The 41947-nt window shown below is 59.0% G+C and carries 38 protein-coding genes and 2 pseudogenes; 25 read left to right on the plus strand and 15 right to left on the minus strand.

The window, feature by feature from the left end:
* The 8 genes from QZ766_RS02845 to QZ766_RS02880 all read left to right on the plus strand — a co-directional run.
* Positions 1 to 351, plus strand: a 351-nt coding sequence (locus tag QZ766_RS02845) for a type VI secretion IcmF C-terminal domain-containing protein (RefSeq protein WP_297197030.1), incomplete at its 5' end; no start/stop codon positions are given.
* A 184-nt stretch (positions 352 to 535) separates the two neighbouring features.
* On the plus strand, positions 536 to 1693 hold the full coding sequence (flhB, locus tag QZ766_RS02850; RefSeq protein WP_297197032.1) for a flagellar biosynthesis protein FlhB: 1158 nt from the start codon (positions 536 to 538) through the stop codon (positions 1691 to 1693).
* Positions 1686 to 3764, plus strand: a complete 2079-nt coding sequence (gene flhA, locus QZ766_RS02855; RefSeq protein WP_297197101.1) for a flagellar biosynthesis protein FlhA — start codon at positions 1686 to 1688, stop codon at positions 3762 to 3764. Before flhB ends, flhA begins: the two co-directional genes overlap by 8 nt.
* On the plus strand, positions 3764 to 4159 hold the full coding sequence (locus QZ766_RS02860) for a flagellar protein FlhE (RefSeq protein ID WP_297197034.1): 396 nt from the start codon (positions 3764 to 3766) through the stop codon (positions 4157 to 4159). The genes flhA and QZ766_RS02860 overlap by 1 nt, the downstream gene beginning before the upstream one ends.
* A gap of 254 nt (positions 4160 to 4413) precedes the next feature.
* A complete protein-coding gene (locus QZ766_RS02865; RefSeq protein WP_297197036.1) occupies positions 4414 to 5997 on the plus strand; it encodes an MFS transporter in 1584 nt (527 codons plus the stop codon).
* Positions 5998 to 6001: 4 nt separating this feature from the next.
* Positions 6002 to 7141 (plus strand): glycoside hydrolase family 88 protein, encoded by a 1140-nt coding sequence (locus QZ766_RS02870; protein ID WP_297197038.1) that lies wholly within the window; start codon positions 6002 to 6004, stop codon positions 7139 to 7141.
* Positions 7142 to 7401: 260 nt separating this feature from the next.
* Positions 7402 to 8379, plus strand: a complete 978-nt coding sequence (locus QZ766_RS02875; RefSeq protein ID WP_297197040.1) for a DUF1852 domain-containing protein — start codon at positions 7402 to 7404, stop codon at positions 8377 to 8379.
* 27 nt (positions 8380 to 8406) lie between these two features.
* A complete protein-coding gene (locus tag QZ766_RS02880; RefSeq protein ID WP_297197042.1) occupies positions 8407 to 9438 on the plus strand; it encodes a methionine synthase in 1032 nt (343 codons plus the stop codon).
* 700 nt (positions 9439 to 10138) lie between these two features.
* Here QZ766_RS02880 and argS read toward each other — a convergent pair.
* The gene (argS, locus tag QZ766_RS02885; protein ID WP_297197044.1) at positions 10139 to 11872 is read right to left on the minus strand and encodes an arginine--tRNA ligase; all 1734 of its coding nucleotides are present in this window, start codon (positions 11870 to 11872) and stop codon (positions 10139 to 10141) included.
* A 289-nt stretch (positions 11873 to 12161) separates the two neighbouring features.
* Here argS and QZ766_RS02890 point away from each other — a divergent pair, with 289 nt between their 5' ends.
* Together QZ766_RS02890 and cutC are read left to right on the plus strand one after the other, a co-directional pair.
* Positions 12162 to 12722 (plus strand): VOC family protein, encoded by a 561-nt coding sequence (locus tag QZ766_RS02890; RefSeq protein ID WP_297197046.1) that lies wholly within the window; start codon positions 12162 to 12164, stop codon positions 12720 to 12722.
* An 82-nt stretch (positions 12723 to 12804) separates the two neighbouring features.
* Positions 12805 to 13548: a copper homeostasis protein CutC gene (gene cutC, locus QZ766_RS02895; RefSeq protein WP_297197048.1), complete on the plus strand. Its 744-nt coding sequence runs from the start codon at positions 12805 to 12807 to the stop codon at positions 13546 to 13548.
* Positions 13549 to 13668: 120 nt separating this feature from the next.
* On the opposite strand, the pseudogene cmoB reads toward cutC, so the two are convergent.
* The 6 genes and pseudogenes from cmoB to QZ766_RS02925 all read right to left on the minus strand — a co-directional run bounded on the left by cmoB (position 13669) and on the right by QZ766_RS02925 (position 17988).
* A pseudogene (gene cmoB / locus QZ766_RS02900) lies at positions 13669 to 14643 on the minus strand (tRNA 5-methoxyuridine(34)/uridine 5-oxyacetic acid(34) synthase CmoB).
* Entirely contained in the window at positions 14640 to 15383 is a 744-nt protein-coding gene (gene cmoA / locus QZ766_RS02905; protein WP_297197050.1) for a carboxy-S-adenosyl-L-methionine synthase CmoA, read from the minus strand. The pseudogene cmoB and the gene cmoA overlap by 4 nt, the downstream one beginning before the upstream one ends.
* Before the next feature lie 38 nt (positions 15384 to 15421).
* A complete protein-coding gene (locus QZ766_RS02910; RefSeq protein WP_297197052.1) occupies positions 15422 to 15817 on the minus strand; it encodes an MAPEG family protein in 396 nt (131 codons plus the stop codon).
* Between the two features lie 259 nt (positions 15818 to 16076).
* Complete coding sequence (locus QZ766_RS02915) at positions 16077 to 16367, minus strand: hypothetical protein (protein WP_297197054.1); 291 nt, start codon at positions 16365 to 16367, stop codon at positions 16077 to 16079.
* 233 nt (positions 16368 to 16600) lie between these two features.
* Positions 16601 to 17419 carry a DUF72 domain-containing protein gene (locus QZ766_RS02920; RefSeq protein ID WP_297197056.1) on the minus strand — a complete coding sequence of 273 codons (819 nt, stop codon included), beginning with the start codon at positions 17417 to 17419 and terminating at the stop codon, positions 16601 to 16603.
* A complete protein-coding gene (locus QZ766_RS02925) occupies positions 17416 to 17988 on the minus strand; it encodes a hydrolase (protein WP_297197058.1) in 573 nt (190 codons plus the stop codon). The genes QZ766_RS02920 and QZ766_RS02925 overlap by 4 nt, the downstream gene beginning before the upstream one ends.
* A 267-nt stretch (positions 17989 to 18255) precedes the next feature.
* On the opposite strand from QZ766_RS02925, the gene aspS reads away from it, so the two are divergent.
* The 6 genes from aspS to ruvB all read left to right on the plus strand — a co-directional run bounded on the left by aspS (position 18256) and on the right by ruvB (position 23544).
* Positions 18256 to 20019, plus strand: a complete 1764-nt coding sequence (gene aspS / locus QZ766_RS02930) for an aspartate--tRNA ligase (protein ID WP_297197059.1) — start codon at positions 18256 to 18258, stop codon at positions 20017 to 20019.
* Between the two features lie 5 nt (positions 20020 to 20024).
* On the plus strand, positions 20025 to 20459 hold the full coding sequence (nudB, locus tag QZ766_RS02935) for a dihydroneopterin triphosphate diphosphatase (protein WP_297197061.1): 435 nt from the start codon (positions 20025 to 20027) through the stop codon (positions 20457 to 20459).
* 34 nt (positions 20460 to 20493) lie between these two features.
* Complete coding sequence (locus QZ766_RS02940) at positions 20494 to 21234, plus strand: YebC/PmpR family DNA-binding transcriptional regulator (protein ID WP_297197063.1); 741 nt, start codon at positions 20494 to 20496, stop codon at positions 21232 to 21234.
* Between the two features lie 33 nt (positions 21235 to 21267).
* Positions 21268 to 21789, plus strand: coding sequence for a crossover junction endodeoxyribonuclease RuvC (gene ruvC, locus QZ766_RS02945; protein ID WP_297197065.1), 522 nt, complete (start codon positions 21268 to 21270; stop codon positions 21787 to 21789).
* A 124-nt stretch (positions 21790 to 21913) separates the two neighbouring features.
* Positions 21914 to 22525 (plus strand): Holliday junction branch migration protein RuvA, encoded by a 612-nt coding sequence (ruvA, locus tag QZ766_RS02950; RefSeq protein ID WP_297197067.1) that lies wholly within the window; start codon positions 21914 to 21916, stop codon positions 22523 to 22525.
* A gap of 8 nt (positions 22526 to 22533) precedes the next feature.
* On the plus strand, positions 22534 to 23544 hold the full coding sequence (gene ruvB / locus QZ766_RS02955; protein ID WP_297197068.1) for a Holliday junction branch migration DNA helicase RuvB: 1011 nt from the start codon (positions 22534 to 22536) through the stop codon (positions 23542 to 23544).
* A 36-nt stretch (positions 23545 to 23580) separates the two neighbouring features.
* On the opposite strand, the gene znuB is transcribed toward ruvB, so the two are convergent.
* Both znuB and znuC read right to left on the minus strand, forming a co-directional pair.
* Positions 23581 to 24366 carry a zinc ABC transporter permease subunit ZnuB gene (gene znuB, locus QZ766_RS02960; protein WP_297197070.1) on the minus strand — a complete coding sequence of 262 codons (786 nt, stop codon included), beginning with the start codon at positions 24364 to 24366 and terminating at the stop codon, positions 23581 to 23583.
* Entirely contained in the window at positions 24363 to 25118 is a 756-nt protein-coding gene (znuC, locus tag QZ766_RS02965) for a zinc ABC transporter ATP-binding protein ZnuC (RefSeq protein WP_297197072.1), read from the minus strand. The genes znuB and znuC overlap by 4 nt, the downstream gene beginning before the upstream one ends.
* 78 nt (positions 25119 to 25196) lie before the next feature.
* Here znuC and znuA point away from each other — a divergent pair, with 78 nt between their 5' ends.
* The 3 genes from znuA to lpxM all read left to right on the plus strand — a co-directional run bounded on the left by znuA (position 25197) and on the right by lpxM (position 28551).
* Positions 25197 to 26141 carry a zinc ABC transporter substrate-binding protein ZnuA gene (gene znuA / locus QZ766_RS02970; protein ID WP_297197074.1) on the plus strand — a complete coding sequence of 315 codons (945 nt, stop codon included), beginning with the start codon at positions 25197 to 25199 and terminating at the stop codon, positions 26139 to 26141.
* 15 nt (positions 26142 to 26156) lie between these two features.
* On the plus strand, positions 26157 to 27476 hold the full coding sequence (gene mepM / locus QZ766_RS02975; RefSeq protein WP_297197076.1) for a murein DD-endopeptidase MepM: 1320 nt from the start codon (positions 26157 to 26159) through the stop codon (positions 27474 to 27476).
* Positions 27477 to 27585: 109 nt separating this feature from the next.
* Entirely contained in the window at positions 27586 to 28551 is a 966-nt protein-coding gene (lpxM, locus tag QZ766_RS02980) for a lauroyl-Kdo(2)-lipid IV(A) myristoyltransferase (protein ID WP_297197078.1), read from the plus strand.
* A gap of 127 nt (positions 28552 to 28678) precedes the next feature.
* Here the strand turns inward: lpxM and pyk are convergent, their stop codons facing one another.
* Entirely contained in the window at positions 28679 to 30121 is a 1443-nt protein-coding gene (pyk, locus tag QZ766_RS02985; protein ID WP_297197080.1) for a pyruvate kinase, read from the minus strand.
* A gap of 123 nt (positions 30122 to 30244) precedes the next feature.
* Positions 30245 to 31114 (minus strand): MurR/RpiR family transcriptional regulator, encoded by an 870-nt coding sequence (locus QZ766_RS02990; protein ID WP_297197082.1) that lies wholly within the window; start codon positions 31112 to 31114, stop codon positions 30245 to 30247.
* A 360-nt stretch (positions 31115 to 31474) separates the two neighbouring features.
* Between QZ766_RS02990 and zwf the strand changes: the two genes are divergently transcribed.
* The 3 genes from zwf (at position 31475) to QZ766_RS03005 (ending at position 35655) form a co-directional block, all read left to right on the plus strand.
* Complete coding sequence (zwf, locus tag QZ766_RS02995; RefSeq protein ID WP_297197084.1) at positions 31475 to 32950, plus strand: glucose-6-phosphate dehydrogenase; 1476 nt, start codon at positions 31475 to 31477, stop codon at positions 32948 to 32950.
* 223 nt (positions 32951 to 33173) lie between these two features.
* On the plus strand, positions 33174 to 34985 hold the full coding sequence (edd, locus tag QZ766_RS03000) for a phosphogluconate dehydratase (RefSeq protein WP_297197086.1): 1812 nt from the start codon (positions 33174 to 33176) through the stop codon (positions 34983 to 34985).
* Positions 34986 to 35013: 28 nt separating this feature from the next.
* On the plus strand, positions 35014 to 35655 hold the full coding sequence (locus QZ766_RS03005) for a bifunctional 4-hydroxy-2-oxoglutarate aldolase/2-dehydro-3-deoxy-phosphogluconate aldolase (protein WP_297197088.1): 642 nt from the start codon (positions 35014 to 35016) through the stop codon (positions 35653 to 35655).
* A 45-nt stretch (positions 35656 to 35700) separates the two neighbouring features.
* Here QZ766_RS03005 and purT read toward each other — a convergent pair whose 3' ends face one another.
* Positions 35701 to 36885 (minus strand): formate-dependent phosphoribosylglycinamide formyltransferase, encoded by a 1185-nt coding sequence (purT, locus tag QZ766_RS03010; protein ID WP_297197090.1) that lies wholly within the window; start codon positions 36883 to 36885, stop codon positions 35701 to 35703.
* Between the two features lie 243 nt (positions 36886 to 37128).
* Here purT and QZ766_RS03015 point away from each other — a divergent pair, with 243 nt between their 5' ends.
* On the plus strand, positions 37129 to 39222 hold the full coding sequence (locus QZ766_RS03015; RefSeq protein ID WP_297197092.1) for a prolyl oligopeptidase family serine peptidase: 2094 nt from the start codon (positions 37129 to 37131) through the stop codon (positions 39220 to 39222).
* Here the strand turns inward: QZ766_RS03015 and exoX are convergent.
* From exoX to QZ766_RS03030, 3 genes are all read right to left on the minus strand, one after another.
* The gene (gene exoX, locus QZ766_RS03020) at positions 39194 to 39853 is read right to left on the minus strand and encodes an exodeoxyribonuclease X (protein WP_297197094.1); all 660 of its coding nucleotides are present in this window, start codon (positions 39851 to 39853) and stop codon (positions 39194 to 39196) included. The genes QZ766_RS03015 and exoX overlap by 29 nt on opposite strands.
* Positions 39854 to 39880: 27 nt before the next feature.
* The gene (locus QZ766_RS03025) at positions 39881 to 40570 is read right to left on the minus strand and encodes a nitrilase-related carbon-nitrogen hydrolase (RefSeq protein ID WP_297197096.1); all 690 of its coding nucleotides are present in this window, start codon (positions 40568 to 40570) and stop codon (positions 39881 to 39883) included.
* An 84-nt stretch (positions 40571 to 40654) separates the two neighbouring features.
* Complete coding sequence (locus QZ766_RS03030) at positions 40655 to 40885, minus strand: DNA polymerase III subunit theta (protein ID WP_297197098.1); 231 nt, start codon at positions 40883 to 40885, stop codon at positions 40655 to 40657.
* A 135-nt stretch (positions 40886 to 41020) separates the two neighbouring features.
* Here QZ766_RS03030 and yobA point away from each other — a divergent pair, with 135 nt between their 5' ends.
* Together yobA and QZ766_RS03040 are read left to right on the plus strand one after the other, a co-directional pair.
* Positions 41021 to 41395: a CopC domain-containing protein YobA gene (gene yobA / locus QZ766_RS03035; protein WP_297197099.1), complete on the plus strand. Its 375-nt coding sequence runs from the start codon at positions 41021 to 41023 to the stop codon at positions 41393 to 41395.
* Between the two features lie 2 nt (positions 41396 to 41397).
* Positions 41398 to 41947 (plus strand): annotated as a pseudogene (locus QZ766_RS03040) (hypothetical protein); the annotation flags it as partial.

Below are 41947 nucleotides of genomic sequence, written 5' to 3' on the forward strand. Positions count from 1 at the left end.
TTCCGCTGGCCGGGAGAGACGTATAAGCCGGGCGCAATGCTGACCTGGACCTCCACCAGCGCCGGAGCGCGCCTGTTCGGGGACTACAGCGGAACCTGGGGCTTTATCCGCTGGCTGGAGCAGGGGAAACGGCAGCGGCTTGACGGCAGCCAGTGGATGCTGAGCTTCAGCGCGCCGGACGGAAAAACGCTGCAGTGGGTGCTGCGCACCCAGCTGGGGAGCGGCCCGCTGGCGCTGCTGGCGCTGCGCGGGTTTACGCTGCCGGAGCAGATATTCAGCGTCGACAGCGCGGTCACCGCGCAGGCGCTGATGGCTGGCGCGGGGAACAGCGACATGGACGATGTTGAATAATAACACCCGTCATACTTTCAGCGGCAGCCGCGGCGCAACCCGGCTGCCGCGAATGCCCGCGACAGACCACCCATCCCGCCCGCTAAAGCCCTAATTAGCCCCTCCCTTTTCCCCATATTCCCCCTATTAGACGCCGCCGGCGCTGGCATGATATGCCTGACGAATTTACGGCAGGACGAGCCCGGTGGCGGAAAGCGGCGACAGCGAAGACAAAACAGAAGCCCCCACGCCCCAGCGGCTGGAAAAAGCGCGGGAAGAGGGGCAGATCCCGCGATCCCGCGAGCTGACCTCGCTGCTGATCCTGCTGGTGGGCGTCTGCGTGCTGTGGTTCGGCGGCGAGTCCCTGGCCCGCAGGCTGGCGGCGCTGCTGGCCTCCGGCCTGCGCTTCGACCACCAGATTGTCAGCGATCCGAACCTGATCCTCGGCCAGATAATCCTGCTGATTAAGCAGGCGATGCTGGCGCTGACGCCGCTGATTGCCGGGGTGGTGATTGTGGCCCTGCTGGGACCGATGGCGCTGGGCGGCCTGCTGTTCAGCCCGAAGTCGATCGGCTTCAAGTTTGACAAGCTCAATCCGCTGCCGGGCATCAAGCGTATGTTTTCCGCCCAGACCGCGGCGGAGCTGGTGAAGGCGGTGCTTAAGTCGGTACTAGTGGGCTGCGTAACCGGCGCATTCGTCTGGTCGCACTGGCCCGACATGATGCGCCTTATCAGCGAGCCGCCGCTGGTGGGGATGCGCAGCGCCCTGGATATGGTCGGGCTGTGCGCGCTGCTGGTGGCGCTGGGCGCGATCCCCATGGTGGCGTTTGACGTACTGTTTCAGATATTCAGCCACCTGAAGAAGCTGCGCATGTCCCGCCAGGATATCCGCGATGAATTTAAGCAAAGCGAGGGCGACCCGCACGTGAAGGGGCGCATTCGCCAGCTGCAGCGCGCGGCGGCGCGGCGGCGGATGATGAGCGACGTACCCAGGGCCGATGTGATCGTCACCAACCCGACCCACTACGCGGTAGCGCTGCAGTACGTGGAAGGCAAAATGAGCGCCCCGAAAGTGGTGGCGAAAGGCGCGGGGGAAGTCGCGCTGCGCATCCGCGAGCTGGGCGTTACCCACCGTATCCCGCAGCTGGAGGCGCCGCCGCTGGCTCGCGCCCTGTACCGCCACGCCGAGATAGGCCAGCAGATCCCCGGCACGCTGTACGCGGCGGTAGCCGAAGTGCTGGCCTGGGTCTGGCAGCTGCGGCGCTGGCGGCTGGCGGGCGGCACGGCGCCGCCGAAACCTGACAACCTGCCGGTGCCCGAGGGGCTGGACTTTATGAACGATGAGAACAATCGCGATGGCTAATCTGGTGGCGATGCTGCGCCTGCCCACAACGCTGAAATCCACCCGCTGGCAGGTGCTCGCCGGGCCGGTGCTGATCCTGCTGATCCTGTCGATGATGGTGCTGCCGCTGCCGGCCTTCGTGCTCGATCTGCTGTTCACCTTTAATATTGCCCTGTCGATCATGGTGCTGCTGGTGGCAATGTTCACCCAGCGCACGCTGGAGTTCGCCGCCTTTCCCACCATCCTGCTGTTTACCACTCTGCTGCGCCTGGCGCTCAACGTGGCCTCGACCCGCATCATTCTGATGGACGGACATACCGGCGCAGCGGCGGCGGGCAAGGTGGTGGAGGCCTTCGGCCACTTCCTGGTGGGCGGCAACTTTGCCATCGGCATCGTGGTGTTCGTTATTCTGGTGATCATTAACTTTATGGTCATCACCAAGGGCGCGGGGCGCATCGCCGAGGTGGGAGCGCGCTTCGTGCTCGACGGCATGCCGGGCAAGCAGATGGCTATCGACGCCGATCTCAACGCCGGGCTGATTGGCGAGGAGGACGCCCGCCGTCGGCGCGCGGAGGTGACGCAGGAGGCGGACTTCTACGGCTCGATGGACGGGGCCAGCAAGTTCGTGCGCGGCGACGCCATCGCCGGGATCCTGATTATGGTGATTAACGTTATCGGCGGCCTGCTGGTGGGTGTCCTCCAGCACGGGCTGTCGCTGGATAAAGCCGCGGAATCCTACACTCTGCTGACCATCGGCGACGGGCTGGTGGCACAGATCCCGGCGCTGGTTATCTCTACCGCCGCCGGGGTGATTGTCACCCGGGTCGCCACCGATCAGGACGTGGGCGAGCAGATGGTGGGCCAGCTGTTCAGCAACCCGCGGGTCATGCTGCTCAGCGCCGCGGTACTGGGGCTGCTGGGAATGGTGCCCGGGATGCCTAATTTTGTCTTTCTGCTGTTTACCGCCGCGCTGCTGGGCCTCGCCTGGTGGCTGCGCGGCCGCGAGCAGAGTGCCTCCGCACAGCCTGCGCCGGTACAGGTGGCACCCGGCGCGCAGGCGCTGGAAGCCAGCTGGAGCGACGTTCAGCTGGAAGATACCCTCGGCATGGAGGTGGGCTACCGGCTGATCCCGATGGTGGACGCCCAGCAGGACGGAGAGCTGCTCGGGCGCATCCGCAGCATCCGTAAGAAATTCGCCCAGGAGATGGGTTTCCTGCCGCCGGTCGTGCACATTCGCGACAATATGGATTTGCCCCCGGCCCGCTACCGTATTCTGCTTAAAGGCGTTGAGGTGGGCAGCGGCGATGCCTATCCCGGGCGCTGGCTGGCAATTAATCCGGGCACCGCGGCGGGCACATTGCCCGGCGAACAGACCGTCGATCCGGCTTTTGGCCTCGAAGCCATCTGGATCGAGAGCGCCCTCAAAGAGCAGGCGCAGATCCAGGGCTATACGGTGGTGGAGGCCAGCACCGTGGTCGCCACCCACCTCAACCACCTGATTGGCCTGCACGCCGCCGAGCTGTTTGGCCGCCAGGAGGCGCAGCTGCTGCTGGAGCGCGTTACCCAGGAGATGCCGAAGCTGACAGAGGATCTGGTCCCGGGCGTGGTGACCCTGACCACGCTGCACAAGGTGCTGCAAAACCTGCTCGATGAGAAGGTACCGATCCGCGATATGCGCACGGTGATTGAAACCCTCGCCGAGCATGCTCCGGTGCAGAGCGATCCCTATGAGTTGACTAACGTGGTGCGGGTCGCCCTCGGGCGCGCCATCACCCAGCAGTGGTTCCCCGGCGGCGCGGAGGTGCAGGTTATCGGCCTGGATACGCCGCTGGAGCGCCTGCTGCTGCAGGCCCTGCAGAACGGCGGTGGCCTGGAGCCGGGACTGGCGGACAGGCTGCTGGCCCAGACCCAGGAGGCGCTCTCCCGCCAGGAGATGCTCGGCGCGCCGCCGGTGCTGCTGGTCAATCATGCCCTGCGCCCGCTGCTGTCGCGCTTCCTGCGCCGCGCGCTGCCACAGCTGGCGGTGCTTTCAAACCTGGAGCTGGCGGACAATCGCCAAATCCGCATGACCGCCACTATCGGAGGTCAGTAATGCGCACGCTGGCCGCACTGATGTTGTTCCTGCCGCTGTTTGTCGACGCGGCAGGGGAGGGCGCCTGGCAGGCCAGCGGGCCGGGGGTAACCCTTAATTACCGCGGCCAGGCGGCCTCCTCGCCGCCGCTTGCCGCCGCAATGCCCGCCGACGGGCTGATCACCCTGGTGGCCTGGCGCTACGTGCTTAACGGTCCGACACCTGCCGGGCTGCGGGTGCGGCTGTGCGCCCAGACCCGCTGCGTCGCGCTTGACGCCCAGAGCGGCACTACCCGCGAGCTGCAGAATCTGTCGGCGGCCGAGCCGCTGCGCTTCGTCTGGGACGTGCCCGGCGGCGGGCGGCTGATCCCGGCGCTGAAAGTGCAAAGTAACCAGGTTATCGTCAACTACCGCTAGTCCGTGCCTAATCCCCCACATTTTATGCTGGCGGCTTCTCAAAACTGACCCTTCCTTTTGATTGAATTGAAACACTGTTTTATAAATCAGTGAATTCGGTACGCCTGCTCTTTGTGTTTTTGCCACGGGCGCGCGGCGGATGGCAGAAACAGAAAGGTTAACCCTCAGGCCGCGTTTTACTGTAGCCGTGTTAGGGATTGCTCCGGCAGCGTCGGAGCCTGCTCTCCGGGAATACAGACACGGGATTTACGGCAATGAAAACACGCAAAATCGGATTCGCGAACTACCTCGCCTACGGCTCGGGAGATTTCCTCGGGGCGGGGACCACGGCGCTTACCGCCGCATGGCTTTTGTATTTCTACACCACCTTTTGCGGGCTCACGCCCATTGAGGCCACCTTTATTTTTGCCACCGCCAGGGTGCTGGACGCGGTGGTCAGCCCGCTGATGGGCTTTTTGACCGACAACTTCGGCTCCACCTGGCTCGGCAAACGCTTCGGCCGCCGCAAGTTCTTTATCCTGCTGGGGATCCCCTGCGTGTTCAGCTACTCGCTGATGTGGGTCGGGGACATGGGGTTCTGGTACTACCTGCTGACTTATCTGCTGTTCGATGTGGTCTACACCATGATCCTCGTGCCTTACGAGACGCTGGTACCGGAAATGACCGATGACTTTAAGCAGAAAACCAAATTTTCCGGGGCGCGCATCGGCATGGCGCAGATGTCGGCGATCCTCGCCTCGTTCCTGCCCGGCATCCTGCTGACCCAGTTTGGCAAAGACAACGCCGTCTCTTTCTTTTACGCCAGCCTCGTCTTCTCTGTGCTGTGCGCCATGATGCTGATTTTCGTCTGGATTTTTACCTGGGAGCGCCCGCGCGAAGAGTGGAGCGAAGCCGCCCTGCGCGCCGAAGAGGAGAAGAAAAAGCTGTCCCTGAGCCAGAGCCTCAACCGTCTGTTTATTGAGCTGGGCTCGACGCTGCGGATCCGCATCTTCCGCCAGCACCTGGGTATGTACCTCGGGGGCTATATCGCCCAGGACGTATTTAACGCGGTCTTCACCTACTACGTGGTGTTCGTGCTGATGCACGAAGCGTCGGCGGTGTCGAACCTGCTCGGCACGATGGCGATTTTCCAGTTTATCGCGGTGATTGCCATGATCCCGCTGTGCATCCGCTTCGGGCCCGCGCCGTCCTACCGGATGGTGGTGGTGCTGTTTGGCCTGAGCTCGCTCTCCTACGCGCTGCTTTACTACGCCGGGCTGAGCGATATCTGGTCCCTGATGCTGCTGGTTTCAGCGGTTGCCGGTCTTGGCCGCGGCGGGATCAACTACGTGCCGTGGAACACCTATACCTACATCGCCGATGTGGATGAGGTTATCACCGGCCAGCGCCGCGAGGGGATCTTCGCCGGGATCATGACCCTGACCCGTAAAGCGTCTCAGGCCGGGGCGGTAATGCTGGTGGGCATCGTGATGCAGCTGTCCGGATTTGTCTCTGGTCAGGCGACGCAGCCCGCCCAGGTGAGCCATACCATTCTGCTTATCTTAAGCGTCGGCACCCTGCTGGTGCTGGCCTGCGGCTTCCTCGTCTCCCTGCGCTTTAAGCTCAATCTCGCTACCCACAGCGTGCTGCGCGAAGAGACCGCCAAAATGCGCGCCAGCGGACGCGCCGCGCCGGAAGCAGTCACCCCCGAGGCCCGCGCCACCGTTGAGATGCTGGCCGGCATGCCGTTTGAGTCCCTGTGGGGCAATAACAACGTGGGTTACCTGAATCGCCATAATCCTCCCGCGCCGGCCCTGGCGCCGCGCGGGGAACTGAATTCGACATATCACAGAGGTTAATCGTATGAAAATCTGGCCCGTAAAACACAGTCCGCTGCTGCGCCAGCCGGAGCGCTTTATCGCCAGAGATGAGCTGAAGGGGCTTATCCGCAAAGTCATTCACAATCTGGTCAATATTCACGATGAAACTGGCGCGTTTCTCCTGCGCCTCGACGACGGCCGGATAATTGATACCAAAGGCTGGGCCGGCTGGGAGTGGACCCACGGCGTCGGGCTGTACGGCATTCATCAGTATTACCAGCAGACCGGCGAGGCCGAAATGCTGGCTATCGTCGACCAGTGGTTCAGCGACCGCTTCGCCGAAGGCGCGACCACCAAAAACGTCAACACCATGGCGCCGTTCCTGACGCTGGCCTACCGCTACGAAGAGACGCGCAACCCGGCGCTGCTGCCGTGGCTCGACAGCTGGGCGGAGTGGGCCATGTACGAGATGCCGCGCACCGAGGCCGGCGGCATGCAGCACATCACTCTGGCAGAGGAAAATCACCAGCAGATGTGGGACGACACGCTGATGATGACCGTGCTGCCGCTGGCGAAAATCGGCAAGCTGCTTAACCGCCCGCACTACGTTGAGGAGGCCATCTATCAGTTTATGCTCCACGTGCAGAACCTGATGGACAGGGAGACCGGGCTGTGGTTCCACGGCTGGAGCTACGAGGGCAAGCATAACTTCGCCAACGCGCGCTGGGCCCGGGGCAACAGCTGGCTGACCATCGTCATTCCTGATTTCCTCGAGGTGGTGGACTTGCCCGAGACCAGCGCCGTGCGCCGCTATCTGGTGCAGGTGCTTAACGCGCAGATAGCCGCGCTGGCGCAGTGCCAGCACCCGAGCGGGCTGTGGCACACCCTGCTTGACGACCCGGACGCTTATCTCGAGGCGTCTGCTACCGCAGGCTTCGCTTATGGGATCCTGAAAGCGGTGCGCAAGCGCTACGTGTCCGCAGAGTATGCGCTGGTGGCCGAAGCGGCAGTGCGCGGCATCGTGGCCAATATCTCGCCGGAAGGCGAGCTGCTGCAGACCTCCTTCGGTACCGGGATGGGCAGCGACCTGGATTTTTATCGCCATATCCCGCTCACGTCGATGCCGTACGGTCAGGCGATGGCGATGCTGTGCCTGACGGAGTATTTGCGTAAGTATTTTTAACTAAAAGGTTTTAAACAAGAGTCGATGGCAGCATCGGCTCTTTTTTTTGTCTGAACGTGAGATTTCGTATCGTGCTGGCGAGCAACATGAAGATGCTTCATGTTCCCTGAAATTATATCACTTTTCCTTAACTGGCGACTCTGGCATAAATTTAGCAAGACAATATAAATAGTGCTGATGATAAAACCCAGGAATATGAAGGTTATTTTTATAAGCCCTTCACATCAGGTTGACAGCATAAATCAGGATACCGGATCGCAATGAATAAAGACTTCGCACTGTCAATTAAAAGCCTGCGCTTTGATGAGAACTATAACCCTTCAGAAAATACGCGAATTACCACTAACTTCGCGAACCTGGCCCGGGGCGAGAAGCGCCAGCAGAATCTGCGCAACGCGCTGACGATGATGAACAACCGCTTTAATTCGCTGGTGCAGCAGGATAATCCGAAAGGCGACCGCTATGCCGTCGAGTTAGATATTATCTCTGCCGAAATCGATATTGCGGGCACTGGCGAAGGTTTTCCAATTATTGAAGTATTGAAGACCAGCGTGCTGGATAAAAAAAGCGGCGAGCGTCTGGACGGTATTGTTGGCAATAATTTCTCCTCTTATGTCCGCGATTATGATTTTAGCGTGCGTCTGCTGGAGCATAATAAAAACCGGGAACAGTTCAGCGTACCTGATGATTTTGGCAACCTGCACGGCAATCTGTTTAAGTACTTTGCTAACTCAGAAGCCTACCGCCAGCATTTTGCCAAAGCGCCGGTGATTTGCCTGAGCGTCTCCAGCAAAAATATCTACCGCCGTACCGGCTATCAGCATCCGGTGCTGGGTGCGGAATATCAGCAGGATGCGCCGTCTCTGACGGATCTCTATTTTAATAAGATGGGCCTGCACGCGCGCTATTTCATGCCGCAAAATAGCGTTGCGCCGCTGGCGTTCTATTTCTCGGGGGATTTGCTTGCCGATTACAGCGACCTTGAGCTGGCGAGCACCATCAGCACGATGGAAACCTTTCAAAAAATCTATCGCCCGGAAATTTATAACGCCAATTCGCCCGCCGGCGAGGAGTATCAGCCGGCCCTGAACAATCCGGATCACTCCGTGACGCGCATCGTTTACGATCGCGAAGAGCGCAGCCGGCTGGCTATCGAGCAGGGCAAATTTACGGAAGAACACTTTATCAAACCCTACAAAGCCATTCTTGCGCAGTGGTCTGCGAATGACGCGCTGTAAGACACCTATTAGACAAGGTCACCTGCTATGAAAACATTGCTACCTACTTCCACCGCCGGCAGCCTGCCAAAACCGGTCTGGCTGGCCCAGCCGGAAACCCTGTGGTCGCCCTGGAAACTGGAAGATCGTGAATTAACAGAAGGCAAAGAGGACGCGCTGCGCCTCTCTTTGCAGGAACAGCAGCACGCGGGCATTGATATCGTCAGCGACGGCGAGCAGACCCGCCAGCACTTTGTCACCACCTTTATTGAGCATCTCGACGGCGTCGATTTTGCCAAACGCGAAGTGGTTAAAATCCGCGATCGCTATGACGCCAGCGTGCCGTCGGTAGTCGGTGCGGTATCGCGCCAGAAGCCGGTATTCGTGGAGGACGCTAAGTTCCTGCGCCAGCAGACCAGCCAGCCTATCAAGTGGGCGCTGCCGGGGCCGATGACCATGATTGATACTCTGTACGACGGCCACTACAAAAGGCGCGAAAAGCTGGCCTGGGAGTTTGCCAAAATCCTCAACGAAGAGGCTCGGGAGCTGGAAGCCGCGGGCGTTGACATTATCCAGTTTGACGAGCCGGCCTTTAACGTCTTCTTTGACGAAGTGAACGACTGGGGGATCGCGACCCTGGAGCGCGCTATCGAAGGGCTGAAGTGCGAAACCGCGGTCCATATCTGCTACGGCTACGGCATCAAAGCCAATACCGACTGGAAGAAGACCCTCGGATCCGAGTGGCGCCAGTACGAGGAGATTTTCCCGAAGCTGCAAAAATCCAGCATTGATATTGTGTCGCTCGAGTGCCAGAACTCCCACGTGCCGATGGAGCTGATTGAGCTTATCCGCGGCAAAAAAGTGATGGTAGGCGCCATCGACGTCGCCACCCACGCGATTGAAACCCCGGAAGAGGTGGCGGCAACGCTGCGCAAGGCGCTGCAGTATGTCGACGCCGATAAGCTCTATCCGTGCACCAACTGCGGGATGGCGCCGCTGCCCCGCCAGGTGGCGCGCGGCAAGCTGAACGCGCTGAGCGCCGGGGCAGAGATCGTGCGCCGGGAAATCCTGGGCAAATAAGCGTTAGCCGGCGCGCTAAGCTGTGCAGTACGCCGTAGCCCGGCAGGGGATTCCCTGCCGGGCTTTCTTTTGGCCTGCGGGATGGGGGCCGCTATCGGACTGCGAGATGTTGCAACGAGTATCCAGGGCATAATCCGCTGCGATAGCGTGTCGTCCGTGTCATCAATGCCGGGGAAGAGGTTGCGCGACGGCTGAGCGCGGGAATTGATATCCTTTCTGAAATATCTGATGCGGCTTCTTTTAATTCTATTTATCTAAAGTATCGTGGCGTTTTTAATTGAACGAGCAGATAACTTTAAATCAGGTACGCTAATGTATTGTTTAGGCAATACAGTGACAGTTGTGCTATTTGAATTATTAACCGCATATTATCATGGCGTTATTAATTCCGTGCCGTAGCGGCCCGCATCTTTTAACTGTCAATATACTGATTAATAGTAGGGTGTTATTTAAAGACCTGAATTATTCAAGTTGCCTGCAGCAAATGCACAAGCAACTCTACGCATGATGGGAATGCAGTGGGATGTAATGAATAAAAAACCCCCGGAGAAATCCTTAAAGGGGTGCTGAATGCCAGCAATGGCGGCTACCATACAGCACCTATATGGCTATAACCACTTTTATTTAAATACGTTAAAACAATTAACTTATTTACGCCGTCCCTGGCGAAATAATAATGTTGTGCTATGCAATAAAATTATTACATGCGCTCAACCGTTTCAATGCCCAGAGTGTCAAGACCCAGCTTCAGGGTTTTCGCCGTCAGCAGCGCCAGCTTCAGGCGGCTGTTGCGGGTCTCTTCGCTTTCGGCGCTGAGAATAGGGCAGTGCTCGTAGAAGCCGGAGAACAGGCCCGCCAGATCATACAGGTAGGAACACATCACGTGCGGTGTTCCCTCGCGGGCCACCACGTTCAGCGTTTCCTCAAACTGCAGCAGGCGCGCGGCCAGCTGGGCTTCGCGCGGGTCGGTAATCACCACCGGGGCGTTGACCACCGCACTCTCTTCCAGACCGGCCTTGCGGAACACAGACAGCACGCGGGAGTAAGCGTACTGCATGTACGGCGCGGTGTTACCCTCGAAGGCGAGCATGTTGTCCCAGTCGAAGACGTAGTCGGTGGTGCGGTTCTTCGAGAGATCGGCATATTTCACCGCGCCGATGCCGACGGCGTTAGCCAGCTTTTCCAGCTCGTCGGCGGGCATGTCCGGGTTCTTCTCCGCCACCAGGCGGCGGGCGCGGTCCAGCGCTTCGTCCAGCAGGTCTGACAGCTTCACGGTGCCGCCGGCGCGGGTTTTAAACGGCTTGCCGTCTTTGCCCAGCATCATGCCGAACATGTGGTGCTCAAGCGGCACGGAGTCCGGTACGTAGCCGGCCTTGCGCACGATGGTCCACGCCTGCATCAGGTGCTGGTGCTGGCGGGAGTCGATGTAGTACAGCACCCGATCGGCGTGCAGCGTTTCGTAGCGGTATTTCGCGCAGGCAATATCGGTGGTGGTGTACAGATAGCCGCCGTCCTTTTTCTGGACGATAACGCCCATCGGATCGCCTTCCTTGTTTTTGTACTCGTCAAGGAACACCACGGTGGCCCCTTCGCTTTCGGTGGCCAGGCCCTGGGATTTCAGGTCGCTGACGACACCCGGCAGCATCGGGTTATACAGGCTTTCGCCCATCACGTCATCGCGTGTCAGGGTAACGTTGAGGCGCTCGTAGGTGAGCTGGTTCTGGGACATAGTGATGTCCACCAGCTTGCGCCACATCTGGCGGCAGTACTCGTCGCCGCCCTGCAGCTTCACCACGTAGCCGCGCGCCTTCTCGGCAAAAGCGGCATCTTCGTCGTAATGCTTTTTGGCTTCGCGATAGAAGTTTTCCAGATCCGCGAGCGCCATGTCGCCGGCATTTTCCTGCTGCTTGAGCTCAAGATAGGCGATCAGCATGCCGAACTGGGTACCCCAGTCGCCGACGTGGTTAGCGCGGATCACTTTGTGGCCGAGGAACTCGTGGGTGCGTACCGACGCGTCGCCGATAATGGTGGAGCGCAGGTGGCCGACGTGCATCTCTTTCGCCACGTTCGGCGCGGAGTAGTCGATAACCACGGTCTGCGGCGCGTGCTTGCTCACGCCGAGGCGCTCGGAAGCCAGCGCGTCGCGCACGCCCTGCGCCAGAAACGCCGGGTCGAGGAAAATGTTGATAAAGCCCGGTCCGGCGATCTCAACCTTGCTGGCGATGCCGCTCAGGTCAAGATGGGTCAGTACCTGCTCTGCGAGCTGTCGCGGGGCCATGCCCAGTTTTTTTGCAACTGCCATCATGCCGTTAGCCTGATAGTCGCCAAACTGTACCTTTGCTGACTGACGAACCTGCGGTTCGCAATCGGCAGGCGCGCCTGCCGCAATCATGGCCTGACTGACTTTTTCTGAGAGAAGAGCCTGAATGTTCACCGAAATACCTTACGTTTGTGGGGCTGCAAAGCGATGCGGGCAGCGCCGGAGTGTGGACAAATTAAGGCGGGGAGTATAAACCAAAAATCTAACACGTTCAGCCTTAAGTGTTCTTTATCGGGATCCCATGAAGTCGCGCATTGCATGGCCTCAGGAAACAAAGTAGTTAATTTGAAGCTGGCTATCTGAGTTGATATCTAACTTGGTTCTTCGCAATTGAGCGCTTAATCGAGAGTTGGTCGCGCGGGCGAAGCAGAGTAAATTAACGCCCGAAAACAGGAGAGAGCACATGGCGAACTGGCAACACATTGAACAGCTGGCGGATATTGCCGCCGATTTACCGCGCTTTAGAGAGGCGCTTAACGGTCTGGCCCGGAGGCTGGGGCTGGACATCGCCCCGCTGGCGGCGGACCACATCTCCCTGCGCTGCCACCAGAACGCGACGGCAGAACGCTGGCGGACGGGGCTTGAGCAGTGCGGCGAGCTGCTGTCGCAGAGCATTATTAACGGCCGGCCCATCTGCTTGTTTAAGCTGCGCGAGCCGGTGTGCGTGGCCCACTGGCGTTTTAGCGTGGTTGAGCTGCCGTGGCCAGGCGAGAAGCGCTATCCCCACGAAGGCTGGGAGCATATTGAGATTGTGCTGCCCGGCGATCCGGAAACCCTCAGCGCGCGGGCGCTGGCCCTGCTCTCCGACGAGGGGCTGGCCCAGCCCGGCATTTTCGTTAAAACCAGCGCGCCGAAAGGGGAGCGCGAGCGCCTGCCCAACCCGACCCTGGCGGTCACGGACGGCAAGGTGACCATCAAATTTCATCCGTGGACGCTGGAAGAGATTGTCGCCAGCGAGGCGTGATAACCCCGGACCGTGAGCCGGCGCGGCGTGCGGAGCGTCGCGCTGTGGCATCATGTCCGGGAACAGGTGCAGGAGAATTAAGATGACATTGCTGGAAGTCTGCTGTTACAGCATGGAGTGCGCGCGCGAAGCGCAGCGCCGGGGAGCGGACCGCATTGAGCTGTGCGCCGCGCCGCTGGAGGGCGGCCTGACGCCGTCGGCGGGGGTACTAAGGTCGGCGCGCCGCGAGGTGACGATCCCGGTACACCCGATTATTCGCCCGCGCGGCGGCGACTTTTGCTACACCGAAGGCGAGTTTGCGGCGATGCTGGATGACGTGAGCGCCGTGCGGGAACTCGGCTTTCCGGGGCTGGTTATCGGCGTGCTTGACGCCGATGGCGGGGTGGATATGCCGCGCATGCGCCAGATCATGGCCGCCGCCGGGCCGATGGCGGTCACTTTTCACCGGGCCTTCGATATGTGCGCCGATCCGCTGCAGGCCTTTGATAATCTTGCCCAACTTGGGGTCGCGCGGGTGCTGACTTCCGGCCAGCAGCCCACGGCGGAAAAAGGTCTTTTGCGCATTGCGGAACTTATTCGCCGGGGAGATGCTCCAAGTATAATGGCCGGTGCTGGCATTCGGGCGAGTAATCTGAAGGCGTTTCTCGATGCCGGCGTCAAGGAAGTTCACAGCTCTGCCGGACAGTGGCTGCCTTCGGCGATGCGCTATCGCAATCCGGGGCTGTCGATGTCCACCGACCCGGACGCCGATGAGTATGCCCGCTACGCCGTCAACGGCGATGCGGTTGCTGAAATGAAAGCGATCATTACCGGCTGCGCCCGCTAACGATTTTACCGCGCACCATGTCGCCCAACATGGTGCTATTTGTACCAGGCCCCTGCCATTAACAGGGGCCTTTTTTTATGCTTTTTTGGGATAGTCAGGATCCTGAAAAGCGCGGCGCGACTAGGGTTTTTTCGCTACCAGCACCGCGCGCAGCGGCGCCGGATAACCTTCGATGGTTTTGCTGCTGTCATCGGGATCGAGGAAGTCGGAGAGGGACTCGGTGGTCATCCAGCTGGTACCGCGCTGCTCGTCGGTTGAGGTACGGTTCATATCGACGATGCGCACATCCACGAACCCGCACTTCTCCAGCCACTGTTTGAGCGCCGGGGCTGAGGGAATAAAGAATACGTTGCGCATCTGGGCGTAGCGGTCGCCCGGCACCAGCACCGTATTTTCGTCGCCTTCAACCACCAGCGTCTCCAGCACCAGTTCGCCTTCGCTGACCAGCTAATCTTTAAGCTGCCACAGGTGCTCCAGCGGCGAGCGGCGGTGGTACAGCACGCCCATCGAAAAGACGGTATCAAAGGCGTTAAGGGCGGGCATTTGTTCAATGCCCAGCGGCAGCAGATGCGCGCGCTGGTCGCCGCCCAGCAGCTTGCGCACGGCTTCGAACTGGCACAGGAACAGCTGGGTCGGATCGATGCCCACCGCCAGCCTCGCGCCCGCGCCAACCATTCGCCACATGTGGTAGCCGCTGCCGCAGCCGACGTCCAGCACGGTACGTCCGGCAAGATCGGAGAGATGCGGCAGAACCCGATCCCACTTCCAGTCGGAGCGCCACTCGGTATCAATATTCAGGCCGTACAGCGAGAACGGGCCTTTGCGCCAGGGCATCAGGTTGCGTAGCAGCTGCTCGATGCCCTTCATCTGGCCATCGCCCAGCGGTGCTTCACTCTCGGCGCTAACGCTGTGCAGCAGATCGAGCTTCCACGGCTGGATCTCCGGTAAATACTCCACCGAACGCGCCCACTGTTTGAACTGGCCGTGCAGGGATTCGCGCTGCCAGGCGCCCACCTGAGCGGGCAGGGTTTCCAGCCAGCGGGCCAGCAGCGGCTCTTTGGCAATCAGCTGATAGAAGTTTGAGAACTCGATCATTGGTCCGCTCCGGCTTTCAGGGCCACCAGCGAGCCAAAGTTGAAGCACTGGAACCACAGTTCGCTGTGGGCGAAGCCGGCAGCGCGCAGTCGGGCCTTGTGGGTCTCTACCGAGTCAGTGAGCATGACATTTTCCAGCATGCTGCGCTTCTGGCTTATCTCCAGCTCGCTGTAGCCGTTGGCGCGCTTAAAGTCGTGGTGCATATTGAACAGCAGTTCGCCGACCTTGCTGTCTTCGAAGCTGAATTTCTCCGACAGCACCAGCGCGCCGCCCGGATTCAGCCCGGCGCAGATTTTAGCCAGCAGCGCCTGACGCTCTTCGGGCTCGATAAACTGCAGCGTGAAGTTGAGCACTACCATCGAGGCGTTTGCAATGTGGATGTCGCGGATGTCGCCTTCGATAATTTCCACCGGCGTCGGCGCCTTATAGGCGTCAATGTGGCGGCGGCAGCGTTCCACCATCGCGGGGGAGTTATCCACGCCGATGATTTTGCAGCCCGCCGCGGCGATGTTGCGGCGAATGGAGAGAGTAGCCGCGCCCAGCGAGCATCCAAGATCGTAAACCTGGGTATTGGGCTGGACGAAGCGCTCGGCCAGCATGCCAATCATCGAAATGATATTCGAGTAGCCCGGCACCGAGCGCTGGATCATATCGGGGAAAACTTCGGCCACTTTTTCATCAAAAGTCCAGTCGCCGAGGCGGGCGATAGGCGCAGAAAAAAGCGTGTCGCGATGGGACATAACGGTATTCCAGAAAATAAAAAACGGCGTATTGTGCGCTAACGGAGGGAGAAAACCAACTCCCACGGCATATACCAGAGGTTCGCCAGCACCATCAGCAGCAGCGAGCACCAGGTCGCGCTTATCGCCGAGCGGCGCCAGCGGTGGAGATGATGGTGAAAGCCGTAGTAGTGCATCAGCCGCCCTGCTATCAGCAAAATCCCGCAGACGTGCACCATCCAGGTTTCGGCACCGTTCATCTCCATAAACAGCAGCAGGATAAGCCCAACCGGCACGTACTCTACTGCATTGCCGTGAACGCGAATTGCGCTTTGCAGCTCGCTAAAGCCGCCGTCGCCGTAGGCAACGCGATACTGGGTGCGCAGGCGCACCACGTCGAACGAAAACTTGATTAAAACCAACGCACCCAGAACGGCATACAGCGCGCTTACCATACAAACTCCCTGTTAAATTGGCCGATGGCAGACATTATGATAGGTAGGAAAAGGCGAAAAGAGAAGTTTACAGGAAGTGCTTTTGGTGAGGTATGACCTGCGCGATCGAGCATAGTGTTGTTAAATTAATAACACAAGATAACGCTAATATTGTCGTGGGTTATTTTAGGCCGCTTACTGTTACTTAGCGTTAATTTAAAATGAAAGTCTGTGTGGGTATATCGTATAACAATTCAATCTTGCGCAGAGGCTACGTCGATCAGTTGCCCAGTAACTTATTAATTAAACCGCCAATCAATGGCGTTTTCGCCAGCGTGGATTCAATCGAACCGCCAATCGCACTGCCAACAGTAGAACCAACATTACGACCTAAATTAGGTGCGATGCCCGGAAGTGAAATATTACCAATAATAGGTAGGGTTACGTTTAGCTGTGAGCCAATAAGGTTATAGCCAGCATTGCCGAGGCTGCCGCCGATCGAGGATAATGAGTCTTGAATAAAACCGGCACCTGAGACGGCATCAACTTCAGTAGATGTCAATTCAATCATTTTAAAACTCCCCTTAATGAGTGTATTTTCTTAAAATAATAGCGGTTACACAATATACCCTGAGCAAATATTGGTAGGTGAAAACATTTATGTCAATTGTTAATGGCAATAATGACTATGTTTTCAATATAACAAAATGTCTGTCGCTATAACCAAAAAAATAAAAGAAAGCAGATTAATGATTTATTTCTGTATGGATGATTTCGCAGGAGCTGTTGGCTTTTGAATATAATTCAGAACAGCGTCTCCTGGCGGGGGATGGCGGGTGCCGCGCCCACTTCCGGCAGCACCTGCAGCAGATCCGGCCACAGCGTGTCCACCAGCTCCGGCGCATGGGCAATGTCCGGGGTGTGCAGGAAAAGATACGGCGTCGCGCTTTCAACCCACTGCGGCAGCTTGGTCAGCCAGGGGGCAAACAGGGCGCGGTTCTGGGCCATATCGTCGCTGCCGATAAAGCGCACCAGCGGATTGCGCGCGGTGGCGACCGCGTGCACCGGCAATTTCGGCTTTTTATTCTGGGCCTCAATCATTGCCTCACTGCGCGCCGGCGCGCCGTGCACCGGGCGGCTGTCGAGGATCGCCCGGTTGATGCCCCGGTCGCGCAGCCCGCGGTTCAGCGCCTGTTCCTCCTCACCTTTGGCAAAAAAGAGCGGGTGCCGCACTTCGACGCCGTAGGTAAACGCGGCGGGCAGGGCGTCGAAAAACGCCCACAGCGCCGGCAGATCCCGGGGAGAAAAGGTAGCAGGTAGCTGCAGCCAGTACTGGCCAATGCGCGGGGCCAGCGGTTCGAGGCGATCGAAAAACTCAGCCACCAGGTCGCCGCAGCTGCGCAGCGACGCCTGGTGGCTGATGGTGGCCGGAAACTTAAAGCAGAAGCGGAAGTTGTCATCGGTCTGCGAGCGCCAGCGGGCCACGATGTCCGCCTTCGGCAACGCGTACAGGGTGGTGTTACCCTCCACGCAGTTGAAGAAGCGGGCGTAATCCTCCAGGCCGCTGATGCCGAGCCGGGGCCACGCGAGATGCGACCACTGGGGCAGACCGATGTAGATCATAGCGCGTCGAGGATCTGCGCGGTGCTGCGCACCCGGCCAATGCGCGGGAAGATGTTTTTGACGCTGCCCTGATGCTGTTCGGCGGTGGCGGCGCTGCAGGCGTCCTCGGCAATCACCAGCTTAAAGCCCAGCTCCCAGGCGTTGCGGGCGGTAGATTCCACGCCGATGTTGGTCGAAATCCCGCACAGGATAATGGTATCAATGCCCCGGCGGCGCAGCTGCAGCTCCAGATCGGTGCCGTAAAACGCGCCCCACTGGCGCTTGGTGACTTCAATGTCGCTCTCCTGCTTGCCGAGCGCCGGCGGATAAGTCCACCAGTTATCCGGCAGCGCCTGCGCGGGCGCGCTGGCATCGACGGGCTGCTTGAGGGCTTCGGCATAGTCGGCAGACCAGCCCACCCGTACCAGAATCACCGGTGCGCCCTGCTCGCGGCAGCGGGCGGCAAGCTCCGCCGCGCGGTCAACCACCTCGTCGGCCCGGTGCGGCCCGCCGGCGAAAGGCAAAATGCCTTCCTGTAGGTCGATAATCACCAGGGCCGTTGTTTTCGCATTAAGGTCAATGTCGGACATCTTGATTTCCTGTATAGAGAGTGCTGAAAGGCTAACGATACGATCGGACGCGGGCGGATTGCGTTGCAGAATTTGTTAATTTTTGTGAGTACGCGCACTAAGCGTACAGCAAACGCGCGTCCGGTGCGCGATACACTTATCGTAGGCCAGAATTTCCAGTATAATAGCCGCCTTTTTTCATCCAGTTGTGACATTCAGCTAAAGCTGCGACAGTAGTGCCTGCGAGGCAGGCGACAATCGGCCTGCGGCTAAGTTAAGGGAACTCTCATGCGTACAGAATATTGCGGGCAGCTGCGTCAGACCCACGTCGGGCAGCAGGTGACTCTTTGTGGTTGGGTCAATCGCCGACGCGATCTTGGCAGCCTCATCTTTATCGATATGCGCGACCGCGAAGGGATCGTTCAGGTATTTTTCGATCCGGATCGCGCGGACGCCCTGAAGCTGGCTTCTGAACTGCGTAACGAGTTTTGCATCCAGGTCACCGGCACCGTGCGCGCCCGCGACGAGAAAAACGTCAACAGCGACATGGCCACCGGCGCGGTGGAAGTGCTGGCCTCGGATCTGGTTATCATCAACCGCGCAGAATCGCTGCCGCTTGACTCCAACCACGTGAACACTGAGGAAGCGCGCCTTAAGTACCGCTACCTCGACCTGCGCCGCCCGGAAATGGCGACCCGCCTGAAAACCCGTGCAAAAATTACCAGCTTCGTTCGCCGCTTTATGGACGATAGCGGATTCCTCGACATCGAAACGCCGATGCTGACCAAAGCGACGCCGGAAGGCGCGCGCGACTATCTGGTGCCGTCCCGCGTGCACAAAGGCAAATTTTACGCGCTGCCGCAGTCTCCACAGCTGTTCAAGCAGCTGCTGATGATGTCCGGTTTCGATCGCTATTATCAGATTGTGAAATGCTTCCGCGACGAAGACCTGCGCGCCGACCGCCAGCCGGAATTTACCCAGATTGATGTGGAGACCTCCTTCATGACCGCACCGCAGGTGCGTGAAATCATGGAAGCGATGGTGCGTCAACTGTGGCAGGAAATTATCGGTGTCGACCTCGGCGACTTCCCGGTAATGACCTTTGCCGAAGCCGAGCGCCGCTACGGTTCGGATAAGCCGGATCTGCGCAACCCGATGGAGCTGGTGGACGTTGCCGATCTGCTGAAAGCGGTTGAGTTCGCCGTCTTCGCCGGTCCGGCCAACGATCCGAAAGGCCGCGTTGCCGCGCTGCGCGTGCCGGGCGGTGCGTCCCTGACGCGTAAACTCATCGACGAATACGGCAACTTCGTGAAGATCTACGGCGCGAAGGGCCTGGCGTATATCAAGGTTAACGAGCGTGCAAAAGGCCTCGAGGGCATTAACAGCCCGGTGGCTAAATTCCTTACCGCCGATATAGTGGAAGCGATTCTTGAGCGCACCGGCGCGCAGGACGGCGATATGATTTTCTTCGGTGCCGACAGCAAGAAAGTGGTTGCCGACGCGCTGGGCGCGCTGCGCCTGAAGCTGGGTAAAGACCTCGGCCTCACCGACGAAAACAAATGGGCGCCGCTGTGGGTTATCGACTTCCCGATGTTCGAAGACGACGGTGAAGGCGGCCTGAGTGCCATGCACCATCCGTTTACGTCGCCGAAAGACATGACCGCCGCCGAGCTGAAAGCCGCGCCGGAAGAAGCCGTCGCGAACGCCTACGACATGGTGATCAACGGTTATGAAGTGGGCGGCGGTTCCGTGCGTATCCACAATGGCGACATGCAGCAGACGGTATTCGGTATTCTGGGCATCAACGAGCAGGAACAGCGCGAGAAGTTCGGCTTCCTGCTGGACGCCCTGAAGTACGGTACGCCGCCGCACGCGGGCCTGGCATTTGGTCTGGATCGCCTGACGATGCTGCTGACCGGTACCGATAATATTCGCGACGTTATTGCCTTCCCGAAAACCACTGCCGCCGCTTGCCTGATGACCGAAGCACCGAGCTTTGCCAATCCGGCCTCGCTGGGCGAGCTGGGTATCCAGGTGGTAAAGAAGGACTAACGAAGATGGCATATAAGCGTCCCGTCTCGGTTTTAGTGGTGATTTACGCCGAAGATACGAAGCGGGTGCTGATGCTGCAGCGGCGCGATGATTCCGCCTTCTGGCAGTCGGTAACCGGCAGCCTGGAAGAGGGCGAAACCGCGCCGCAGGCCGCCGCGCGCGAAGTAAAGGAAGAGGTCGCCATTGATGTTGCCGAGGGGCAGCTGGCCTTAATTGACTGTCAGCGCACGGTGGAGTTTGAAATTTTTTCACATTTACGTCATCGCTACGCGCCGGGCGTGGAGCGCAATACCGAATCCTGGTTCTGTCTTGCGCTGCCCCACGAGCGCCAGATTACGATAAGCGAACACCTGGCCTACCGCTGGGTGAATGCCGCAGACGCGGCGGCGCTTACCAAATCCTGGAGCAACCGGCAGGCGATTGAAGAGTTTGTAATTTAAGCGGCCCGCGGGCCGCTCTTTTGGAGAGAAATTTATGGCAGGTCACAGTAAATGGGCCAACACCAAACACCGCAAAGCAGCTCAGGATGCCAAGCGCGGTAAAATTTTCACTAAAATCATTCGCGAGCTGGTTACCGCAGCGCGTCTGGGCGGCGGTGACGCGGCCTCAAACCCGCGCCTGCGCGCGGCGATTGATAAAGCGCTGTCTAACAACATGACCCGCGATACCCTGAACCGCGCAATCGCGCGCGGCGTCGGCGGCGATGATGATGCCAACATGGAAACCATCATCTACGAAGGTTACGGCCCGGGCGGCACCGCTATCATGGTTGAGTGCCTGTCCGACAACCGCAACCGCACCGTTGCCGAAGTGCGTCATGCCTTCACCAAAACCGGCGGCAACCTCGGTACCGACGGCTCCGTGGCGTATCTGTTCAGCAAGAAAGGGGTTATCTCTTTCGAAGCCGGTGACGAAGACACCATTATGGAAGCGGCGCTGGAAGCAGGCGCGGAAGACGTGGTCAGCTACGATGACGGCGCGGTCGACGTTTTCACCGCATGGGAAGAGATGGGTGCCGTACGCGACGCGCTGGAAGCAGCCGGTCTGAAAGCGGACAACGCTGAAGTTTCGATGATCCCGTCCACCAAAGCGGACATGGATGCGGAAACCGCGCCGAAGCTGCTGCGCCTGATCGATATGCTGGAGGACTGCGACGACGTGCAGGAGGTTTATCACAACGGTGAGATCTCTGACGAGGTAGCAGCGACCCTCTGATGGCGCGCTTAAACCCCGGTGCGGAGGCGCGCGATGGCGATTATTCTCGGTATTGATCCAGGTTCGCGTATTACCGGCTACGGCGTCATTCGCCAGGTCGGCAGGCAGCTTAGCTATCTCGGCAGCGGCTGCATCCGCACCAAAGTGGATGATTTACCCTCCCGCCTGAAGCTTATCTATGCGGGCGTGTCGGAAATAATTACCCAGTTCCAGCCGGATTTTTTCGCCATCGAACAGGTGTTTATGGCGAAAAATGCCGACTCGGCGCTGAAGCTCGGCCAGGCGCGCGGCGTAGCAATTGTCGCGGCGGTGAATCAGGATCTGCCAGTGTTTGAGTACGCGGCCCGGCAGGTCAAGCAGACGGTTGTCGGCATCGGCAGCGCGGAGAAAAGCCAGGTGCAGCACATGGTGCGCACCCTGCTTAAGCTCCCCGCAAATCCGCAAGCGGATGCCGCCGATGCGCTGGCGATCGCCATCACCCACTGTCACGTGAGTCAAAATGCGATGCAGGTGAGCTCGACGCGGCTAAACCTGGCCCGCGGCAGATTGCGCTAAACCGACAAATCAGGCTGGATATTTATCCAGCCTTTTTTTATGATACGTTGTTCTTCATCCCCAATTTCCCCAGGATATTTCATCTGCCCCGGCGCAGGCTGAAATATGACAACAGGAGCAGTATGTGATCGGCAGACTCAGAGGCACCATTATTGAAAAACAACCCCCGCTGGTGTTGCTGGAGGCCGGTGGCGTTGGCTACGAAGTCCATATGCCAATGACCTGTTTCTACGAGCTGCCCGAACTTGGTCAGGAAGCAGTTGTGTTTACGCACTTCGTGGTGCGCGAAGACGCCCATCTGCTGTTCGGCTTTAACAACAAGCAGGAGCGTACCCTGTTCCGCGAGTTGATCAAGACCAACGGCGTCGGGCCAAAGCTGGCGCTGGCTATTCTTTCCGGCATGTCCGCACACCAGTTTGTCAACGCGGTCGAGCGCGAAGATTCAGCGGCGCTGATTAAGCTACCGGGCGTCGGCAAAAAGACCGCCGAGCGGCTGGTGGTAGAAATGAAAGACCGCTTTAAGGGGCTGCACGGCGATCTCTTTACTCCTGCCGCCGATCTGGTGTTGACGTCACCGGCAAGCCAGGCCGCCGACGACGCGGAGCAGGAGGCGGTTGCCGCGCTGGTAGCGCTGGGCTATAAACCTCAGGAAGCCAGCCGAATGATCAGCAAAATTGCCGCGCCAAATGCGAGTAGTGAAACGTTAATTCGCGACGCCCTGCGCGCCGCCATGTGAGGTAAGGGATGATTGAAGCCGACCGCCTGGTATCCGCAGGCACCGTGACGCCGGAAGACGGGGTTGACCGTGCAATCCGGCCGAAACTGCTCGAAGAGTATATCGGCCAGCCGCAGGTGCGCACCCAGATGGAGATTTTCATCCAGGCGGCGAAGCTGCGCGGTGACGCCCTCGATCATCTGCTGATTTTTGGACCGCCGGGGCTGGGTAAAACCACGCTGGCGAATATTGTCGCCAACGAAATGGGCGTCAACCTGCGCACGACGTCCGGCCCGGTGCTGGAGAAGGCGGGGGATCTGGCGGCGATGCTCACCAACCTCGAACCTCACGACGTGCTGTTTATTGATGAGATCCACCGCCTGTCGCCGGTGGTTGAAGAGGTGCTCTATCCGGCAATGGAAGACTATCAGCTGGATATCATGATTGGTGAAGGCCCGGCGGCGCGGTCGATAAAAATCGATCTGCCGCCGTTTACCCTGATTGGCGCCACGACCCGCGCAGGCTCACTTACCTCGCCGCTGCGCGACCGCTTCGGCATCGTGCAGCGCCTGGAGTTTTATCAGGTGCCCGATCTTCAGTATATCGTCGGGCGCAGCGCCCGGTTTATGGGGCTGGAGATGAGCGAGGATGGCGCGCTGGAAGTCGCCCGCCGCTCGCGGGGCACGCCGCGTATTGCTAACCGGCTGCTGCGCCGGGTGCGGGACTTTTCCGAAGTGCGCCACGACGGCACTATTTCTGCCGACATCGCCGCCAAGGCGCTGGACATGCTGAACGTGGACGCGGAAGGCTTTGACTATATGGACCGCAAGCTGCTGCTGGCAATCATTGATAAGTTCTTCGGTGGACCAGTCGGGCTGGATAACCTGGCGGCGGCCATCGGCGAGGAGCGGGAAACCATTGAAGACGTGCTGGAGCCCTATCTGATTCAGCAGGGCTTTCTGCAGCGCACGCCGCGGGGGCGAATGGCGACGGTGCGCGCCTGGGACCACTTCGGCATCACGCCGCCGGAAATGCCCTGAGCCCTACCGGGCGAGGCCGCCCGGCGATCGGGCAGCCTATGCGGCGGCTTTCTTACACATGCTGAAGATAAACAGCGCTGCCGCGCAGAGTACCACCGACGGGCCCGCCGGCGTGTCGTAAAACGCAGAGAGCACCAGCCCGCCTGTCACCGCTATCATCCCGACAATAACCGCCAGACCGGCCATCTGTTCCGGCGTGCGCGCGAAGCGTCGCGCGGTGGCGGCGGGAATAATCAGCAGAGATGTGATAATCAGCGCGCCGACAAACTTCATCGCCACGCCAATCGTCAGCGCCGTCACCAGCATCAACAGCAGCTTGACGCGCTGGATCTTCACCCCGTCAACGAAGGCCAGATCCGGGCTGATGGTCATCGACAGCAGATTACGCCACTGCCAGACCAGAATTCCAATCACCACCACCGCGCCGAGGGCGATAGAGATCAGATCCTCGGGCGTTACCGACAGCAGATCGCCAAACAGATAGGCCATTAAGTCGACCCGCACGTTTGACATCAGGCTGACCACAACCAGCCCAAGGGACAGGGCGCTGTGGGCCATAATCCCCAGCAGCGTATCCACTGCCAGGTGAGGGCGGCGTTCCAGAAACACCAGTCCTCCCGCGAGGATCAGGGTAACGGCAATCACCGCGTAAAATGGATTAACGTTAAGCAGCAGGCCAAAGGCGACGCCCAGCAGTGAGGCGTGTGCCAGCGTGTCGCCAAAATAGGACATCCGGCGCCAGACGACAAAAGAGCCCAGCGGGCCCGCGGCGCAGGCAAGCATCATCCCGGCGAGCCAGCCGGGAAGCAGAAGTTCGATCATGAGTTGTTGTTTCCCCGACGCAGGACGATGCGTCCCTGTAAGTCATGGCGGTGGTTGTGCTGGTGGCGATAGATACCGAGCTGCTCGGCACCGCGCGGGCCGAACATGGAGATAAATTCCGGGTGCAGGGCGACGACTGCCGGCGTGCCGGAGCAGCAGATGTGGTGATTGAGGCACAGTACTTCATCGGTCTTGGCCATCACCAGATGCAGATCGTGGGAAACCATCAGTACCCCGCAGTTAAGCTCCCGGCGCAGCTGGTCGATAAGATCGTACAGCGCCACCTGACCATTAACGTCGACGCCCTGGGTTGGTTCGTCGAGCACCAGCAGCTGCGGGGCGTTCAGCAGCGCCCGGGCCAGAAGCACGCGCTGGGTTTCGCCGCCGGAGAGCTTTTGCATCGGCGCTTCGAGCAGATGGCCGGCCTGCACGCGCTTGAGGGCGGGCAGGATATCTGCTTTGCGGGTGCCGGGACGCAGGCGCAGAAAGCGGCTTACGGTGAGCGGTAGCGTAGCGTCCAGATGCAGTTTCTGCGGCACATAGCCGATGCGCAGTTTTGGCTCGCGCGCGATGCGCCCTTCGTCGGGCGCGACCAGTCCGAGCACAACCCGCACCAGGGTAGATTTACCGGCGCCGTTGGGGCCGAGCAGCGTAAGAATTTTACCGGAGGTGAGCGTCAGGGAGATGTCGGACAGCACGCGCCGCGTGCCGAAGCTGACGGCGATATTTTCAAGTGTTACAAGATTGGTCATCACAATTATTGAGTTACATTGGCTGTTAAATGTTATAATATCACGTCAGTTCAAATAATTACGATGGGTTGACGCACAATGTTACATAAATATACGGTTCTTTGCGCTGCACTTTCCACCGCGCTGTGGGCATCAAGTGTAACACACTCCGGGGCAGCCGTTGTTGCCTCCCTCAAACCGGTAGGGTTTATCGCTTCAGCTATCGCAGATGGCGTAACTGATACCGAAGTTTTACTGCCTGATGGTGCCTCTGAACACGATTACTCCCTCCGTCCATCCGATGCAAAACGCTTAAAAAACGCCGACTTAGTGGTCTGGATAGGTCCCGAAATGGAGGCCTTTATGGATAAGTCGGCGAGCAAGTTTCCGGAAGCCAAAAAGGTAACGATTGCCTCTCTGCCTGGGGTGAAGCCGCTGTTGCTGAAAGGCGCTGATAATGACGAAGAGGAGCATGGGCATTCTCATGCTTCAGGTGAAAAGAGTGACCACGATCACCATCACGGTGAATACAACATGCATCTGTGGCTTTCGCCAGAGATAGCGCGGCTCTCAGCGGTTGCAATCCACGATAAATTAGTGGAACTTATGCCGCAAAGTCGAGCCAAACTTGACGCTAACCTGAAGGCGTTTGAGGCACAATTAGCCTCAACCGATACGCAGGTTAGTCACGAGCTGGCACCGCTGAAAGGTAAAGGGTACTTCGTTTTTCATGATGCTTATGGCTATTTTGAGAAACACTACGGGCTGACCTCAATGGGGCATTTTACCGTCAACCCTGAAATACAGCCTGGTGCGCAGCGTTTACATGAAATAAGAACACAGCTGGTTGAGCATAAAGCGACTTGCGTTTTTGCTGAGCCACAGTTCAGGCCGGCCGTGGTTGAAGCGGTTGCGCGCGGCACCTCCGTTCGAATGGGAACGCTGGATCCGCTGGGCACCGATATCAAGCTGGGTAAATCGAGCTATTCGCAGTTCCTTACCCAGCTGGCCAACCAATATTCAAGCTGCCTGAAGGGAGATTAACGAGGAAGTGAATACGTGCAACAGATAGCCCGCTCTGTCGCCCTGGCATTTAATAATTTGCCGCGACCCCACCGCGTGATGCTGGGGTCGCTGACGGTTTTAACGCTCGCGGTCGCCGTCTGGCGGCCCTACATCTACCATCCCGACTCGGCGCCTGTTATCAGGACTATCGAGCTTGAAAAGAAAGAGATCCGCTCTCTGCTGCCGGAAGCCAGCGAACCTATCGATCAGTCCGCGCAGGAAGACGAAGCTATTCCGCAGGACGAACTGGACGACAAAACCGAAAACGAAGCGGGCGTCCATGAATATGTCGTTTCTACCGGCGATACTCTCAGCAGCGTGCTCAATCAGTACGGCATTGATATGAGCGAAATCAGCAAGCTTGCCGCGTCAGATAAAGAGCTGCGCAACCTTAAAATTGGCCAGCAGCTCTCCTGGACCCTGACCGCGGATGGCGATCTGCAGCGTCTTACCTGGGAGATGTCCCGTCGCGAAACCCGCACCTACGATCGCGTTGCCACCGGCTTTAAAATGAGCAGCGAGGTGCAGCAGGGCGACTGGGTGAACCGCGTCATGAACGGCACCGTCGGCGCGAGCTTTGTCGCCAGCGCCCGCAGTGCGGGCCTGACCAGCGCCGAAGTCGGCGCGGTGATCAAGGCGATGCAGTGGCAGATGGATTTCCGCAAGCTGAAGAAAGGCGATCAATTCTCAGTGCTGATGTCGCGGGAAATGCTCGACGGCAAGCGCGAGCAGAGCCAGCTTCTCGGCGTGCGCCTGCGCGCTGACGGCAAAGATTACTACGCTATCCGCGCGGAAGACGGTAAATTCTACGATAAGAGCGGTACCGGTCTGGCGAAGGGCTTTTTGCGCTTCCCCACCTCGCGCCAGTTCCGCGTATCCTCAAACTTCAATCCGCGCCGCATAAATCCGGTTACCGGACGCGTTGCGCCGCACCGCGGTGTTGACTTCGCCATGCCGCAGGGCACGCCAGTGCTGTCGGTGGGCGACGGCGAAGTGGTGGTTGCCAAGCGCAGCGGCGCCGCCGGCTACTATGTTGCTATTCGCCACGGCCGTACCTACACCACGCGCTATATGCACCTGCGTAAAATTCTGGTGCAGCCGGGGCAGAAAATTAAGCGCGGCGACCGCATTGCGCTTTCAGGCAATACCGGGCGCTCTACCGGTCCGCATCTGCATTATGAAGTGTGGATCAACCAGCAGGCGGTGAATCCGCTTACTGCCAAGCTGCCGCGTACCGAAGGTCTCACCGGCTCGGATCGTCGCGATTACCTGGCGCAGGTTAAGGACGTCGCTCCGCAGCTGCGTTTTGACTAACTGCTGACCGTACAAAGCCGATTCCCCGGGGGGATCGGCTTTTTCTTTTGTGCGATGTCCGGCGCATCGCTACACTGTCCAACACTCTTTTAAGTACGATTCTGGGCGCATGGAAACCAAAAAAACCAATAATGAATTTATTCCCCGCTTTGAAAAGGCATTTCTTCATCCTCGCTACTGGGGATCCTGGCTGGGGGTAGGTGCCTTTGCCGGGCTTGCCCTGATGCCGCCAGCGCTTCGTGACCCCTTGCTGGGCGGACTGGGCCGCCTGGTGGGTCGACGGGCCGGCAGCGCGCGGCGCAGGGCGCAAATCAATCTCCTCTACTGTTTCCCCGAAAAGAGCGAAAGCGAGCGTGAAGCAATCATTGATGCCATGTTTGCCGCCGCGCCGCAGGCGATGGCGATGATGGCCGAACTGGCGCTTCGCAATCCGCAGAAACTGGCTTCGCGCATTGACTGGCAGGGGCTGGAGATTATCGAGGAGATGGAGCGCAACAATGAGCGCGTTATTTTTCTGGTACCGCACGGCTGGGGCGTGGATATTCCGGCGATGCTGATGGCGTCGCGGGGGCAAAAAATGGCGGCCATGTTCCACAACCAGGGAAACCCCGTTTTAGACTACGTCTGGAATAGCGTGCGCCGCCGCTTTGGCGGACGCCTGCACGCCCGCAATGACGGCATTAAGCCGTTTATTCAGTCGGTGCGTCAGGGATACTGGGGCTACTATCTGCCCGACCAGGATCACGGCAGGGAACACAGCGAGTTCGTGGACTTTTTTGGCACCTATAAGGCGACGCTTCCGGCAGTCGGTCGGCTGATGAAGGTCTGCAAAGCGCGGGTGGTTCCGCTGTTTCCAGTTTATAACGGCGAAACGCATCGCCTGACGGTTGAGGTTCGCCCGCCGATGGACGATCTGCTGACCGCCGATGACGCCACCATTGCCCGGCGCATGAATGAGGAAGTGGAGATTTTTGTTGGTCCCCATACCGAGCAGTACACCTGGATCCTCAAGCTGCTGAAAACCCGCAAGCCCGGCGAGATCCAGCCCTACAAGCGCAAAGATTTATACCGCTAGCGCGGTACTCTGCATTGAACGGGGCGTATTTTGTATTGATGCAGCGTTCAACCGCAGAGAAATAAAAAGCCCGGTGCTGATATTCATCAGCCACCGGGCTTTTTGGTTTAACGTGAATTAACGTCGATTATTCAACGGTCAGAATGCGGGTGGTGTTGGTAGATCCCACCGTGCCCATCACGTCTCCCTGGGTCACGATAACCAGATCTCCGGACATCAGATAGCCTTTATCGCGCAGCATGTTTACCGCATCGTTAGCCGCAGCAACGCCGTCAGTAGCGCTGTCCACCAGTACCGGCGTAACGCCGCGGTACAGCGCCGTCAGGTTGAGGGTACTTTCGTGGCGGGACATCGCAAAGATCGGCAGGCCGGAGCTAATGCGCGAAGTCATCAGCGCGGTGCGGCCTGATTCAGTCATGGTGATGATCGCCGTAATGCCTTTCAGGTGGTTAGCGGCGTACATGGCCGACATCGCCAGCGCTTCTTCAACATTGTCGAACTGGACGTCGAGGCGGTGCTTGGAGACGTTGACGCTCGGAATTTTTTCCGCGCCCAGGCAAACCCGGGCCATGGCCGCCACGGTTTCTGCCGGATACTGGCCGGCGGCGGTTTCTGCGGAGAGCATCACCGCATCGGTGCCGTCCAGCACGGCGTTAGCCACGTCCATAACCTCCGCGCGGGTTGGCATCGGGTTAGTGATCATCGATTCCATCATCTGGGTGGCGGTGATCACCGCGCGGTTGAGCTGGCGGGCCCGGCGGATCAGCGCTTTCTGAATGCCCACCAGTTCCGGATCGCCGATTTCAACACCCAGATCGCCGCGGGCGACCATCACCACGTCGGAGGCGAGGATAATATCGTCCATCGCGTCCTGGCTGCATACCGCTTCTGCGCGCTCGACTTTGGCCACAATTTTGGCATTGCAGCCCGCTTCCTGTGCCAGGCGGCGGGCATAGTTAAGATCCTCGCCGCAGCGCGGGAAGGAGACGGCAAGGTAGTCAACGCCAATCAGCGCCGCGGTTTTGATGTCGGCTTTGTCTTTTTCGGTCAGGGCTTCGGCGGAGAGACCGCCGCCGAGCTTGTTGATGCCCTTGTTGTTTGACAGCGGGCCGCCGACGGTGACTTCAGTGAAAACTTTCAGGCCCTGAACTTCCAGCACCTTCAGCTGCACGCGACCGTCGTCGAGCAGCAGGATATCGCCCGGCACAACGTCTGCAGGCAGGCCCTTATAGTCGATACCGACTTTCTCTTTATCGCCTTCGCCTTTTTCAAGATTGGCATCGAGCAGGAATTTATCACCGACATTGAGGAACACTTTACCTTCTTTGAAGGTGGAGACGCGGATCTTCGGTCCCTGTAGATCGCCGAGGATAGCCACGTGGCGCCCCAGCTTTGCCGCTATTTCACGGACTTTATCGGCGCGCAGCTTATGATCTTCCGCAGTGCCGTGAGAAAAGTTCATGCGAACCACGTTTGCGCCGGCGGCGATGACTTTTTCAAGATTGTTATCGCGGTCGGTTGCCGGGCCTAAGGTGGTGACGATTTTAGTTCTGCGAAGCCTTCTGGACATGTATTACTCCGTTGATGAAACTATTTGGTGTCAAAAGAACAGATATCTGCAAGGTCCATTCGCGAAAATCCATTCAGGAACTTAACCGAATGTACCAATGTGTGACAATATTGTTATAAAAATTTACTCGCGGCTGCCGCCTGACGTTAGTGCTTTATCAAACCGCGATTCCTTCAATGCTTCTTTGACCCGCTTCAAGTTATCCCTGAATTTAGCCCCGCGCCGCAGGGTGAAGCCGGTTGCCAGTACGTCGATGACCGTGAGCTGTGCGAGGCGGGAGACCATTGGCATGTAAATGTCGGTATCTTCCGGTACGTTCAGCGTAATGGCCAGCGATGCTTCCTGCGCCAGCGGCGTATCCGGGGAGGTGAGGGCAATCACCATTGCGTCATTTTCCCGCACCAGTTGTGCCAGCTCCACCAGGCTTTTGGTCCTGCCGGTATGGGAGATAAGGACCACCACGTCATTCTCGTTACAGTTCATGCAGCTCATGCGCTGTACCACGATATCCTCTGAATAGATGACCGGAACATTAAAGCGTAAAAATTTGTTCATGGCGTCGTGGGCCACTGCAGCGGACGATCCCAGTCCAAAAAAGGCGACGCGCTTGGCCTGGGTCAGCAGATCGACAGCGCGGTTAACCACCGCCATATCCAGCGAATGGCGCACCTGGTCAAGGCTCGCCATCGCCGATTCGAAGATTTTTCCGGTGTAGGCGTCTACGCTGTCATTTTCATCAACGTTGCGGTTTACGTACGGCGTGCCGTTGGCAAGGCTTTGCGCCAGGTGGAGCTTAAAGTCCGGGAAGCCGCGGGTTTCCATGCTGCGACAGAAGCGGTTAACGGTAGGTTCACTGACGGCGGCCTGCTGTGCCAGCGCGGCGATGCTGGCATGTATTGCCTGCGCCGGGGCGGCAAGGATAATCTCGGCTACTTTACGCTCGGATTTGCTAAGGGCATCAAGACGGGACTGAATTTTTTCCAGCATGTTCATTGATAGCGGGCACCTGAGGTTAAAAGTGATTTCAATAATGGATGAAATCGACGTACATTCTGGAGAGAATATACCTTTGCGGCAGACAGAATAGCGAAAGAAAGTACGTAGTTTGTGTTGTTTTTTTTCATTACATGATCGAAGTCGACTTTCTATTTTTATTAATTAAAGTGTGTTAAGTGCCTTAAATCAGGCAGTTGACGATTGCGGGAACGCCTTTTTTTCCAGAAATGCCTTTAATCGTTTTCACCGCACGATCGGGGTTCCAGCAAATACGTAAACACAGTACAGTGCGTTGTAATAAAGTTACGAAAGAGCGGCCGACGTTACGTTCGGCCAGGCTAACTTAAGGAGAATGACATGGCGGTAACGCAAACGGCTCAGGCATGCGATCTGGTCATTTTCGGCGCGAAGGGCGACCTGGCGCGTCGAAAACTGCTGCCCTCTCTGTATCAGCTGGAGAAGGCAGGACAAATCAATCCTGAAACCCGGATCATCGGCGTTGGGCGGGCCGAATGGGACAAAGCGGCCTACACCAAAGTGGTGCGCGAGGCGCTGGAAACCTTCATGAAAGAAAAAATTGATGAAGGTTTATGGGAGGCCCTCAGCGCCCGTCTTGATTTCTGCAATCTCGACGTTAACGACACCAAGTCCTTTACCCGGCTGGGTAAAATGCTCGATCAGAAAAACCGCGTCACCATCAACTACTTTGCGATGCCGCCGGGAACCTTCGGCGCTATCTGTAAAGGCCTGGGAGCGGCAAAGCTAAATGCCTCGCCGGCTCGCGTCATTATGGAAAAACCGCTCGGCACCTCTCTTGCAACATCCCGCGAAATCAATGACCAGGTTGGTGAGTTCTTCGAAGAGAGCCAGGTCTACCGTATCGACCACTATCTGGGTAAAGAGACGGTACTCAACCTGCTGGCGCTGCGCTTTGCTAACTCGCTGTTCGTCAACAACTGGGATTCGCGCACTATCGACCATGTTGAGATTACGGTTGCGGAAGAAGTGGGCATCGAAGGCCGCTGGGGCTACTTTGACCAGGCGGGCCAGATGCGTGACATGATCCAGAATCACCTTCTGCAGATCCTGTGCATGATCGCGATGTCTCCGCCGTCTGAACTTAACGCCGACAGCATCCGCGATGCCAAAGTGAAAGTGCTGAAATCCCTTCGCCGTATCGACCGCTCGAACGTGCGCGAGAAAACCGTCCGCGGCCAGTACACCGCCGGCTTTGCCCAGGGCAAAAAAGTGCCGGGCTATCTGGAAGAAGAGGGCGCGAATAAGAGTAGCAGCACCGAAACTTTCGTCGCCATCCGCGTGGATATCGACAACTGGCGCTGGGCGGGCGTGCCGTTCTACCTGCGCACCGGCAAGCGTCTGCCGACTAAATGTTCTGAGGTCGTGGTCTATTTCAAAACGCCAAAACTGAACCTGTTTAAAGATTCCTGGCAGGAGCTGCCGCAGAACAAGCTGACCATTCGCCTGCAGCCGGACGAAGGCGTCGATATCCAGATCCTCAACAAAGTGCCGGGGCTGGATCACAAGCACAACCTGCAAACCACCAAGCTCGATCTGAGCTGGTCTGAAACCTTCAATCAGACGCACCTGGCCGACGCCTACGAGCGCCTGCTGCTGGAAAGCATGCGCGGCATTCAGGCGCTGTTCGTGCGCCGCGACGAGGTGGAAGAGGCGTGGAAGTGGGTCGACTCCATTACTGAAGCCTGGACTGCCGATCAGGATGCGCCGAAACCGTATCAGGCCGGCAGCTGGGGCCCGGTTGCTTCCGTGGCAATGATCACCCGCGACGGCCGCTCCTGGAACGAGTTTGAGTAACGATCAAAAGTGATACCGCGCGCATTTTACCGGTAACATGATCTGACGCACTATCTCTTCTTAAATTTCTACTTTCTAAGCCCCAAGGATTCACCTTTGGGGCTTTTTTAACTACACTGTTTGTAGTTGAATTGCCCTCCAGCCCGCATCGGTAGCGAACCTTCCCACTTTCACGAAGCTAACGCCATCCGCCGTGCGGGCAGTATGAATTTAAGGAGCCACTATGAATCCAGCATTGTTACGGGTAACAAATCGAATCATCGAACGCTCGCGCGAGACGCGAAATGCCTATCTGGCCCGCATCGAGCAGGCAAAATCCTCCACCGTTCAGCGCTCAAGCCTGGCCTGCGGTAATCTGGCCCACGGTTTTGCCGCCTGCCAGCCTGATGACAAGGCATCGCTGAAGAGCATGCTGCGTAACAATATTGCGATTATCACCTCCTATAACGACATGCTGTCGGCCCACCAGCCCTACGAACACTACCCTGAAATCATTCGCAAAGCCCTGCACAGCGTAAATGCGGTCGGGCAGGTTGCGGGCGGCGTTCCGGCGATGTGCGACGGTGTGACCCAGGGCCAGGACGGGATGGAGTTGTCGCTGCTGAGCCGCGAAATCATTGCCATGTCCACGGCAATTGGCCTTTCCCACAATATGTTTGACGGCGCGCTGTACCTCGGCGTATGCGACAAAATTGTCCCGGGCTTGACCATGGCCGCGCTGTCGTTTGGTCATCTGCCGTCAGTGTTTATTCCGTCAGGCCCGATGGCCAGCGGCCTTGCCAACAAAGAGAAAGTGCGCATTCGCCAGCTCTACGCGGAAGGGAAAGTGGACCGCATGGCGCTGCTGGAGTCTGAAGCGGCTTCCTATCACGCGCCGGGCACCTGTACCTTCTACGGCACCGCCAACACCAACCAGATGGTTATCGAGTTTATGGGCATGCAGCTGCCGGGCTCCTCATTCGTGCATCCGGACGCGCCGCTGCGCCAGGCCCTGACCGAAGCGGCTGCCCGCCAGGTCACCCGCATGACCGGCAACGGTAATGAATGGATGCCGCTCGGCAAAATGTTTAATGAAAAAGTGGTGGTTAACGGGATTGTGGCTCTGCTGGCTACCGGCGGCTCCACTAACCACACCATGCACCTGGTGGCGATGGCGCGTGCGGCGGGGATCATCATCAACTGGGACGACTTCTCTGAGATTTCCGATATTGTTCCGCTGATGGCGCGCCTGTATCCGAACGGCCCGGCGGACATTAACCACTTCCAGGCGGCGGGCGGCGTGCCGGTGCTGGTGCGCGAGCTGCTGAAAGGCGGCCTGCTGCATGAAGATGTGGATACCGTTGCCGGTCACGGCCTGTCCCGCTACACCATGGAGCCGTGGCTCAACAATGGCGAGCTGGACTGGCGCGAAGGCGCAGCCGCCTCGCTGGACGACGCGGTGATTGCCTCGTTTGACAAACCGTTCTCCCATCACGGCGGCACCAAAGTGCTGAGCGGCAATCTTGGCCGCGCGGTCATGAAAACCTCCGCCGTGCCGGTTGAGAATCAGATTATCGAAGCGCCTGCCGTGATTTTTGAAAGCCAGCACGACGTGGTCCCCGCGTTTGAGGCCGGCCTGCTGGATAAAGATTGCGTAGTCGTCGTGCGCTACCAGGGCCCGAAAGCCAACGGTATGCCAGAATTACATAAACTTATGCCGCCGTTGGGTGTATTATTGGACCGCCGTTTCAAAATTGCGCTGGTCACCGACGGCCGCCTCTCCGGCGCATCCGGTAAAGTGCCTTCCGCGATCCACGTCACCCCGGAGGCTTACGACGGTGGCCTGCTGGCTAAAGTTCGCGATGGCGATATGATTCGCGTCAACGGCCAGACCGGCGAGCTAACGCTGCTGGTGGATGACGCCGAGCTGGCGGCGCGCAAGCCGCACGTGCCAGACCTGCACGCTTCCCGCGTGGGTACCGGCCGCGAACTGTTCGGCGCACTGCGGGAGAATTTCTCCGGCGCAGAGCAGGGCGCAACCTGCATCAAATTCTAATCTATCGATTTGGCGAGAGAACACTCTGATGAAAAACAACTGGAAAACAACCGCAGAAGCAATCCTCACCACCGGCCCGGTCGTACCAGTGATCGTGGTTAAAAAACTGGAGCATGCGGTACCGATGGCGAAGGCGCTGGTAGCCGGCGGCGTGCGCGTGCTGGAAGTGACCCTGCGCACCGAGTGCGCGCTGGATGCCATCCGCGCCATTGCGAAAGAAGTACCGGATGCTATCGTGGGTGCGGGTACCGTGACCAACGTACAGCAGCTGAAAGACGTTACTGACGCGGGCGCGCAGTTTGCTATCAGCCCGGGCCTGACCGATTCACTCCTGAAAGCGGCAACCGAAGGCACTATCCCGCTGATCCCGGGTATCAGCACCGTGTCTGAACTGATGCTGGGCATGAGCTACGGCCTGAAAGAGTTTAAATTCTTCCCGGCGGAAGCCAACGGTGGCGTGAAAGCGCTGCAGGCCATTGCCGGCCCGTTCGGCCACATCCGCTTCTGCCCGACCGGCGGTATCTCCCCGGCTAACTACCGCGACTACCTGGCGCTGAAAAGCGTGCTGTGCATTGGCGGCTCCTGGCTGGTGCCGGCCGATGCGCTGGAAGCGGGCGACTACGATCGCATTACTAAAATCGCTCGCGAAGCGGTTGAAGGCGCGAAGTAAGCCCCTTATAAGCGCAGCGCCGTCTGGCGCTGCGCTTTGCCTCGATTAATCCCCTGACGTCACCTCTACCGCAGCGGCCGCTTTTTTAGCCCGCGCAACGGCCTCTTCCACGCTCTCACCCGCGGCCAGCGCCACGCCAAGCCGGCGCGAACCGGCAATGTCCGGCTTGCCGAACAGGCGCAGCTGAATCCCGGCGTCCAGCGCCGCGTCAAGATGGTTAAAAATCACGTTACCGCTGTTCAGCGTCGGCAAAATCACCGCCGAGGCGGACGGGCCGTACTGGCGAATGCTGCCCACCGGCAGGCCGAGGAAGGCGCGCACGTGCAGAGCGAACTCTGACAGATCCTGAGAAATTAGCGTTACCATCCCGGTATCGTGCGGGCGGGGGGACACTTCGCTGAAAATGACCTCGTCGCCGCAAATAAACAGCTCCACGCCAAACAGGCCGTACCCGCCGAGGGCCAGCACTACCTCGCGGGCGATCTCGCCGGCCCGCTGCAGCGCGAGCGGGCTCATCTGCTGCGGCTGCCACGATTCGCGGTAGTCGCCGTCCTCCTGACGGTGGCCGATGGGCGCGCAGAAGTGAACGCCGTCTGAGGCGCTGACGGTGAGCAGGGTTATCTCAACGTCAAACGTCACCAGCCCTTCGACAATCACTTTTCCGGCCCCGGCGCGGCCGCCCTGCTGGGCATACTGCCAGGCGGTGCTGAGCTGGTCGGCGCTGCGGATCAGGCTCTGGCCCTTGCCTGATGAACTCATCACCGGCTTGACGATGCAGGGCAGGCCAATGTCGCTGACGGCGGCGCGAAAATCTTCTTCGCTGTCGGCAAAGCGGTAGGGGGAAGTGGGCAGCCCGAGCGTTTCGGCAGCCAGGCGGCGGATGCCCTCCCGGTTCATGGTCAACTTTGCGGCGCTGGCAGTAGGAACGACTTTTTGCCCGGCCTGCTCCAGCGCCACCAGCGTGTCGGTGGCGATAGCTTCAATCTCCGGCACGATGTAGTCCGGCTTTTCCCGGTGCACCAGCGCTTCCAGCGCTGCGCCATCCAGCATATTGATAACGTAGCTGCGGTGCGCCACGTGCATCGCCGGCGCGTCGGCGTAGCGATCGACGGCAATAACCTCAACCCCCAGACGCTGGCACTCGATGGCCACCTCTTTACCCAGCTCGCCGGACCCCAGCAGCATTACTTTTGTCGCCGCCGGACGCAGCGCGGTACCCAGAATTGTCATAAGCCGATCCCCGTAAAAAATTCGGCCGTAGTATATACGAAAACGTTTGCGTGTGTCTTCTCGCGGATAGTGAAGCATCCCGGGCTCGCTAACCTTCAGTCGGTAAATATGCAGATAGCCTGTACCTCACGCGCTGCGGGGCCATAAAAGCAGGCGGCTCAGCCAAGTGCGCACATCTTTTGCTTGCAACTTTCTCAACATTTGCCACCCTGAAAGCAACTTAAGCAGCAGAAGAACAGCCTAATGCCACCTAAAGCACCTCAGCATCCGCACACCATGACGATCAACGGCGACACTCGCATCGACAACTATTACTGGCTGCGGGACGATACCCGCGCGCGGCCGGAAGTCATCGATTACCTGCGCCAGGAAAACGACTACTGCCGGGAGAGGTTGATGCCGCAGCAGGCGCTACAGGCGGAGGTGCTGAAAGAAATTATCGCCCGCATCCCCGAGCGTGAGGTGTCTGCTCCTTACGTCATCAACGGCTATCGCTATCGCCAGGTGTACGAGCCGCAGTGCGAATATGCCCTGCACCAGCGCCAGCCCGCCGACAGGATGGAGACCGACCCCTGGGAGCTGCTGATAGACGGTAACGCGCGGGCGGCGGACAGCGAGTTTTATTCTCTGGGCGGCCTGAGCATCTCCCCGGATAACCGTATGATGGCGGTGGCAGAAGATTTTCTCTCCCGCCGGCAGTACGCGCTGCGCCTCAAAAATCTGGCGGACGACAGCTGGTATCCCGAGGTACTGGAAAATATCTCCCCCGGCAGCGTCTGGACCAATGATTCCTCCGCGTTTTACTACGTGCGTAAAGAGCCGACCACGCTGCTGCCTTACCAGGTCTGGCGCCACCGCCCCGGTACGCCGGAGTCAGACGACCAGCTGGTGTATGAAGAGCAAGACGACACCTTTTATGTCGGCCTGCACAAAACCAGCTCAAGGCGCTACATCGTGATTCATCTCTCCAGCGCCACCAGCAGCGAGATGCTTTTGCTGGACGCGGAAGATCCGCAGGCCGAGCCGCGCTGCTTTCTGGCGCGGCAAAAAGACCGGGAGTACAACCTCGATCACTTTAAGCAGCACTTCTATATACGCTCGAACCGCGACGGTAAAAATTTTGGCCTCTACCGCACTGCGCTGCCCGGCGAAGCGGCCTGGGAGACGCTTATCCCCGCGCGCGGCGAGGTGATGCTGGAGGATTTCTCACTGTTTACCGACTGGCTGGTGGTGCAGGAGCGCGAGAACGGCCTGACCCGCCTGCGGCAGATACATCACCGCACCCGCGAAGCGCGGGATATCACGTTTGACGATCCGACCTACGTCACCTGGATTGCCTGGAATCCGGAAGCGGAAACCCGCCGGCTGCGCTACGGATACTCGTCCATGACCACGCCGGATACGCTGTTCGAGCTGGATATGGACACCGGCGAGCGGGTGGTGCTCAAGCAGCAGGAGGTAAAAGGCTTCGACGCGGCGCTGTATAAAAGCGAGCGCCTGTGGGTTACCGCCCGGGACGGCGTGCAGGTGCCGGTAAGTCTGGTGTACCGCCGGGACAGCTTTCACCGCGGAGAGAACCCGCTGCTGGTATATGGCTACGGTTCCTACGGCTCCAGCATTGATGCCGATTTTAGCGCCAGCCGACTGAGCCTGCTCGATCGCGGCTTTGTCTATGCCATTGCCCACGTGCGCGGCGGCGGCGAGCTGGGGCAGCAGTGGTATGAAGACGGCAAATTTCTGCTTAAAAAAAATACCTTTAACGACTATCTCGACGTGTGCGACGTGCTGCTGGCGCAGGGCTACGGCAGCCCGGCGCGCTGCTACGGTATGGGCGGCAGCGCAGGAGGATTGCTGATGGGTGCCGCAATTAACGCGCGCCCTGAGCTGTTTCACGGCGTGGTGGCGCAGGTGCCGTTTGTTGACGTGCTGACCACCATGCTCGATGAATCTATCCCCCTGACCACCGGCGAGTTCGAGGAGTGGGGCAATCCTCAGGATCCCGAGTATTACCGCTATATAAAAAGCTACAGCCCCTATGACAACGTCACTGCCGGACGCTACCCGCATCTGCTGGTCACCACCGGGCTGCATGATTCCCAGGTTCAGTACTGGGAGCCGGCCAAGTGGGTGGCGAAGCTGCGGGAGCTGAAAACGGACGATAGCCTGCTGCTGCTCTGTACCGACATGGATGCAGGTCACGGCGGCAAGTCCGGGCGTTTTAAGGGATATGAAGATGTGGCGATGGAGTGCAGCTTTCTGATCGCGCTGGCCCGGGGGATCCTGCCGGGCCAGACGCGCGCGCCAGACGCTACTCCCCAAGCCAGTGGCGCAGAGTGAGGCGCAGTTCCGGGCTCATGCTGGTGAGATTGTTATTAAGCCAGCGCAGGTAGCCCGGATCTTTCTGGGCTACTTCTTCTACCGACTTGCCGCGATATTTACCGAAGCTGAAGGTGGTAATCAGCCCGGGACGGCCGGTGATGTCGAGCATCTGCTCCGGCGTCCAGCCGGACTCCCGAATAATGTCCAGCAGCAGCGCGGCGGTAATATAGCAGTCGTACAGCGCCCTGTGCTGGTGGAGCCCGGCGGGCGTTTCGACGCTGAGCCGGCGGGATTTGTAGAGCGCCATATTGCTGTATTTGATCCCCGGCCACAGGCGGCGGGCGAGCTTCATGGTGCAGATCCACTCGCCGTGCATCTCCGGAAGCACCCGACGATCGAAGCTGGCGTTGTGCGCGACGTACCAGCGGCTTCCCTGATAGTGGGGCACCACCTCTTCAATCCACGGCTGATTGGCCACCATCTCTTCAGTAATGCGGTGGATGGTCATTGCCTGGTGCGAGATAGGCCGGTCCGGGCGGACCAGGTGACTCATTGGATTAGTAATAGTACCGTCGACGATATCCACGGAGGCGATTTCGACGATGCCTCCCTGAAGACCGCAGGTTTCGGTATCGATAACGCGTAGCATGGCGCTCTCCCGGCCAAAAGGAGCAGGTTAGGCGCCGCAGGCTATTTCGTCAATGGGCGCCGGACAGGCGCTGAGGGGGATCAGGTCACCCTGCCAGCCGCTGGCGCTCTGGCGGCCAACCAGCAGCAGCTCGCCGGCGTCGGCCCGTACGATCAGCCGCCCGTTTTCATCCCACAGGGCGCTGCCCCCCGCGTAGTTAGACTTCAGCACGGCGATCGCGTATTTGTGCGCCACGCGCTGCAGCTTCTGCACGGACTGCTGCTGCTGACAGCCGCAGGTGCAGGTACCTATGCCGAGGAGGGACGCCTGCTCCGGCAGCTCGCTCGGGTCGTCGGGGGTTGGAAAGTGCTGGGTGCACCCGGACTGCGGGTTGAGACAGGCGCTTTGTCCCGGGTAGAAGGCGGTTGCCGTTTCCGCGTCAGGTGAAAAAATGGCGACCCCGGGCTGGCGCACGCCGCCCGCGTCTACCGGTACGCCGGCGATAATCGCCATGCCGTAACGGCGCGCGGCCCGTGCCAGAGGCTGGAGTAGTGACCTGTCCGGCGAGGGAGGCAGCGCGTCGGTGCAGGCTCCGGTGAGCGATAATTCGGGGAACAGCAGGGCGTCGCAGTGCTGAGAAGCCGCCGCCCGCACGAAACGCAGGTGGTTGGCGATTTTTTCAGCAAGGGTCTGGCCGCAGTCCTCATACTGCGCTGCGGCAATGGTCCATTCACGCATCGTGGCTTCCTTTCACTTAGTTACTTAGGACTATTCTTGGATATTAGCAGGCTACGCGTAAGGAAGTGTAACAATCAGTAATAATTATTTCTGCCGAGGTTCGTACGGCAGTCGTGACAGATTAACGGAGGCCAGCCGGTGGGCGATAAGACGCTCGCGAAACCAGTCGCGCAGGTGGGCGGGCTGCTCGCGCTCGACGACTTCAGCCACAATCGGCATGTTATAGCGCTCTTTAAAGGCGACGCCGGCGGCGGCCAGATCGACGTTGATTTTGTCCATTTCCTGCTGGGGAAGGCGGGCCAGGTTGGTTTCCATTAGATACTCCTCTGTTTCTGCGCCAGACGTTACTGAGAGCGGGCGGAAATAGCAAGCCCGGGCGGCGAATCTCGACGCCAGCAGTATACAGCGTTATTCTCTCTGGCAGATAAACACCTACAAGGAATGGACAACATGAAACCTGCAGCTCGCCGCATCCTGCACGCCGGAATTTTTCTCGTCTCTTTAACCGCCGCCGCGGGCGCTTTTGCCCACGCGCATCTTAAACAGCAGCAGCCCGCCGAGAACGCGGAAGTTAGCGTATCGCCGCAGCAGCTGACGCTGGGCTTCTCCGAAGGGGTTGAGGATAAGTTCAGCGGCGTCACGCTGACCGGGCCTAACGGCTCTGCCGTTGCTACCGGCGAGGCCAAACGCAGCCCGGACAACATCACTCAGCTGATCGTGCCGGTCAAGCAGGCGCTGGATGCGGGAACCTATACGGTCAGCTGGCACGTCGTGTCGGTGGACGGCCACAAAACCAAAGGGCAGTACCGCTTCAGCGTAAAATAATCGTGCTTGCTTCACTGTACGTCGGACTGAGGCTGCTCCATTTTGCAGCGCTAATGGCGGCTTTCGGCTATGCGCTGTTTGGCGCCTGGTGGGCGCCACGTCCGCTGCGCCGGCTGCTGTCTTTACGTTTTGACAATCTTCTGCGCGGCGCGCTGCTGACCAGCGCTGCCACCGCCACGCTGATGCTGATGGTGCAGGGCGGACAGATGGGGAACGGCTGGGCGGATGTCGCGAACCCGGATATCTGGCTCGCGGTGTGCCAAACCCGCTTCGGCAGTGTCTGGATCTGGCAGATTATTCTGGCGTGGATCGCTGTTGCAGCAGTCTGCATTAAGCCGCCGCGCTTTGCGCCGCTGCTGCTGATGCTCTGCATCGGCCAGCTGATCCTGCTGGCGAGCGTCGGGCACGCCGCGATGCATGATGGGCTCACCGGCGTTGTGCAGCGCCTCAATCACACCGTACATCTGATCTGCGCGGGCGCGTGGCTCGGCGGGCTGGTGCCGTTCCTTTACTGCCTGCGGCTGGCCCGCGGGCGCTGGCAGCAGGCGGCAG

This window comes from uncultured Pluralibacter sp. (assembly GCF_913775985.1).
Classification (GTDB): domain Bacteria; phylum Pseudomonadota; class Gammaproteobacteria; order Enterobacterales; family Enterobacteriaceae; genus Pluralibacter.

What these genes read in the sequence shown, in the direction of transcription:
- flhA (WP_297197101.1), top strand. Translation starts at nt 1,686, where the DNA reads ATGGCTAATCTGGTGGCGATGCTGCGCCTGCCCACAACGCTGAAATCC.
- QZ766_RS02860 (WP_297197034.1), top strand. Translation starts at nt 3,764, where the DNA reads ATGCGCACGCTGGCCGCACTGATGTTGTTCCTGCCGCTGTTTGTCGAC.
- QZ766_RS02865 (WP_297197036.1), top strand. Translation starts at nt 4,414, where the DNA reads ATGAAAACACGCAAAATCGGATTCGCGAACTACCTCGCCTACGGCTCG.
- QZ766_RS02870 (WP_297197038.1), top strand. Translation starts at nt 6,002, where the DNA reads ATGAAAATCTGGCCCGTAAAACACAGTCCGCTGCTGCGCCAGCCGGAG.
- QZ766_RS02875 (WP_297197040.1), top strand. Translation starts at nt 7,402, where the DNA reads ATGAATAAAGACTTCGCACTGTCAATTAAAAGCCTGCGCTTTGATGAG.
- QZ766_RS02880 (WP_297197042.1), top strand. Translation starts at nt 8,407, where the DNA reads ATGAAAACATTGCTACCTACTTCCACCGCCGGCAGCCTGCCAAAACCG.
- QZ766_RS02890 (WP_297197046.1), top strand. Translation starts at nt 12,162, where the DNA reads ATGGCGAACTGGCAACACATTGAACAGCTGGCGGATATTGCCGCCGAT.
- cutC (WP_297197048.1), top strand. Translation starts at nt 12,805, where the DNA reads ATGACATTGCTGGAAGTCTGCTGTTACAGCATGGAGTGCGCGCGCGAA.
- cmoA (WP_297197050.1), bottom strand. Translation starts at nt 15,383, where the DNA reads ATGTCCCATCGCGACACGCTTTTTTCTGCGCCTATCGCCCGCCTCGGC.
- QZ766_RS02910 (WP_297197052.1), bottom strand. Translation starts at nt 15,817, where the DNA reads ATGGTAAGCGCGCTGTATGCCGTTCTGGGTGCGTTGGTTTTAATCAAG.
- QZ766_RS02915 (WP_297197054.1), bottom strand. Translation starts at nt 16,367, where the DNA reads ATGATTGAATTGACATCTACTGAAGTTGATGCCGTCTCAGGTGCCGGT.
- QZ766_RS02920 (WP_297197056.1), bottom strand. Translation starts at nt 17,419, where the DNA reads ATGATCTACATCGGTCTGCCCCAGTGGTCGCATCTCGCGTGGCCCCGG.
- QZ766_RS02925 (WP_297197058.1), bottom strand. Translation starts at nt 17,988, where the DNA reads ATGTCCGACATTGACCTTAATGCGAAAACAACGGCCCTGGTGATTATC.
- aspS (WP_297197059.1), top strand. Translation starts at nt 18,256, where the DNA reads ATGCGTACAGAATATTGCGGGCAGCTGCGTCAGACCCACGTCGGGCAG.
- nudB (WP_297197061.1), top strand. Translation starts at nt 20,025, where the DNA reads ATGGCATATAAGCGTCCCGTCTCGGTTTTAGTGGTGATTTACGCCGAA.
- QZ766_RS02940 (WP_297197063.1), top strand. Translation starts at nt 20,494, where the DNA reads ATGGCAGGTCACAGTAAATGGGCCAACACCAAACACCGCAAAGCAGCT.
- ruvC (WP_297197065.1), top strand. Translation starts at nt 21,268, where the DNA reads ATGGCGATTATTCTCGGTATTGATCCAGGTTCGCGTATTACCGGCTAC.
- ruvB (WP_297197068.1), top strand. Translation starts at nt 22,534, where the DNA reads ATGATTGAAGCCGACCGCCTGGTATCCGCAGGCACCGTGACGCCGGAA.
- znuB (WP_297197070.1), bottom strand. Translation starts at nt 24,366, where the DNA reads ATGATCGAACTTCTGCTTCCCGGCTGGCTCGCCGGGATGATGCTTGCC.
- znuC (WP_297197072.1), bottom strand. Translation starts at nt 25,118, where the DNA reads ATGACCAATCTTGTAACACTTGAAAATATCGCCGTCAGCTTCGGCACG.
- znuA (WP_297197074.1), top strand. Translation starts at nt 25,197, where the DNA reads ATGTTACATAAATATACGGTTCTTTGCGCTGCACTTTCCACCGCGCTG.
- lpxM (WP_297197078.1), top strand. Translation starts at nt 27,586, where the DNA reads ATGGAAACCAAAAAAACCAATAATGAATTTATTCCCCGCTTTGAAAAG.
- pyk (WP_297197080.1), bottom strand. Translation starts at nt 30,121, where the DNA reads ATGTCCAGAAGGCTTCGCAGAACTAAAATCGTCACCACCTTAGGCCCG.
- QZ766_RS02990 (WP_297197082.1), bottom strand. Translation starts at nt 31,114, where the DNA reads ATGAACATGCTGGAAAAAATTCAGTCCCGTCTTGATGCCCTTAGCAAA.
- zwf (WP_297197084.1), top strand. Translation starts at nt 31,475, where the DNA reads ATGGCGGTAACGCAAACGGCTCAGGCATGCGATCTGGTCATTTTCGGC.
- edd (WP_297197086.1), top strand. Translation starts at nt 33,174, where the DNA reads ATGAATCCAGCATTGTTACGGGTAACAAATCGAATCATCGAACGCTCG.
- QZ766_RS03005 (WP_297197088.1), top strand. Translation starts at nt 35,014, where the DNA reads ATGAAAAACAACTGGAAAACAACCGCAGAAGCAATCCTCACCACCGGC.
- purT (WP_297197090.1), bottom strand. Translation starts at nt 36,885, where the DNA reads ATGACAATTCTGGGTACCGCGCTGCGTCCGGCGGCGACAAAAGTAATG.
- QZ766_RS03015 (WP_297197092.1), top strand. Translation starts at nt 37,129, where the DNA reads ATGCCACCTAAAGCACCTCAGCATCCGCACACCATGACGATCAACGGC.
- exoX (WP_297197094.1), bottom strand. Translation starts at nt 39,853, where the DNA reads ATGCTACGCGTTATCGATACCGAAACCTGCGGTCTTCAGGGAGGCATC.
- QZ766_RS03025 (WP_297197096.1), bottom strand. Translation starts at nt 40,570, where the DNA reads ATGCGTGAATGGACCATTGCCGCAGCGCAGTATGAGGACTGCGGCCAG.
- QZ766_RS03030 (WP_297197098.1), bottom strand. Translation starts at nt 40,885, where the DNA reads ATGGAAACCAACCTGGCCCGCCTTCCCCAGCAGGAAATGGACAAAATC.
- yobA (WP_297197099.1), top strand. Translation starts at nt 41,021, where the DNA reads ATGAAACCTGCAGCTCGCCGCATCCTGCACGCCGGAATTTTTCTCGTC.